Origin of the sequence: Halorussus salinus (genome assembly GCF_004765815.2) — an archaeon.
In the GTDB taxonomy this organism is placed as follows: domain Archaea; phylum Halobacteriota; class Halobacteria; order Halobacteriales; family Haladaptataceae; genus Halorussus; species Halorussus salinus.
The window spans coordinates 316,143-371,164 of record NZ_ML974127.1; the positions used below are offsets into that span (position 1 = coordinate 316,143).

Sequence of the window (55,022 nt, forward strand, 5' to 3'; positions counted from 1 at the left end):
CCAGCGAGTCCACTTTCTCCTTCCCTCGTTTCACTCGGTCAGTCGGTCGTGGACTCGCTGACCGTCGCAAATAAACCGCGTTTGCTCAGTCCCAGCGAGTCCACGAGATTTTCGCGGCGTAACGACGACGACCGAGGAGTCCCGACAAAATCCACGCCCCTCCTCGGTCGTCCCGTCGCTGGCACGCGAGTACGAACATCTATTTACGATGGTGGAGCAATGCCCGGATTATACCGACCAGCATGTCACTGCAACCATCCCAACCCGACGGGACGCTCCACGTCCTTCCGTTCGGCGGCGGGTCGCTCGCCGCCCGCGTCCGAGCGGTCTACGACGAGGCCCTCGACGCGGCCGACGGTCCCCACGACGTTCTCGTCCTCAAGCGCCTCCCGAACGGCGTCGCCGAGTTCACGACCGGCCTCCGCGACGCGGCCGACCTCTCGGTTCGCCCGAACGTCAAGTCGCTCCCTCGACACGCGGCCACCGTCCTCGACGAGGCCGCCCCCGACAAGCGCCTCCTCTCCTACGAGGAGCGCATCGAATTTCTCGCTCGCGTCCTCGACGGGTACAACTGGTCGTCGTACTTCGAGGAGGCCAGCCAACACGACTCGTTCGGCCGCGACGTGGGGCAGTTACTCCTCGACGCCGCGTGGCAGGGCGGGTTCGACCTGCCCGACGGCGAGGGCGGCGAGTACGACGAGTACCTCCGGGAGTTGGCGGACGTGAACGACGCCTTCCACGAGAAGCTAGCCCAGCGCGGACTAATCGAGCAGGCCGACGCGATTCCCCGAGCGATAGCGGCGTTAGACCGCCCCGGCGTCCGCCAGCGGGTCGAACGCGAGTTCGACGCGATAGTCGTCGCGGAGTTCGAGGAGTGTACCGCGATAGACCGGGCGTATCTAGCGTCGCTCGCTCGGAATGCCGACCTCCACTGCGTCGCCGAGTCGCAGGCCAGCGTCGAGCGCGTGAAGAAAGAACCCGGCGGCGTCGAACGACTCGCCGACGGACTCACCGTCGTCCGCCACGACGACGCCGCGGCCGACCGCTCGGCGGCGGCGTCGCGGCCCGAAAGCGCGGGAGAAGCCGACTCGGCGTCCGAAAGCGCCGAAACAGCCGCCTCGGAGACCGTCGGCCGAGCGTTCGGGCAGTTTCTGGCGACCGGCGACTGGGACGGCGACGCGACGGCGCGACTGATAGAGGCGGCCACGTTAGACCAGCAGGTCGAGGAGGTCGCCAACGAAATCGAGTACCTCCGCCGGGAACACGGCTGGGAGTACGGCGACTTCGCGGTCCTGCTCCGGACGGTCGGCGACCCCATGCCCCGCGTCCGTCGGATTCTACGTCACTCCGGGGTTCCGACCGCGGCCGCGGGGGTCGGCGGACTCGAACAGGACCTCGCGGTCCGCGAACTCCACGCGCTCGCCCGATACCACAGCGACGACGAGCGCCGCGCGCTCGACCTCCTGCGCGCCCGCGTCCCGGACGTGGACGCCGAACTCGTCGAGGAGTGCGTCGACCCGCGCTCGGTGGCCCAGAGCCTCAAACGCTGGATAGTCACGACCGACCTCAAGGGTCGAATCGCGGCCGAAAGCGCGGACATCGACGCCCGCGAGCAGTTCCAGAACGTCTCGCGTCTCGTCTCTATCGCCGAATTCGTAGACGAACAGGATTTCTTCGAAGTCAATTGGTCAGAATTTGTCGGTATGCTCAGACGTGCCATCACCTACGACGCGCCCTACGCCCACACCGCCGAGGTCGATGTCGCGGAAGGCGGCGTCACCGTCGGCGACACCGCGCTGGTGAAAAACGACTCCCGGAAGGCCGTCTTCCTCCTCAACGTCGTGGACTCGGAGTACCCCGGCGACGAGACGCTTTCGCCGCTGTTTCCGACGACGTGGATAACTCAGATGGATGGCTACCCGGCAGTAACACAACCGACCGAGGAGCAAGTCATCGACACCTACGCGACGGTCACCGACGTTGCTGGAAACGAGTTCGAGCGGTACCACGACGAACGCGCCCGCCGTCAGCTCGCCATCGGTGCCCGCGCCGCCGACGAGCGACTCTACTTCTGTACCTACGAACAGTCTCGCGGGTCGGTCGGGAAGCCCCGACACCGGTCGCGCTACCTCCACGCCGTCGCCGAGCATCCGGACCTGACCCTCGAAGAAGTCGAAGGGCCGGGCATCGACCGGGACATCCACACCCTCGGGAGCGCCTCGACGGAGATTCTGGCCCAACCGTGGAGCGAACTCGAACGAGTGCAGGCCGAGGCGAGTACCGGCGGCGAGGTCCAACTCGAATCCGCCGAGGAGCGCCTCGCCGCCATCCAGAAGGTGATAGCCGAAAGCGAAACTGTGGACCCGCGGTTCGAGCGGGCGGTGAAGACCCAGTTCGACTTCGCTCGCGGCGCGGTTCGTCCCGACGAGAACCCCGGCGCGACCGGAGGTGGTGAGTGATGAGCGACGACGCGACTGCCGACGACGTGGTTACGGCGGCCGAAATCGCCACCCATCTCGAATGCCCCCGGAAGTACGAGTTCGACCACGAGCGTCCACTATCGCCGCCGAAGACGAACCGCAATCGCCGTGAGGAGCATCGCCGGAAACTGTTGCGGGACTCGATTATCGCGGGTCTCCGCCTCGATACCGAGTCTCCCGACGAGCGCGCCGAGACTGCCCGTGAGCGGTTTGCGGAGCTATCGGGGTCGTCCCACTCGTCGGTCCTCGTGGCCGAACAGGCCCGGTACGACCGGGAGGCCGTCGGGGCCGCAATCGACGCCTACTTCCACGGCGACGGACAGGAACACGGCGAGCGATTAGTCGCGGCCGACGTGACGCTCGGCTACGAACGTGGTGGCATCCGGTACGAAACCACTGTCGATGCCGTGACAAAAACCGACCGCGGCCATCTTGCAATCGAGTACCGACCGACGATGCAGGGTATCCTACACGTCAGTTGGAACAAGGACGACAACGTTCAAGATTTTATAGAGGAAAAGAAGTTCTATCCCCAACAAATCGGGAGCTTCGTCCGGGCCGCAATCGCCATCTGCGGACTGACAGCAGAGTACGACCTGACTCGGAAGCACGATTTCGCCTGCATCTCGCTCCTCGAAAACAGTCGCCCCGCCTACGAGACCGGAGACGAGATTCACGTCAATCCCGAATCACGACGTTTCCGAAGCGCGTATCAAGACGAGCGGGATGACCTCGATAAACTGGTCGCCGACCGGGCCGCGGCGCTCCTCGGCGACGAGACCGACCCGCGGGACTGGCAGTTCGAGGAGATAACCGACCGGTCGTGTTCGTACTGCGCTTACCAGAACGCCTGCCCGGATGTCCTCGAATCTGAACTCTCGTTCACTGACCGCCACCGCGCCGCCGACGAATCGCCCGGCCAAACGCTATCCCACGAATCCTCCTCGGAGGAGTCACAATGACCGACAACAGCAGTTTCGACCCGAAAGGAAACCAACCCGCCGTCATAAACGCCACCGGGAGCGAACACAAAGTAGAGGCCGTCGCCGGGTCCGGCAAGACGACTACGATGGTCGAGCGACTGCGAAAGGAGATTCAGACTCGGGGGACGCCGCCGAGTCGGTTGCTGGTCCTCACGTTCGCTAACGAGGCCTCTCACGCGATTCAGGACAAACTCCGGGACATCCTCGGCCCGCACGACGCGTTCGAGGTGGACGTGTACACCTACCACTCCTTTGGCTACCAGTTGCTTCAGGAATACGCCTATCACGTCGGCGTCTCGCCCGAGTTCGACCTGATTACGAAGGAGGAGCGCCCGAACCTCATCGAAGCGGTCTACGACGAGGTTGATTTCTCGTTCGTTTCTCCCGACCCGCCGTTAGCCGGTGGTTTAGACGAACGAAACACCGGAATTTCGGACCTGAAGACGTTCATCGAGCGAATGCGTCGGGAAGCGGTCGAACCCGAGGACATCCGAAACTATCTCCCAGTCGACGATGATTTGCGGGAAATTCTCAAGTTGGTCGAAGACCTGCAAGAGATGGCTTTCGACTTAGTGGATGTGGATGCGAACGACATCATGTGGGACGACGACGAGATTGCCGAGAAGTGCGACCAGTTGGCTCGGGTGTACGGAGCGAAGGCCAACCAGTTCGACGGACCGGACCGCGTTCACACGACCGTTGCGGCCCATCTTCGGGCGATGCGGGATACGGCCGAGAACGTCGCGGACCACCTTCGCTCGGGTCGGGACTTCGATTGGCAGGAGTTCCGCATCCCCGAGGCGCTGTTCGCCGACGAGCGAAACATGTTCGATTCGGTCGCCCAGACTCCGATGGGTCGGCTTCACGAGTTCGTCCACATGCTCCGACGGTCTCGGGCCTTCGTGGACGCTTACGACGCCTACATCGACGCTTTGGACGACCGAGGAGCTTTCGACTACGACGAACTCATCCACGAGACCGTCTCGCTTCTCAAAGACGAGACAGTCCGCGAGGACATCCTCGGCCAGTGGGATGCGGTGTACTGCGACGAATTTCAGGACACCGACGAATCCCAACTCCAACTGGTTCGGGAGTTGCGCGACGAACTCGACATCATGGTGGTCGGCGACAGCGACCAAGCGATTCACGAGTGGCGCGGCCAAGACCCCGAGAACATGTCGAATCTGCCGAACTCCTTCGAGGAGCAGGGTCTCGACCTCAACTTCCGGTCGCGCCAGCCGATTTTGGACCTGACGAACAACATCGGCCGGGAGAAGCAGGCTATCACGTCGGATAGAGAGCCAGCGCCGCCGAACGTCTTCGCAGTCGATAGCGAGGCCGAACAGACCGAAGAGCAGGTCAGCACGACGATTTCGAGCCTCCTCACCGGGCGATTCGACGACGTGACCGACCGGGACCTCTCGGACATCGCGGTGCTGGTCCGGCGAAACAAACAGGCCCGTGATGTCGCCGAGCAACTCGACGCCGACAGTATTCCCTACACCTTGTCGGACGATACGTCGAACGACCTGAGTCAGGGATTGCGGACCGTCCTGTCGTACCTCCGAATCTTGGTGTCGCCGGGCGACGACGTGAGTTGGCAACGCGTGCTGTTGCACCTCTATCGAGTCCCGAAAACCGACGTTGACACGCTCGCTCGGGCCGGAGAGACGATTCCCGAGGGGTACGCCGCCACCACCGACGACGAACTGGACGCCCCCGATGCAGTCGCGGAGGCCATCGCGGACTACGAGACGCTGGACGAGATTTCGGCGACCCACTCGGTTTCGGAACTCTACTTGCACCTCAAACGAGAGACGCACGTCGAGTGGTTCCTGCGCGACGTAGACCGTGAGGCCCTCCACAACATCGAACGACTGATTTCGTCGTTCGACGATAGCCCGGTCCAGTCGCGTCTCACCGACGAGTTCCTCACCCATCTGGAACGTCGCGCTCACCTGCTGTCGGGAAGCGACGACACGGCCACCAGCACGGGACCCCAGTCCGACGACGCCGTCGATATTATGACAATTCATCAGGCCAAGGGGTTGGACTTCGACACGGTGCTGTTGCCCTTCCTCACCGAGGAGGACTTCGGTCATCTCGTACTCAACGACTATCAGGAGAAACTCCACAACTACGACCTGCTGGTGGACGACATCGAGGGCGAACTGGACGACCCGCTCCGGGGCGACCACAGCGAGAGCCAAATCGCCGAGGAGTGGCGCGTCCTCCACGTCGCCATCACGCGCGCCAAGGACCACCTCTTTCTGTTCGGTAACTCGGTCTCCGAGGAGGACCCGACCGCGGCGACGATAGACGACCTCCTCGCTGGCGAGGGGAGCGACGCGCCGATACGCTGGTCGTCGGAAGGCCCGCGGATGAGAGTCTGGGAGACGCTGATGGACAGCTACGACGCCGTCGCGGCCGAGACCCCCGAGGCGGTCCGGGACTACACCGAGGTCGTCAACAGGGGCGTGGACGAGGACCCCGGCAAGATCACCTACTACGAGCGGGAGCTATCCACGGAGGATGCCCTCGAAACGACGCTCCAGTTCGCCGACGAGGTGGTCGCCGGGACGCTGGCCGACGGCGAGACCGACACCGCCCAGTTCTCCGACGCGCCGCTCGGGCAGGAACTCGACATCGGACTGTCGCGCCAGCACAGCCACACCGCACTCGAAGCGGTCCGAACCTGCGAGCGCAAGCACCTCCTCGACCACGTGGTGGGGGCGTTCCCCGACCCGGTGTCCGGGACCGACTCGGAGTCGGCTGGTCACCGCCAGCGAGACGTGGGAACGCTGTTCCACGACGTGGCCGAACTCGCCTACTGGCGGGATTACGACGGCATCGACGAGTGGAAGTCCGCCTGCCGACGACTCGCTCGGAGCGAAGACCTGCCCCGCGCGCTCGACCCGGCGCTCGATTGCATCGACCGCTACTTCGAGACCCGAGCGTCCGGATGGGAGGCCATCGGTGCAGAGGTCCCCGTCGAACTGACGGGGGTCCCCGACGTGGACGGTGCGATAACCGGCTACGTCGACTCGATTCGGGAGTACCCCGACGGCGGCCTCGCGGTCGTGGACTACAAGACGAGTCACGACCGGAAGACGCTGGCCGAGAGTCACCAACTCGAACTCTACGTCCGCGCCTGCGACCGATTCGAGGACGAAGTGACCCACGCCGGGTACGTCTACGTCGGCGAGGCTGGTCCCGAGACCCAACTGTTCACGGCCGACGAGTTGGCCGAGACGTGGGAGACGCTCCGCGAGGACCTGCGGGCCGCGGACGGGTCGTCGTTCGAGAGCTACACGCCGGGAGCCCACTGCGAGTACTGTCCGCATCGGTCGCTCGGTTGCTCGGCCGACGAGTTCGCCTACGACGGCGAGTTCCTCGTGGACTGAGCGCGGTCGGTCCGTGGACCTCGGCGTCTGACACCCGTCATACGCCGAAACACAGGGTTTACCACGGATGAACGTAAGGAAAAGCACAATGAGTCTCAGGTGTTCGCTCCTCGGCCACAGCTTCGGGGAGGCAGAGATAGAACGGGAACGCGAGGAGCAGGGAAGCGAGGTCGTGGTCACGGTCCGGGAGTTCGAGGAGTGCGAGCGGTGCGGCGAGCGCAAGACCATCACCGAGAACAAGGAGGTCACCGCGATTCAGTCGCCCGCCCCCGACCTCGAAACGGCCGAGTCCGACGCCGGGATGGCCTCCCAGTCCGGGGAGTCCAGCGAGTCCGGTGGACAAACCACTGCCGAGGCCAGCGCGGGACAAGACGCCGGAACCGGCACGGCGACGGCCGGAGGCTCCGACGCGACACCGACCGGCGGCTCCGAGGCGACCGTCGGCGTCGAGACCGGCGCGGCCACCGACGCGGAGGTCACCGCGGCCGCTGGCGAGGACGACGCCGAGATTCTCGGCGACTCGACGGCGTCCGGTGGCTCCTCGGCGGAGGCGGGGGCGTCCGAGAGCGCATCGAACGCGACAGCGGATTCCGACGCCGCGGACTCCTCGGCGGACGCTTCCCCGCCTGCCGACGATGACTCGGACGAGGGACCATCGGCGGCCGACGACGACGGCGTCATCTTGGACGACGATGCCGACGCCGACGGGGCCGCCGAGTCGTCGGAGCGCACGCCCGGCGAGTGGCCCGAGGCCGAGACGACCCATCCCGCCGAAGCCGACGACGGTCCCGGCGAGTGGCCCGCCGTCGGGCGGGAGGACCCCGACGAGGGGTACGACGCCGAACCCGGCGATTCGGGCGACGCCGACGTGCAGTTCGGCGGCGGACTGACCCCCGAGTCCGCCCCGGAGGTGGACGACGACGAGTCCGACGAGGTGGAGTTCGTCAACGCCGAGGGCGACGCGCTCCAGTCGAAAGACGACTCCCGGAACCGGACCGAACTCTCGTCGGGCATCTCGGCCGGTGCGGAGGCACCGTCGATGTCCGGACCGTCCGAGGACCCCGACGTTGACGCCGAGTTCGTCTGCCCCGAGTGCGACTATCGGCAGGCGGTCGCCGGGTCGTCGCACCGGGCGGGCGACATCTGTCCGGAGTGTGGCCGCGGCTACATCGCACAGGAATAAATACGCGATACACGGAGCGAAGCGTCGGATTCAAGAGGAAGAACGACGCGAAAAGGGTTTACCACACCCTGTCCAAAGGGAGATTACCATGAAGGAATACAAGATGCGACGCGGCGAACATCTGGAGGACCGCATCCCGGACATGAAGGCGAAAGTCGAGGAGTACTTCGGCGAAATCACGGGCACCGAGGAACACAACGGCCACGAACTCTACGTGGTCGAAGACCCCGACAACCCCGTCTTCGACCGCATCCTCGCCGGGGCCGCCGAGTACAGCGGCAAGAAGGACAAACTCGCGGTCCACTTCGAGGAGCGCGACGCCGAAGAAGTCATCGCCGAGGGCAACGCCGACGCCGCGGCCGACGCCGTGGACAAGAAGAACGACTTCCTGCTGGAGGCGACGGGCCGCGACGCCAAAGCGCGCCGTGACTCCCTGAAGCGACAGGTCGAGGACGACGCCGAGAAACCCGACGGCGTCTCGTAGTCCGGCCGGTCCGCGTTTCATTTTTTACCCTTCTCGAAATCGAATCGAACTGGACCGAACAGCGCCCCGGCTATCGGTGTCGGGAGCAGTCCCGGCCGTCTCAGAAGTGGTCGCTGTTGGGCGACCCCTCGCCGCGACCCCCGCGGCCGCCCTCGTTGCGGTCGATGCCCATCACGCTCTCGGGTTGGTCTACGTCCCACCCGCTCGTGCCGTCCTCGGCGACCCGGACGGTCACGTCTTCGACCTCCTCGAAGTCCTTGGCGAGGTCGAGTTTGATGTTCTGTGCGGTCCGGGGGCTGATAGCACACCCCGAACAGGCACCACCCAACTCGACGACGACCTCGCCGCTGTCGGGGTCGGCCTTCTGGACGGCGCTCTCGCCGCCGTGCATGCTGATGATGGGCATCTGCCCCGTCAACCACCGCTCGACGCGGGCCTTCAGCGAGTCGTCGTCGGTCATGGTGTGAGAGTTAGGGATGCAGGGGTGGTAGGACTTTGGGTTTACTCCCGGACGCGTCGCCACGCGCCCGCCCCGACGAGCGCCGCGAGCGCCGCTCCGACACCGAATCCCGGCACCTCGCCGGAACCCCCGACATCGGAATCGGAGTCGGAACCGGATTCGGAGTCAGACCCGCGAGTCGTGGTCCCGCCAGCCAGCGCCGCCTGCTCGCTCGTCGCTCCGGCGGCCTCGGTCGTCAGCGACGGCGGGTCCTTCTGGGGCCTGTCGGTCCCGTCCTCTATCGGGAAGGTGTAGAGACCTCCTCTGCCGTTCGAACGCCGACCCATGCTACTGGCGAGGAAGACGCCCTCGGTCGCGCGCTTGGCGGTCCAGAAGGAGGCCTCGTCGGGTTCGCGCCACCACGCCAACTGCTCGGGGTTCGCGGGGTCCGAGATGTCGTGTATCTTCACGCCGCCCTGATACCACGAGGAGAACAGGCGGTCGCCCACGATGTCGAAGTTGTGGGAGGTCGTCCACGTCCCGGCGTAGGCACCGGGCGACTTCGGCGGGGCGATGGTCGAGAGTCGCGTCGGGGCCGTCGCGTCGGAAACGTCCCACAGTTCGACGCCGCCCGGACGACCCTCGCCGTCTACCTGCCACGCCTCCTTGTTGATGCCCACCAGATTCCCGTCGTCGCTGGCCATCGCGTAGTGGTCGTTGCCCGGCAGTCGCAGGACCTGTCGGGCCTCCTCGGGAAGGTTTCGGAGTTCCTTCGGCGACCGACCGCCGATTCGGGAGACGAACTCCGGGCTGGCGGGGTCGCTCACGTCCACGAGATACGTTCCGGCGTCCCAGTGGGAGATGTACGCCCGGCCGTTCTGGACCCACACGTCGTGGACGGTCCAGAGGCTCGTGGGAACCTCGTCCCACGCCGCGTTTCGGTCGGCGGGCGACCAGCGACCGACCTCCTCGGGACTGTCGTCGCTCGCGTCTACTATCACGAGCGCGTTAGTCTCGCCCATGTTTCCCGTCAGGTAGACGAGACCGTCCCGGAGGAAGCAGTTGTGAATCGGGAACTGGGTCTCGTGGAACGCGACCTGCTCGGGGTTCGTCGGGTCGCTCACGTCGAAGAGCGCGACCCCCTGCAACACCTCGCCCCGAATCGGGTTCGCGGGTCCGGCCGCGACCAGTCGGTCGCCCTCGACTTTCACGTCTTGGACCATCCGGAGCGGCCCGGTCTCGCGGCCCTCCTCCAGTCCGGTGCGCTCGGCGACGACCCGCGGGTCGCTGGGAACCTGTACGTCCACGACCGCGAAGCCGTCCATCTTTGCGACGTAAGCGAAGTCCCCGTCCGGGCCGGGCACTCCCTCTTTGGCGTTCGTTATCGAGACGCTCCCCAGTGGCCGGTAGGGACCCGGATGCGCCGTCGTCGTCTCGGCCGCGGAGCCGACTCCCACCGAAGCGAGCGCGACCGACCCGGACACCCCCCGCAGAAACTCGCGGCGATGCATGGCCGTTCGAAAGGTCCACAGAAAGATAAATTGGGGGGCGTGTCAGGCGACCGTCCGCGACCGGTCGCCCGTCCCGCCCGTCATCGCGCTGGCGATGGCTCCCTTCAACACCACGTCGTCGCCGAGGTTCGTCAACTGCACGTCGGGGACGTTGTTGAACACGAGGTCCTCGATGCGCTCGCAGATGGGGTCCACGACTAGCTCCTCGTTTTCCAGTGCGACCGCGCCGCCGACGTAGACCACCAGCGGGGCGTACGCCTGCGCGACGTTGGCGACCCCGAGCGCGTTCCAGTGGGCCACTTGGTCGATTACGTGGTCGGCGAAGTCGTCCTCGCCCGCCGCCGCGAACACGTCCACCGCCGAGAAGTCGGGGTCCGAAAGCGGGAGGTCGGTGTCGAGCGTGCCCGCGTCCTCCGCGAGCAACTTGGCGTACTCGGGGATGTTGTTCCCCGAGCAGTACGCCTCCCAGTGGCCGTCGCGGCCACAGCCACAGGTGCGTCGGCCCTGCGGGTCCACGACCATGTGGCCGACCTCGCCCGCGTTGCCGTCCCACCCCGAGAGGACCTGTCCGTCCACGCAGACGCCAGCGCCGATGCCCGACGAGATGGTCAGGTACACCATGTCGTCGGGGTTGCGGTCGCTGTAGAACCGCTCGCCGATGACGCCCGCCACGGTGTCGTTGTGGAGGTAGACGCTGTCGCTGTCGATGAGTTGACCGACGGGACCGGTCAGCGGGATGCGGTCGATGGTGTCGGGCAGGTTCGCCGGGTTGTCGATCGCGCCCTCCGCCAGATCCAGCGGTCCGATGGAGCCGATGGCGGCGGCCCGAATCGCGGCCGGAGGGAGGTCCGCGGCCTCGCACGCCTCCCGAAGACACTCCAAGACCGCCTCCGTGACCGCGATGCCCGTGGGGCCGTTCGGGGTGTTCGCGCGGTGGACGCTCACCACGTCCCCCTCGTCGTCGGCGACTGCCGCCCTGACGTTCGTCGCGCCGAGGTCAACGCCCGCGTAGTACGCCATTCACCCGAGACGCACGGTCCGGTCGCACTTAACTACAAGCATTTACTCGCCGACGAGTATGACACTTCTTGCCGTACGAGGCCGCTCTGTCGGGGATTCGCTCGCGTTCCCGACACGAATCTGCGATAGGCCTAACTGCTGTCGAGTGTTACCACAACTCATGTCTTCCGATGCAGACGGTGGGCCGGACGCGAACGACCGGTCGGACCCGGCCGACGGTTCGGACTCGGCCGACCGGTCGAACTCGGCCGATGCCCCGGACGCGGACCTCACCGACGAGGAGATAGCCGCGCTCCACGAGGTCGAACTCGGCGTGGAGTGGTTGCACCGCGCGCACGGCCACCTCGTGCAGTTCCACCACGCGACCGGCCACGCGATGGACCACCTCGCCGAGGCCGAGGAGGGCCTGCGCGAGGCGGGGTACGACGACCTCGCCGACCGCCTGCGCGACGACCTCCTGCCCCGCGGCGTGGTCGGCGACACGTGGTCGTACGGCGTGTTGGAGGCGTTTCAGGACGGCCCGATGGCCGCCGTCGAGTCGTTCGGGACCGACGCCCGCGACGAGGTTGCCGACGGCGAGCGCCACGTCGCCGAGCGCCGACAGGAGCGCGAGTGGAAGGGCCGGTCCCGGAAGTGAGGCGTCTCGACCGCGCGAACGTCGGACTCCTCGTCCGACCACGAGGACGCGCTCGCTGACACGACTTCCTGTTTGGGTGGACTGAAAGGGGCCGCCCGCTCGCGTTTACGCTGGTCGTCTCTGCGGGCCACTATTCGGAGCGCCGAGCGAAGCGAGGCGAGAGAATATCCCGCAGAGCGACCGCGAGCGGGCGGGGGCTTTCGAGAAGGAACCCGCTCCAGTGATATATTCGCACGAGAATAATCGGATTCCCGGCCAAAATCGTAACTCACCACACCTTCGACTATCGCCGACGGAAAACGAACCCGCTCGTTACAATCAGTCCCCGCGGACGAAGGTCACGGGGCAGGGCGCGCTCAACATCACCTCTTGGGCCGTACTCCCGAAGACGGCCTTCCCGGTCGGCGAGCGCTTGCGACCGCCGACGACCACGCGGTCGGCGTTGACCTCGTTGGCGAGGTCCACGATGCTCTCGCCGTGTTCGCCGACGCGCCCGCGGACGGTGTACTCGACGCCCGCCTCGTCGAAGGCGTTCGTGAGTTCCCGGACCGTCGCGTGACGCGAGGCCACCTCGTCGGTGTCGATGTCGCCAGCGGGGTCGTAGTCGAGTTGACTGACCACGCCGTCGAACTCCTCGTCGGTGAACACGTGCGCGAGGACGACCTGCGCGCCAGTCGGGCTTGCGACATCTACGACCGCCTCGGCTAACTCCTCGGTGCGGTCGGCGTCGCCCGGCCCGACCGCCAGCAGGATAGTCTGTAATGCCATACCGACAATTCCACGGTCCGGATATTAATGATATGCGGCCGTGGCGGTTTTTTGCGCCGCCTCGGTCCCCGCAGGCGGTCCTCCCGAGTCAGCGGTCCGAATCATGTCGAGGAATTGACTACCGCGGCGAGTCCGCCCGACGTTCGACGGGCGGCTTGAGGAATCTCGAACCACCCAAACAATTCTGTAGATATGTCTGACGCGCCTATAGCGTTCTTACCACGGAGAACGCCGCCGAAGCCTCAACACGGAAATACGACGACGCCGAAGCCCCGACTATGCTTCGACCAGACCTGACCGGACGGACCGCGCTCGTGACCGGGAGCGCGACGGGCGTCGGCAGAGAGTTGCTCCTCGCCTTGGCGGACTGCGGCGCGTCCGTGGCGGTCCACTACCGCTCCAGCGAGGAGGCCGCCCGCCAAGTCGCGGACGCCGCCCGCGAGCGGGGTGCCCCCGAGGTGACGACGGTACAAGGCGACGTGGCCGACCCCGACGACGTGGACGCGATGTTCGACGCGGTGGAAGACGACCTCGACGGCGTGGACGTGTTGGTGAACAACGTCGGCCCGTTCGCGCCCGACCACTGGGAGGACATCTCCTACGACGAGTGGAACACCGTGCTTCAGGCGAACGTCAACGGCACGTACCTCTGCTGTAAGCGCGCCCTGCCGGAGATGCGCGAGGAGGCGTGGGGTCGCATCGTGAACATCGGCTACGCCAGTGCAGAGAAGGGCATGGTCAACCCGAAGAACGCGCCGTACTTCATCGCCAAGCAGGGCGTGTTGATGTTCACCCGGATGCTCGCCAACGACACCCAGTACGAGGGCATCACGGTCAACGCCGTCTCGCCCTACGTGGTCGAGAACTCCGACGAGTTCCCCGAGGAGTTGCCCCGCGGCCGACCGGCCGACTTCGAGGACGTACAGCAGGCGATGCTGTTCTTCTTGGACGAGGACAGCGACTACATCAGCGGCGAGAACATCGAGGTGGACGGCGGGTGGTTGCCCGAGGAGGTGTAGGCGACTCGCCGCGCGGCCTCGGACTCACACCTCGTCGGGGTCCCACGAGTTCTCCTCGACCGACCACCCCTGCCGACCCTTCTCCAGTCTGTGAGCCTCGTCTATCAGTTCCTCCTGTTTGCGCACCACGTCGGTCATCGTGAGGATGCCGACCATCTCCATCGACGCCACGACGGGGAGCTTCTTCACGTTCTCGTCGTGCATCTGGCGGACCGCTTTCCGCACGGTTGCGTCCGGCGAAATCGTCACGAGCGACTCGCTGGCCGCCTTCGAGACCGGAATCTCGGCGAGGGGTCGCTCGGCGAGGTATCCGGCCTTCAGCGCGTCGGTCTCGGTGACGATTCCCGCCGGATTTCCGTCGCGCGTCACCACGGCGCTCCCGACGCCCGCCCGGAGCATCCGCCCGACAGCCTCGCGGAGCGAGGAGTCGGCGGGGACCGTCACCACGTCGGTCGTCATGGCGTCTCGAACGAGCATACCGAGTGATGACGACGGAGAGAACAACTTTGTTTGGGTCGGCATCGGTTCGACCGAACGCAGTTACCGATTCCCGAAGGTGACTTCGCCCGCGTCGCGGAACGTCTCGCTTCCCCAATCGCCTTCTCTCGTTACCGTTTCCAGTTCTCTCGCTTCGCGCTGTTCGTCGTTTTCTGTCTCGTCGGAGGAGTTCGATTCGACGTTACCCATGATTACGACCCGCTCAACAGTTTCTTCAGATGCTCCGTCGAGAAGAAGGAGGTCGGCTTGTCCATGTGGACGCCGATTTCTCCCGAGAACGCCGACAGCCCGACCTTCTGGACGCGCTCGGGGAGCGAGTAGCACTTCCGAATCCAGTGGCCCAACTCGATTTCCCTGTGCAGGTCCTCGCGCCACGCCTCCTCGTAGTCCAGTAGCGTGCCGGGGCGCTCGGGGTCGATGACCTTCGCGGCGTGGCTCGCGGCGGTCATCCCGTAGAGGATGCCGCCGCCGGTGAACGGCTTGGTCTGGGCGGCGGCGTCGCCGATGAGGAACCCTCGCCTGCTCGTCACGGAGTCGGCCGGGCCGACCGGAATCATGCCCGCGCAGAAGTGACTCGTCTCCGTGTCGTACTCGGCGGTGAACTCGTCGAACAGTTCCTTCGCGGAGGGGTCCGACCCCGGCGGGGCCGCCAGTCCGTACTCGACGCCGGACTCTCCGCGGGGGATGCGCCACGCGAAGAATCTGGGCGCGGTGAGGTGAACGTCCACGTAGTCGCCGGGGTCGTCCTCGTCGGAGAACGCGAGGACTCCTTGCAACTTCTCGCCGGGTTCCGGCAGGCCCAGTTCCGAGCGCACCCGCGAGACCGGGCCGTCACAGCCAGCGACCATCCGGGCCTCGAAGGTCTCGGTACCGTCCGGCGTGCTGGCGGTGACCTCCACGCGGTCGGGATGCTCCTCGACCAACGAGACGCTGTGGTTCTCCCGGAGGTCCGCGCCAGCGTCGCGGGCGGCCTCCGCGAGGAGTTCGTCCAGTCCCACGCGGTCGATGACGTTCGAGACGACCTCGCGCTTGTAGAAGGGGTAGTCGTCGCTGTCGGGGCCGCCGACGTGGAAGCGCGCGCCGTACACCTCGTTCTGGAGTAACTCCTCGCGCGCGCCCTCGGGCGTGAACTCCCAGATGTCGGTGCTGACGTGGCCCGAACAGGCCAGCGGTTTCCCGACCGCTCCGCGTTCGAGCGCCAGCACGTCGTACCCCCGTTCGGCCGCCCGCCGGGAGAATCGCGACCCGGCCGGGCCTGCCCCGACGACTACGAAGTCGTACATCGGTCGGGCGTACTACCCTACGGCCCAAGTATTCACCGCTCTGTACTCGATTCGTCGTGGCAGTCGGCGCGCTGGCGACTGTCGAACCGTACTCGTTCGACCTGTCGCCGCCGCTCGGTGGAGCGTTATCCGTCCACGTTCGGCGGAGCTTCCTGTTGAGCGAGTCGCCGCCGTCGCACGTAGTGGGTCGCCGCCGAGAGCGCGAACGCCGCGACGATGAGGACGCCCCATATCTCGTCGGGAATCGCCTCGAACGGCGGGACGCCCAGCAAGTCGCCGAGGACCAGAATCGCGCTCACGACCGCGAGCCCGAGGTAGTACCGAATCCACGGGAAGTCGTCCTGCGGCCGGAGATACCCCTCCAACTGGGCCGCGTTCCCCGACAGCTCGACCACGCCCCGGTTCTGGTTGTAATCGACGATGCCAGCGTCCGCGAGCTTCGGGAGATGCGTCTGGTAGAGCGAGGTGTAGACCGACTTGCGCTCGTTGGCCGACAGCCCCTCGACGGTCGTGTCGTTCTCCCACGCCGCGACCTGCTCGGCGAGTTCGCTCAGCTCGACCGGACGGTCCTGCTGCTTGAGGTAATGAAGCGTGTACCGTCGTCGCCGGTTCTTCAACACGTCGAAGATGAGGTCTTCGGACAGTGTTTCCTGCTCCGGTGAGTTGTCAGCCGAGCTCATGCTACCGATATCGGTCAATCGCTTGTTGCGCCGATGCCACCGCCACCCATCCCATCACGGTACGCCAGTTTCACTCGGACCACACTTTGTTATCCAGTACTTAGCGCCGAACCAATATCAAAAATCCATCAGGAAGCGGCAGTAATACGGGGATTCCCCGAGTTAACGTGAAGATAAGAAGACGAAGGCGGGAAATTAGATACTAATCGTCAGTCGTCGGTCGCCGGAGCCGCCCGCCGGTCGGTCCGAGGCCCGTCCAACTCCACTTCGGGGAGGAGGTCCCGGAGGTAGCGTCCGGTGTGGGAATCCTCGGCGCGGGCGACCTCCTCGGGAGTGCCCGCGGCGACGACTTCGCCGCCGTTCTCGCCGCCCTCCGGTCCGAGGTCCACCACGTGGTCGGCGTTCTTCACGAGGTCGAGTTCGTGTTCGATGACGACGACCGTGTTGCCCTTGTCGGTGAGTCGCTGGAGGACCTCGATGAGCTTTCGCTCGTCTTCCTTGTGGAGGCCCGTGGTCGGTTCGTCCAGCAGGTAGAGCGTGTCGCCGGTGTCTTTCTTGCCCAACTCCTCGGCCAGCTTGACGCGCTGGGCTTCCCCGCCCGAGAGCGTCGTGGAGGGCTGGCCGAGCTTCATGTAGTCCAAGCCTACGTCCTTCAGGAGACCGAGCCGTCTGGCGATGCGCTGGTCGTGTTCGAAGAAGTCGTAGGCCTCCTCGACGGACATGTCTAACACGTCCGCGATGGTCGCGCCCTTGTAGGTCACGTCCAGCGTCTCGTCGTTGTATCTGGCTCCGTCGCACTCCTCGCAGGGGACGTACACGTCCGAGAGGAAGTTCATCTCGATTTTGACGGTGCCCTGTCCGCCACACTCCTCACAGCGCCCGCCCTTCACGTTGAACGAGAAGCGGCCCTTCTCGTAGCCGCGCTGTTTCGAGAGCTTCGTCTCGGCGAACAGCTCCCGGATGTAGTCGAAGACGCCGGTGTAGGTCGCGGGGTTCGACCGAGGAGTCCGCCCAATGGGCGACTGGTCGATGAGCCGGACCTTCTCGACGTTCTCTATCCCCGTGATGTTGTCGTGGTCGCCGGGGTCCACGCTGGTGTTGTCGTTCATCTCGCGGGCCAGCCCCTTGTAGAGGATGTCGTGCATCAGGGTGGACTTCCCGGAGCCGGAGACGCCGGTAATCGCGGTGAACTGCCCGACCGGCAGGTCCACGTCGAGGTCTTTGAGGTTGTGCTGGCGCGCGCCCACGACCGTCAGGGCCGCGTCCGTATCGCGGCGGTCGTCGGGCACCGGAATCTCCTTGCGGCCCGCCAGATAGTCGCCGGTCAGCGACTCGTCGCAGTCCTCCACCTCGTCTACGGTCCCCTGCACGACGACCTCGCCGCCGCGCTTGCCCGGCCCCGGACCCATGTCGATGACGTTGTCCGCCCGGCGCATCGTCGCCTCGTCGTGTTCGACCACGAGGAGGGTGTTGCCCAAGTCCCGAAGCTCCTCCAAGGTGTTCAGCAGGCGGTCGTTGTCCCGCTGGTGGAGGCCGATGGACGGCTCGTCCAGCACGTAGAGGACGCCGACGAGTCCCGACCCGATTTGGGTCGCGAGCCGGATGCGCTGGCTCTCGCCGCCCGAGAGGGTGGCGGCCTCGCGGTCGAGGGTGAGGTATTCGAGACCGACCTCCTCCATGAAGCCGAGGCGGGCGCGAATCTCCTTCAGAATCTCCTCGGCAATCTTGGTCTCGCGCTCGTCTAAGGTCGCCTCCAATCCCTCGAAGTGGTCCAGCGCGTCGCCGATTGACATCTCGTTGACCTCGGTGATGGACGTGCCGTCCACGTACACCGACCGGCTCTGGTCGTTGAGTCGCGTCCCGTCACAGACCGGACACTCCGTGACCGCCATGTACTCCTCGATGTGGTCGCGGGTGCTGTCGGAATCGGTCTCGACGTAGCGGCGTTCGAGGTTCGGGATGACGCCCTCGAACCGCTCGTCCTTCTCGCGGGTGCCGTTCTTGGTCGTCCACTCGAAGTGAACTTTCTCGTCGGTCCCCCAGACGAAGGCGTCCCGCACGTCCTCTGGTAGCTCCTCGAAGGGCGTCTCGACGCTCACGCCGAAGTGGTCGGCCACGTTGTCGAGCTGTCGCCGGTAGTAGGTCCGGTTGTAGCTCCACGGCTCGAAGACGTGCTTGAGCGGTTTCGAGGTGTCCTGAACCACCAACTCCTCGTCTACTTCCTTCGTCTCGCCGATGCCCTCACACTCCGGGCACGCGCCGTGGGGGCTGTTGAACGAGAACGAGCGCGTCTCTATCTCCCGGAAGTCGATGCCGCAGTGCGTGCAGGCCAAGTCCTCGGAGAACTCCACGACGAGACGCTCCTCGTCGCTCTCGTCGGCCAAGTCGCCCGTCGAGCGCGCCGTGGCACCGCCGAGGTCGGCCTCGGCCTCCTCGGGCGGGTCCGGCAGGACGACCTTGAGCGCACCGTCGGCCTCCTCCAGCGCGGTCTCGACGCTGTCGGTGATGCGCGAGCGAGCCTCGGGGGAGACCTTCACGCGGTCCACGATTACGTCCACGTCGTGGTCGTAGTTCTTGTCGAGGTCCGGGCGACTGGTCGTCAGGTCGAACTCCTCGCCGTCCACCTCGACGCGGGAGTACCCCTCCGAGACCAACTCGTCGAACAGGTCCTCGAAGGCTCCCTTCTGGTCGCGGACGACCGGGGCGGCGATTTTCGCGCGGGTGCCCTCGGGGAGTTCGAGGACGCGCCGGACCATGTTCTGGGCGCTCTGCTCGCCGACCTCGCGGCCACACTCCGGACAGTGGGGCGTCCCGATGCGAGCGTACAGCAGGCGGAAGTAGTCGTGGAGTTCGGTGACGGTGCCGACCGTCGAGCGGGGGTTGTTGGCGGCGTTCTTCTGGTCGATGGAGATGGCGGGCGAGAGTCCTTCGACGTTCTCGACCTGCGGCTTGTCCATCTGCCCGAGGAAGTTGCGGGCGTACGCCGACAGGCTCTCGATGTACCGGCGTTGCCCCTCGGCGTAGACGGTCTCGAACGCGAGCGACGACTTGCCCGACCCCGACAGCCCCGTCACCACGTTGAACTGCTCGCGCGGGATGGAGATGTCGAGGTCCTTGAGGTTGTGCTCCTCCGCGCCCTTCACGTCGATGTACTCCTTGCTCATCGTTTTCGCGTCCCGAGAGAACTCGTTTGCGTGCGCTGTGCCGTCTCGTTCATCAAGAGGTTACAGGGATTCAGGGCACTTAACGGGATTGTAATCGGAAAGTCGCGGTCGAGTGGGATATCTCGAAATCCCCGATTCGCGGACCGAGGTCACCGTCCCGCGCTCCGCCACGGCGCTTTTCCTCTCGGTCGTCGTACACGTCCTATGGACGCGGAGAAGGCGTTCTCGCTCGCCCTGCTCGCGGTCGCGCTCTACGCCTCGCTACTGGTCGTCTGGCCCTTCTTCACCTACATCGCCTTGGCGGTCTTTCTGGCCTACGCGCTCTTCCCGCTCCAGCGCCGCCTCGCGCCACGAATCGGCCCGCGAATATCCGCGGTCGTCCTGATGGTCGGGTCCACCGTCCTGTTCGTCCTCCCGTTCGTGCTGATGCTACAGGTCGTCCTCCGACAGGCGCTCTCGGTGGTCGAACGCGTCCAGTCGGGCGAAATCGACGTGGGATTTCTGGAGGAGCTTCTGGCGAGCGACCTCGGGCAGGACCTCCTCGAAGCGATTCGGTCGGGCGCGGGCCGAATCGTCGAGGAGTCGGTCAACGTCGTCGGCGGGGCCTCGACTGCCGCGGTCGGAGTCACGATTCTGGGCTTCCTGCTCTACTACCTGCTGGTCGGCGGCGAGGATGCGGTAGCGTGGTTCCGCGAGGTGACGCCGCTCCCGGCCGCCGTGCAGGACCGACTCCTCGCGGACTTGGACCGCCTGACCTACGCGGTCCTCATCACGCAGGGCGTCATCGCGGTCGTGCAGGCGATTCTGACGGGTCTCGGCCTGTTTCTCCTCGGGTTCTCGAACGTCCTCTTCTGGACGGTGTTCGCAGTCGTCCTCGGCTTGCTTCCGTTCGTCGGGTCGATGTTCATCTGGATTCCGGCCGCCGTCCTGCTGATTGCGACGGGGCGACCGCTCGGCGGCGCGGGCCTGCTGGTCTACGGGTTCGGCGTCATCAACCTGACCGACAACTACCTCCGACCGGTCCTCGGCGGCCGGAGCGCGAACCTGAATCCCGCAATTCTCGTCATCGGCATCTTCGGCGGACTGGTCGTCTTCGGGTTCACGGGCATCTTCGTCGGCCCCATCGTGTTGGGGTTCACGAGGACCATCGTCGCCGTCGTCGCCGACGAGTACGCTTCGGATCGACACGAGACCGACGACAGTTTAGAGCGCCGGAAGGAGGGCCGGAGCGAACGAGACGAAGGCCGGAGTGAACGCGATACCGAGGAGCGCCAGCGCCACGACGAGGAGCGCGCCGGGGAGTCCCCCGATGGCGACGATGAGAAGGACCCACGGGGAGACGACCACGCCGATACCGAGCCACTGCGCGACGAACAGCGCCAGCAGGCCGACGACGGCGTTGACGAGTAGCGCCTTCACCGCCTTGGTCAGCCAGTAGACCGCGACGACGGCGACGACGACCGCGAACAGGAGGCCCAGTTCGAGACCCGTGACCATAGCTCCGAATCGACGCCACTCGTCAAAGATACTCCGTTGAGCGGACGTTCGAGGAAATGTTTGAATCAAAACGAGAGGCGACGAATCAGTACTCGGGCACGCGCGCCGACCGGTCGCTCCCCTCCACGAACGGCAGGGCCGCGAGGTCGGCCGGGACCTCCTCGCCCTCGACGCGGACGGTCAGGCCGGACGCCGAATCGTCACCGTCGTCTTCCGCACCGACCTCGAAATCGACCACCGCGAACGCGATGGGTTCCTCCGCGGTCGGACTCTCGACCGCTCGCGTCACCTCGCCGACCGCCTCGTCGCCCGCGAAGACGGCCGCGCCCGAGTCGGGCACTCGTTCGGGGCGCAGGCCCACGAGTCGCTTGCTCGGCCGCCCGCGGTTCTCGACGCGCGAGACGACCTCTTGGCCGACGAAACACCCCTTCTCGAAGTCAACCGCGTTCCGGAGACCGACGACGTTCGGAATGTGCCCCCGTAGCTCGGTCTCGAACAGCGGCGTGCCCGCTTCCAGCGTCAGCGACTCCCACGTCGTCCGGCCAAAGGGTGCGGCGTTCAGCCCCTGATTCAGCAGGGTGTCGAAGACCAACTCGGCGTTCGCGCGCTCGTCGCCCGCCTCGTTGACGGTCGTCCCGGTGGCACAGACCACCTCGAAGCCCTCCTCGCCGGTCGGCGCGTCGGTCCGAAGCACGGTGACGCCCACGGAGGCGATTCGCCCCCGGACGAACGAGAGGTGGTCGGCGGGCGAGGAGGCCCCGTTCAGCACGCTGGCTATCTTCTCGGTCGCCTTCGGGCCGTGGACGCCGAAGACGGCGAAGTCGTCGGTGGCGACCGAAATCTCCACGTCTTGGATGAAGACTTTTTCGCGCCACTCGTCGGCGAGCGCGGCGGCCTCGCCCGGCGGGACGAACAGTAGCAGTTGCTCGCCCGCGTTGTAGACGTACATGTCCAACTCGACGCCGCCCTGCGGGTCGAGCAAGAGTGCGTAGGCTCCCTCGCCGTCGGCGGTCGGCACGTCGTTCGACACCACGTTGTCCACGTACTCCACGCGGTCGTCGCCGCCGACCGTGACCACGCCGTAGGGCATCTCGGTGACGCCGACGACGTTCCGGACCGCGACGTGCGCGCGGTCGGGTCGCCCGTAGTCGGCGGGCACCTCGCGGTCGCCCACCGCGGTCCACTCCGCCCCGAGGTCGGCCTGTTGCTCCTCGATGACAGTCATTCTACCTCGGATTCGGTCACGGACGGGATTAAAAGGTCGGAATCCGAGATAGCGACCGACCCCGCCAACGGCATCGGTGACAGCGACCGACTCCGCCAACGACCGCAGTGACGGCGACCACCCGGCGCGTGCTGGCGCGCCCTCCGTGGCGCGCCCAGCGCGTGAGGGCCGAGCAACGCAGGCCGGAGGCCGAGTAGCGCAGAAGGTTGGGGAGGTGTGAGGCCCCGGTGGCGGTTGCGGTGCTGTCTAGCGGCATGATTAGTGTCGGCAGTAGTCCGGTCTGCGATGGTTGCTGTGGTTCGTGCTGTGAAATAGTCTCGGAATAAAGATTTTATTCACAAGATCGCGTCAGGGAAACGTTCCGAGACAACACTCTATAGCGGCAGTCGGTCGATAATCTTGTCCACGAACGACGGCTCTTCGACCTCCTCGTCGGGGTCCGGAACCACCCTCTCGTCGGGCGTGATGAGCGTCCGGTGGTCGCCCTCGCTGGCTTCGATGAGACCGTCCTCCTTGAGGTTGGCGAGCGCGGTCTCCAAGTCGTCGATGTCGGCCTCGACGTGCGAGCGGATCTCGAAGACCGTCATCCCGTCTTCGTTCCGGTCGACGAGCGCGTCGAGTACCGCAACCTCGACCTCCTCGCGGTTCCGGTACTCACGCTTTGCCTTCATACGCTGACGTATGACCGGCGGGGTTTTACCTTTATCTGAACGTGTAGGTCGGTGTTCGTTCAAGCCGCCCGCGGTCGGTCGGCCGAAGGCGGGACTCTTAAGCCCCGAAGCGACGCAAGGTGGTGTATGGAAGTCAAGTCTCGTCACCACCTCCGGAGCGACGAGGTGCGGGAGATAGAGCAACGCCTCGCCGACCGGCTCGGCGTCGAGTTGGACGCCGACAGCTACGAACTCGTGGAACTGGAAGACTCGGAGTTCGACCTCGTGTTGGTGGACGGCGACCCCGCCGTGCTGTACGTCGAGCGCGAGGCGAACGCCTCGGAGGGGTCGAGCGGCGAGACGCCACGAGACAAGGAACCGTTCCTGACCGTCCGCGGGGCCAACGAGTACGAACCCCAGACTCGCGTCGTCACGGTGGACGCGGGCGCGGTGTCGTTCGTCAGCGACGGCGCGGACGTGATGCGTCCCGGCATCGTGGAAGCCGACGCCGACATCGCGGCGGGCGACCTCGTGGCCATCGCCGAGGAGTCCCACGGCAAGGTGCTGGCCGTCGGTCGCGCGCGGACCGACGGCGACGATATGGTCGGCAACGAGGGGAAAGTGGTCTCGTCGGTCCACCACGTCGGCGACGAACTGTACGAGTTCACCGTCTGAGTCTCAGTGTACCGTCCGAATCCGAGTTCACCGTCCGATTCTCATCGCCCGACTCTCACTGCCCGCTCGTCGCCTCCTCGCCGGACCGCCGCCAGACCCACCCACAGAGCGCCGCCAGCGCGCCGCCGAACCAGACCGCCGTTCCCACCGACACCAGCGTCTCGTCGCCGACCAGCGCGGCGAGGCCGAACGACGCCGCGACGCCCGCCGGAGTCGCCGCGAGTAGGGCGGCCCCCGAGCGCGGCGGCGTTCCGTCGCGGAGCAGGCCGACGCCCCAGACCGGCGCGCCGACCACGCCGAGGAGATACGCCCACACCGAGACCGTCCAGCCGTCGAGTCGGCCCAGTCCGACGTACGCCGCCGACCCGACGAACGCGCCGACCAGTCCGGCGAAGACCGCGGCGAACCCTGCGTTCGCGACGACGTGCCACTCGCTCGCCGACCGGACGCGATAGCCCGCGACCCCGACCGCCGACAGCGCGAACGCGACCGGCGTGAGCGCGTCGAGGAACCCGTAGCCGAGCGGCGAGACGCCGCGGTCCGCCGCGAGCGTCGCCGCCGACAGGAGCGCCCACCCGACGCCGCCCGCCGTGCCCACGACTCCGGCCGCGCGAAGGCGGCCGTCCGACCGAACGCGCGACACGAGCCTACTCGCCCTCTCGCTCGCCGTCCGCTTGCTCGGTATCGACCGCTCCGTCCTCGGCCGCCTCCATCTCGTCGTCCTCGTAAGCCTCCTCGTACCGCTCGACCGCCATCTCGAAGCCCTCTTTCGCCAGTTCGTACGTCTCCCGGAGGTCCGCGACGGGCGTCTCTGTCGCGTCCACGCGCAGGTCGTCGTAGTACGGTTCCATCTCGCGCTCCTCGGTCGATTCCACGAGGAGCGCCGCGCTCTGGACGTGTAGCTCCTCGCGCTTGTCGCCGCCCTCGGCGTGGCCCGCGTCGAGGGCGTCTATCAGTCGCTCGGCAAGCGGTCGGTCCTCGTCCCTGCTGGCCTCGTACTCGTCGGCGACGGCCTCGACGACCTCCTCGCCGGTCAGGAGGTTCCCGGCGACGGTGTAGCCGTCGCCCTCGACGTGGCCGTCCCAGTCCTTGCACTCCTCGCCCGAGAAGGCGAAGGTGCCATCCGAATCGACGCCGTGGAGTTGGCGCTGGGGTGCGCCCTCGTCGGCGTTCAGCAGGGCTTGCAGGGCGTCCTCGACCGCCAGCCCGTCGTCCAGATACTCGACTCCCTTCCGGCCCAACTCGACGTTGACGAGACTCTGAGTCGCCACCGCGCCGTTCTCGCTCGCGAACGGACAGAGCGTCCCGACCGCGGGCAGGCGGGTCGTCACCGCCACGCCGAATCTGGTCTGGTCGTCGGTCTCCTCGCCTTCGTAGGGTTCGCGGACGCAGATGCTGAAGGTCACGCTCGGAGCGTGGGTCCGCCGTAGCAAAAAAGTCGGTTTCGCGGCAGTCGGAAGCCGGGTCGGAGCCAGCGAGTCTTTCGAGTCGCGTCGGGTCAGATGAGGATGGTGCGGAACCCGCGCCAATCGCCGGTGACGGTCGTCCCATCGATGTCGGCGACGGCACGGTACTCGTACTCGGTGTTCGGGTACAGCGGACCGACGGTTTCGCTGAACTCGCCGGTCGCGGTCGCGGTTTGCGGGTCGCTCGTCTTCACGTCGTCGCTCTCGACGCGGGTGTACTCGAAGTACACGTCAGCCGACGAGGCCCCGCCGAGGTCGGTAAGGTCGCCGTGCAACGTCGCGTGGATGTCCGCGATGTCCGTCGCCTCTCGGGTCGCTACCGACGCCGAGGCGGCGCTCGCGGTCCCGACGCCGACGCCGACGCCGACGACGGCCATCGACCCGCCCAGTGCTTTCATCGCGTCGCGTCGTGTCGTCTCGTGACTGTCGTTCGTCATCTGTGAGTTTCCGTGTCGGACAACTCACCTATCGTGGGGTGTTAAAATTTATCTTCTGAGAACCGTATTTTACTGCACTCGTTGGCCGAACGCGAAAAGAGTGGGGTTCTGGACCGTCGTCAGGCCGAAACGGTCGTCGTCTGGCTCGCGGTGTTGCCCTTCGAGTCGGTGACGGTGACCGTCACGTCGTAGGTACCGCTTCCCTTCTTCTCTTGGAGTTGGGCCGAACCGGACGCGCTGGACCCGCCGACCGACGACGACGAGGAATCGACCGTCGTCGATTGGGTGAGCGTCAGATCGACCGACGCGAGGTCGCCGTCGGCGTCCGAGACGCTCCAACTCACGTCGAAGCGCGCCCAGCCGCCGTTGCTGTTGTTCGTAACCGACAGGGAATCGACCGCGGGTGCGGTGTCGCCCGTACCGCCGTCGCCGCCGTCGCCGCCGTCGCCCCCGCCGTTGAGCGCGGCTTCCACGTCGAGGAGACCCGCGCCCGACTCGTTGCTCCCGAGACCGATGTCCTCGGCGGAGTTTTTGAGCGCGCTGCGGGCCTCGGTGTTGGACATCCCGGTGGCCATCAACTGGGCGGCCGCACCCGAGACGTGCGGGCAGGACATCGACGTACCCGAGAGGGTGCTGTAGCCGCCGCCGGTGTACGTCGAGTAGATGCTCCCGCCGGGCGCGGCGAGTTCTATTTCGGAACCGGTCGAGGAGAAACTCGACAGGCTGTCGTCGCTGTCGGTCGAGGAGATGGCCATCGCGTTGCTGTACGCCGCGGGGTAGCCGACACACTCGTTACAGGGGCCGGAGTTACCGGCAGAGGAGACGACGAGGACGCCGTTGTTGTAGGCGTAGTCCACCGCGTCCTGTAGCGCGGTCGTGCCCGAACTCGCGCCGAGACTCAGACTGGCAACGTCGAAGCCTTGGTTGGCGGCCCACTCGATACCGGCCGCCACGTCGGAGAACGAACCGCTCCCGTCGTCGCCCAGCACTTTGCCAGCGTGGAGCGTCGCCTCGGTCGAGACGCCGACGACGCCCTCGCTGTTGTTCACCGCGTTGGCGATACCCGCACAGTGGGTCCCGTGGCCGTCGCCGTCCTCCCACGTGCCCTTGCCGGAGAAGTCCTTGCCGGTGCCGAGGTTGGCCTGTAGGTCGGGGTGGTCGGAGTCGATACCCGTGTCGAGGATGGCGATGTCGGCACCACTGCCGGTGTCGCCGTTGCTGTGTGCGATGTCGGCGTCCACGCGGTCGATGCCCCACGGGAGCGTCTGGGCGTGGGCCTGAACCGTGCCGTTCTCCTCGACGTAGCGGATGTTCGGGTTCTTCCGGAGTCCCTTGGCCGCTTGGGCGGGCATCTTCGCCGTCACGATGTCGAGCGAGTCGAACTCCCGGACCGTCTCGTCGGCCGCGCCGAGCGCCTTCCGTCGGCCGCGCTCGGACGCGAACCCGACGTTGACCTCGACTCGACCAGTCGCCCCTGCGAGTCCGGCCGTTCCGGCCACCGCCATCGAACTGCCTGCGATTTTCAGTACGTTTCGCCGAGAGACACCATTGTCATTATCTGCCATCTGATAAGCAATAACAATGCAGTAATTTAATTTTTTCTATTAATGAAATAACCAGTAAAAGAAGTATATTTCACTGCCTTGCCCTATCGAAGTCGACGCTTCGTCTGACGTAAGAACTATACCGTTTCGCTCCGGCCCATTTCCCTATGGGCTTCATGAGCAAAATTCTCGGTGACAGGGACGCGCACACCGCCGAGGACTACGTGGAACTCAATCTCGACGACTTCGACACGGCGTCGGGCGACGCCGCGATGCAGGTTCACATCGCCGAGATTCAGGGCCAACAGGACGTAATCGCCATCAAGGACGCCATCTACGACGGGGACCTCGTGGTCGCGGACATCACGCGACTCCGGACCGAGGACACCACGGTCGAACGCATCACCAACGAACTCCAGCAGGTCGCCCGCGAGGTGGACGGCGACATCGTCCAGAAAGGCGACGACCAGATTCTCGTCACTCCGACGGGCGTGAAGGTCAGCCGCGAGAAACTGACGCGCTGAAACGCCGACGCGCCGAAACGCTGACTCGCCGAAACGCCGACAAACCGCGACGCCGACGCGCGGCGCAGTTCTCTCCTCTCACTTCAGTGCGCGTTCGACGCTACTGGCGACGCTCCGGGCTTTCTCCGCGAGCGGCGGCGCGATTTCACCCGCTTCGACCGCCGCGTCGAGTTCGTCGTCGTCCACGCGCTCGACCCCGCCGTCGGGGAACTTCACCACGTCTACGTGCAGGTCCACGTACCGGGCGACCTCGGGGAACAATTCGACGGGCGTACAGACGTTGACGTAGGTCCCCTTCGACTCGCCTTCGTCGCTCCGGTAGAGGGTCGGGTACCACCACCGGCCCTCCCGGAACTTCGTGACGGCCACGTCGCCGCGCTCGCGGGGCGTGCCGAGCGCGTCGTAGGTTCCCCGGCCGGACATCTCGCGGCGGAGCGTGACCTTCCCCTCGTCGGGGGCACACTCCGTGACCTCGCCGCGTCCGAGCGAGAAGCACCGGCCGTCGGGCTTGCCGTGACGGATTTCGAGGCGGTCGCCCGCCGCCGGGCCGAACTGCCGGAGCGCCGCGCCGGTCGGGAACTCCTCGGCGGCGTCGCCGTCCGCGCTGTCGCCGTCCGCACCGTCACCGTCTGCTCCCATATCCGCCCACAGGTCCTCCACGAAGTCCACCGCGGCGCTGGCCGACTCGTGGGCGGCCTTCACCCGGTGGTGGCCCGGCATCGTGGTCGTGACCTCGCGTCGCTCGGCGTCGAGCGCGAACCGCGACTCGCGGCCGAACCAGAGCCACGTCGTCTCCTCGGGCGCGACGAGTCGGCGCGGGAGGTCGGTGCGACTCCCCTCGGAAGGGGAGTCGGGGGCGTCGGCGAGTCCGGCGTCGATGACCTCGGCGCGTTCGACGGCCCGCCCGAGCGCGTCGTCCATCGCGTCCATGCCCGCCTCGTCGGCGGCGTACTCCCAGCGAACGCCCCAGTCGTCGGGGACCTCGGTCGGGAGCATCTCGGTCGTCCGGGCGAGTTCGGTCCGGGTCGCGTCGTCGCCCGAGGCGACCACCTTGTCGATGCCCGTCGAGAGGCTGGCGACCCCGCCGAACGCCTGTAGCTGGGTGCCGAGAACCGGCCGGTGGTCGGCCCACGGGGCGACCGGTTCGTGGACCTGCACGCGAACCCGGTCGCCCTCGTCGATTCGGCGGTCCACCTTGCCAAAGGAGAGGTACCCCTCCCGGTCGCCCAAGTCCACGACTGCGCCGCCGCCGAGGGTGTCGCTCACCGCGGCGTCGAAGACGGCTCCCCGAGGAGTCGGGTCGGGCCAGCGGAAGGTGTCCACGCCCAGCGAGGCGAGGTCGTCGGCGACGCGCGCGACGGTCTCGGGGTCGCCGACGACGCCCGCGCCCTGTCGGTCGTCGGTGGTCTCGACGCTGGCGTCGTACTCGTCGGCGGCGAACTCGGGGTCGAAGCGCCGCCGGATGGGCGGGGATGCCTGTACCACGCGGAACTCCTCGCGCAAACGCTGGGTCAGTGCGGTGGTGTAGATACCGCGGATACGGACGTTACTCATGTTGACTCGCACTCGGAGAGAATAACCGGTCGGTCGGCGACTCGCACGTCGTTCATGTCCGGAGGGTCGGGCGGCGGACCCTTCGGTGTAGCGATTCGCGCGAGTTCGGGCGACGGGCGGCGTTCGGGGAGTCGCGGTTCGGGGAGTCGCGGTTCGCGGGATTCGGTTCGAGGGTCGATTCGTCGGGCGGCGTCGAGACGACCGCTCGGTCGGACGAGCCGTTAGTCGTCGGCCGGGACGGTGCCGGTCCAGTTGGCGTCGGTCGTGGCGTCGAGTTCCGTCGTTTCGGGTTCCGCGTCGGACGCCTCGGCCTCGGCTGTCTCGTCGTTCTGTGCGTCGTCGTCCCCGCTCGGCGGGGCTGTGTACATGATGCCTCGGCTCTCACTTCGGTACGTCATCTTGTCGAAATCTGTGGCCGATTCTGGTTGATAAGGTTTCCCCTGCGAGTCTTAATGGTGTATAATCACAATTAAGGTGTGAAAGGTACTCCGAGAGCCAGATAATTGGTACTGGCGTCCGTAGGCTCCGGCGATGGATGCTCCACGCGACCCGGTCGAGGAGGGCGCGACCGATTCGGCCGATCTCTACGACATCGCCACGTGGGAGTCGCGAAGTTGGTTGGACAGGTTCTCGGGCGGCGTCTACCGGTGGTCGCGTCGGCTCGGCCGGGTCATCGTCGTCCTCCTCGCGCTGGCTATCCTCGTCGTCCAGTTCGCGCTGACCGGACTGGCGGCAGTCAGCGACCCCGTCATCGGCGCGTTCGTCCTCATGTCGGTCGTCCCGGCGTTCGGGTTGGCGGCCTACATCTGGTACGCCGACGTGACGACCTCCGAACCGCTGACGCTTCTGGTCGGGACGTTCCTGCTGGGCGTGCTGTTCGCTGGCTTCGCGGCCATCATCAACACGCTCGCGGGAGCGATTACCCTCGTGCCGGTCGTCGGGATGGTGCTGTTCTTCTATCTGGTCGTCGCGCCGGTCGAGGAGGTCGTGAAGTGGCTCGCCATCCGGCTCTACGCCTTCCGGAGCGACCGCTTCGACGCGGTCATCGACGGCGCGGTGTACGGCGCGATGGCTGGTCTCGGGTTCGCCACCATCGAGAACGCTATCTACATCACTCGGGGCATCGCCGAGGTCGGAACCATCGGCCAACAGCAGATCGCCACCGCTGGCCAGACTGCCGCGGTGCGCCTGCTGGCCGGACCGGGCCACGTCATCTACTCGGCGTTCGCGGGCTACTACCTCGGGCTGGCGAAGTTCAACCGCGAGAACGCGGGTCCCATCGTGGTCAAAGGCCTGCTCATCGCGGCGTTCATCCACGCGACCTACAACTCGTTGGTGACGTATCTCGGCGACATCCTCCAGTTCCTCGGGGTCGCGGTCGCGCCGGGCGTCGCGTTCCTCGGGTTCGTCGTCATCTACGACGGCGTGTTCGGGTATCTCCTCTACCGGAAGATTTCCCGGTACCGGAGCGCCTACCGCCAGACCAACATGGGCCAGAGCGTCAGCTTCGAGGACGACGAGCGCGACGACGCCGTGGGCCGCGACCGCGCGGACTTCGAGGAGTCGGCCGACGGACGGGGCGATTACGAAGACTCGGAGTCGTTCGCCGCGGCCGAGCGCGACGAGCGCCAGCGCGCCGAGACTCGGCAGGCCGAGCGCCAGCAGGGCGACACCACCCGGACCGACGGCGACGGCTCCGAGTAGGCCGGTCGGCGAGTCGTCGGTTCGGTTCTTCTCGGTTCTGACCGAACTCCTCGGCGCGCGCTGGCGCGGCCTCGCGGTTCGAGGCCGCGTCATCAGCGCGCGAGGGACGAGCAACGCAACGTAGTGAGTAGCGCAGAAGGTTAGGGAGGCGTGAGGCTGTCGCGGTGCCGTGCGGTTGTGGTTGCGGTGCCGCGCGGTAACTCCTGTGTTCAAGCCTGACGGTCGCTTCGTTGTGACTTCTTTGGTCGTACTGCTGTCGCGGTCACAACTGCTCGTACTCCGAAACTGCCTCGCCGGATACCACAACCAAAACCAAACTCGACGGAAGACCGACCTACCGCTCCATCGCGCCGAGAACGCGCTCCGCACTCTCGTCGGTCTCACCGCTCTCGTCGGTCTCACCGCCCGTCTCGACGCCCGCGTCCTCCAGCAGTCGCTCGGCGTACTTCGCAATCACGTCCACCTCCAGATGCACTGGGTCGCCGACCGCCTTCGCCGAGAGGTTCGTAATCCTGCGCGTCTCCGGGATGATGGCGACCGAGAAGGTCCCCTCGCCGCGCTCGGCCACGGTGAGGCTGATGCCGTCCACCGTCACCGACCCCTTGTCCACGACGTACTTGCCGTACTCCTCGGGGAGAGCGAACTCGTAGGTCCAGTCCTCGCCGACCTGCTCGATGTCGGTGATTTCGGCGGTGGTATCGACGTGGCCCTGTACGACGTGGCCGTCGAAGCGCCCGTCGGCGGGCATCGCGCGTTCGAGGTTCACCGGGTCGCCCGCCTCGACCTCGCCGAGGTAGGTCTTGGCGACGGTCTCGCTGGCGAGGAACACCTCGAACCAGTCGTCGGCGAACTCCTCGACGGTCAGACAGACCCCGCTGACGCTGATGCTCTGGCCGCGGTCCAACTCGCCGGTGACCTCCTCGCCCCCGATGGTGAGCCGTCGGCCCTCGTCGGTCACCGTTACCTCCTCGACTTCGCCAGCCTCCTCAACGATTCCGGTAAACATACCAGATTTGTGGGTCGGTCGGCCCAAAAGGATTCCGGAGTCGGTATCGGTCCGGTTCGCGGTCTCCGATTTTCTCGAAACCCAACTACGCCGTTCCGGGCCGTCCCCGCGGGCTTTTTGACGACTCGCGCGAAAGCCCATCGTGATGAACAAACCGGGCATCATCGGCACGCTCCAACTCGCGGCGACGCTCGTGTTCGCGCTTCCGGTCGGGTTGCTGGGCGTTCAGTTCCTCCTCGACGGCAAGACCCTGCTGGGTGGCGGGTTCGTCGTCGTCGCGGTCATGATGGTCGTACTGGAGGAGTACCTGACGACACCGACGGACGTGCCGGGCGCGGTGGCACAGAAGACGGTCGGGAAAGTGGCGAAGACGCCCGACGACGACGAGTAAGGCCCCGAGGACTATTTTCGGTAGTGGCTGTCTCGCGGTCGTCTCCGGTTTCGGGATGCGGGCTATCGACGCCGAGCGGGACAGCACCGCAACTGCACCGCGACCACACAGCGGACGATTGCCGATAAAAAGGAGTTATCGCAACCGCACTGCGACAGCCACCGCGACCGCCCCGCAACCGCGCCCCGAACCTCCCCGCCTGCGCGCTCGGCCGCGCAGCACCGCGAGCGCGGCCGAGCGTGCGGCGCATCCTGTCGGTCGAGGAGTCGAGCGCGTGCGGTCGGGGAAGTCGTCGGGCGCGTCCCGCGGTCGCCGACGCTACGCGACGCGCTCGCTTACCGAGACCGCGGAATAGAACCCCGAAAAACTCGTCCGAGCTACTGTGCGGGCGGTTCCTCGACTTCTTCTAACACGTCCGCGACGCCCTTCTCGTTGCGCTCGTTGTAGAGCAACACGTCGATGGGCAGGGTCGGCGCGCCGCCGACCAGATTCTCCATGACGACGAGGCGCTCGCGAGCGCGGGACATGCCGACGTAGAAGACCCGCCGCTCGTTGTCGGTCAGGGTCGGCACGGGGTCGGTCGTGGAGGTGAACTCCTCGCCGTCAACCGGGCCGTCTACCGTCGCGGCCATCTGCTCGACCACCTTCTCGGTCAGGTCCGTGGCGACGAACACGTGGTCGGCCTCCCGACCCTTCGCGGAGTGGATGGTGCCGATGCGGACGCGGTCGGCGTCCATCCCCTCGTAGTCGCCGCCGAAGTAGGCCCGCATCGAGTTCTTCTGGAAACTCGTGACCTTCCGCACCATGTCGGCCGCCGACGCCGGGCCGGGCATGAACGGCGCGAAGTCGGTCACGAAGTCGTGTTCGACCTCGATTTCGGCGAGGTCGTCGGTGTCGGCCTCCTCCTTGCGCTCGTCTATCGCGTCGAAGAGGTCGTCGCGCTCGCTGGTGCCGAACGCCGAGTCCTGCAACATGTCGGCGAGTCGCCGGGCTTGGAGGCCCGTAATTGGCTCCTCGGCGTCCATCTTCTCGACCGCATCGACGTACTGCTGGAGGCGGTCGGTCCACATCCGCTGGTCGGTCAGGCACTTGAACGGGATGCCCTCGTCGATGAACTCGTCGATGAACCGGAACATCTGGTAGCGTGCCCGGAACAGCAACATGAGGGTCCCGTCGTGTTCCTCGATGGTGTACCGGACGTTCCGGACGAGTTCGAGCATCGAGGGGCTATCGACCTGCTCGACGGTGCCGCCCTGCTTTCGCGGCGAGAGGTTCTTCTCTTGGCGCTTGTCGATGTGGTGGACCTCCTGCTGGACGACGCGCAGAATCTCGGAGGGGAGTCGGTGAGACGTGTCCAAGATTACGTCGTTCCCGCCCTCTTCGAGGAGCAGGCCGGGGTCGGCACCCTGCCACGCGTAGACCACTTGGTCGTCGTCGCCCGCGATGAGGACCTGCTCCATGTGGGGCTTCCACTCCTCGTACACGTCGAACTGGAGGCTGGTAATGTCCTGAAACTCGTCGATGACCAGATACTCGACGTTCGGGAGGAGCGACCGCTGTTTCACGCGCTGGAGCATGTCGGCGAAGCCGACCAGATCGTTCTCGCCCTTGTAGTTGCGCCACCCGCGGATGGCCTCGGGCACGTCGAGGCGGTCGTCGTCGCTGGGCCACGTCGGCGTGTACTTGTTGCCCTCTTGGGCGTTCGGGTCGATGTCCGGGGGCAGGCGGACCTCCTCGTCGTTCCACTGGAAGGGCACGTCGTACCAGTCGGCCACGTCGCGGCGGGTCCGCTGGAGCCACTGGCTCGTGGCGATAATCTTGTTGCCGAGCGTGGTCGAGCGAGCGGTCCGGCGGCCCGCGCCGCTGTACTCGTCTTCGAACTCGATGCCGAACTCCTCGCAGAACTCCTTCTTGTCGGACTCGCCCACCACGTCGTTGCGCGAGAGGTCCAGCAGTTCGTAGGCCTTCGCGTGCATCGTGCAGACCGACCCCTGCAACGAGCGGGGGTTCAGGTCGCGGCGCTCGGCGAGACGCTCCCGGACCTCGTTGGCGGCCGCGCGAGTGTACGAGACCAGCAGAATGTCGTTGACGCCGACGCCCTCTTGGTCGAGGAGCCCTTCGACCCTGTCCAGCAACTCGGTGGTCTTCCCACTTCCGGGGCCACCGAACAGACGGGTCACTCGCTCCTCCGTTTCTTGGCTCATTACCACAACCCCATGACCCCCGTACTCATAAATGGACGTGAATCGGGACGGCCGCCGGAACCGGCCCCAGCGTGGCGACTCGGCGGGCGTCGTTCGACGGGGAGGACCGCGGAAAAAGCGACTAAGAGGTGTTTCGTGGCGACCGAGCCTCACGGACCTCGCTGCCGTCCCGAATCTTGTCCTCGCACTCGGGACAGACTCGCGGGTCGTCTACCTCGCGCGGTGTGAACACTCGCGCGTACGCTTCGGTCACGAACGAACCGCAGTTCTGACATTCAGGCATTTCTCTTCTTCCACTACGGAAATCTTACACTATATTTCTATCGACACCGGTCGCAACGTCTCGTTACTCCGACTAGCCATACCCTACCGTAGGATAGCGATTCGCTGCGGCCGAGAACGTAATCTTGTAGTTCTCTCTTTCCGACCAGTCGCCGCGAACGTGAGGCTCCTCGCGACGCTAATCGCCGCGCTCCGCTGGTCGCCACGCTCTGCTCGTCGCCGCATTTTGCCAGTGGTCACGCTCCGGTCGTCGCCACGCTCAGTTGGCCGCCGCGCGGCGTTGGCCGAGTGACGCCGTTATCCGAGCCAGCGCATGAGTACCCCGGCGAGGATAGTCAGAATGCCGAGAATCGTGGCGATGGGCGGAACGGGCACGAACAGCAGGACGATTCCGGCGAGGATGACGAGCGTCGAGAACCGAACCATACCGTCGCTACGCTCCGGAGTCGGAAACTTATTGTTGCCGTCTACGCCGACTCGCGCGTCGAAAAAAGCGTTCGGTCGTCGAGAGCGATACGCTGCACCGATTCGGGAGGAGGCCGACCTACGGTCGCCAACCGCATACCGAGCATTCGCTCGCGGCCGTCTCGTGGAGTCCGCCGCAGTCCGGGCACTTCTTCTTGTTGTAGTCGTCTTCCCAGCCGACTGTTTCGGTCTCGTGGCCACGCTCGGACAGGAATTCGTCGAACACGTCGTCGTCGCCGGTCGGTGCGGTCGCCATACATGGTATGCTAATGCACACCAGTATAAAACCGTGTTGGTCTAACACATGGATTACCGCGATTTGGAAAGCCCGTATTTCTCGCGTGGGGTGGCCTGATACCGCGAGTAGGACGGGCTTACCGCTCGAAATCCGGCGCGACAGCAGGAAAGAGAGGGCGTAATGCCGACCGCTACTCGAACTTGACGCCCACGTCGTGCATCCCCTCGTTCTCCATCGCGAGGTTGATGAGCAGCGGCGTCACGCTCTCGACTTCGGCCGCGTTGGCGATGCTACCGGCCTGCAGCGCGCGCAGACCGTCTATCTGGTCGGCCAACTGGACGACCGTCTCCACCGCGTCCTCGTCGTCGCCGACGACGAGCGTGTCGAGGTCCAACTCCACGTCCAGATTCGCCAGTCGGTCGGCCGACAGGTTGTGGAAGGCTCCGACGACGGGCACTCCGTCGGGCGCGGCGTCGGCGACCAGTCGGGTGACGCTCCCGGCCTTCGGGGGCTTGTAGTGGAACCCCTCGTCGTCGCGGTCCATCCCGACCGCCGGGGAGACCACTACGTCGGCCTCCTCGATGCGGTCGGCGATGGACTCCACGAGGTCCCGGACGTGGAACGGGGGCACCGCCAGCACCACCACGTCGGCGCGGTCGGCCGCCATCTCGTTGGCGAACCCCTTCACGTCGCGCTCGACGCCCACGCTGTCGAGTTCGGTCTCGTACTCGTCGGCCTTGGTGCGGGCCTTCTCGGGGTCGCGCGAGCCGAGGAGAATCTCGTGGCCGGTGTCGCGCGCCCACCGCAGTGCGAGTGCCTGTCCGATGTCGCCGGTCCCGCCCAGCAGTGCGATTCGCATACCCACCACTCCGGGCGGGGCCGGATTAAAGATTCTCACTCGGCCGACGAGTCGCCCCCGAGCGCGGCCCGAATCCGGTCCCGACCCCGGTCGGCCGCCCGGCGACCCAGATAGATACCGGCCAGCGCCGCGGCGGCCTGTCCGACCGTCTCGACCGTCGAATCGGGCGCGGCGACGACTTCGACCGCCTCCATCCCGAGGTAGGCGACGACGAACATCGTCAGGAAAAACAGCGTCAGGCGACCCGCCTCCTCGGTCGGGAACTGGCCCAACTCGCGGGTAACGTACCAGTTCGCTATCGGGACGCCGACGACCGACGCCCCGACGACGTAGGGGAGTATCCGGGTCGGATTCGGCGCGAGGAGTGCGCCGCCCAGATACGAGAGGAACCCGCCGATGCCGAGCGTCCAGACCCACCGCTCGACGGACCGGGGGTTCACGCCTCGCCCACCTCCTCGCTCCGGGTCCCTCGCTCGCCGTCGGACTTCTCGCCGCGAAGTCGAGCCAGTCCACCGAAGTACCCCAGCCACGCGCCGAGCGCGACGCCCGCGAGCATCGCGGCGTCGCGGCCGCCGGGGAGGGAGTCGAGACCGAGCGCGAGGGTCGCTCCTCGCCACGCGAGTCCGACCGCGAAGACGCTGGCGACGAGCAGGGCGTAGCGACGCCACCACGACCGCACCGACGGTTCGCCGCGGAGCCAGAGCGCCGAGAACACGACGACGAACGTCGGAGCGACGTACAATATCTGCGTGAACGGGTCGGGCGGGGAGAGTACTGCACCGAGCGCGAACGAGACGACGAGCGCGTCCACGGCCGTCCCCGAGAGTCGGGACCAATCCATGTCCCAAGCCACCGACGAGACGGAAATAAAACTCCCGCTACGCCAGCAGGTCCGGGAGGTCGTTCACCGAGTCGATAACCGCGTCCGCTCCGGCCTCCTCGTACTTCCGGCGGCCCTCCTCGCCGGTCAGGCCGCCCGTCAGGACGCCGACGCCGACGTACTCGCGGTCGGGGTCCTCCTCGGCGGCGTTCACGGCGGTCTTCACGTCGTCCAGCGTGTCGCCGACGAAGACGACCGACTCCGCTCCGAACCGCTCGGCGAGCGTGACGAGCGCGCGGGGATGGGGCTTGCCCTCGTCCCAGTCGTCCATCGTGAACCGGCGCTCGTCGGGCAGGTCGAGTCCGGCCCGGCGCTGGGCGATGTCGGCCTCGTCCGCGGGCCGCCCCGTGACGACGCCCACCTCGTAGTCGGCCAGCGCGTCCAGCGTCTCGGATTCGAGGAGGACCGGTTCGTCGTGGATGAACCCCGAGAGGTCGGCGGCCGAGTCGTCCTCGTCGAGGTCCGCCTCTCGCCCCTCGATGTCGGCGTAGAGGGCCGCGCCGAGGTAGAGCTGTTGGAACACCTCCCGGAGTCGTTCGGGGTTCCAGTCGGCCCGCGCTCGCTCGGCGGCCGCCGGGTCGAGGGCGTCGTCCACGACCGCCTCGGCGGCGTCGAGTCCGTCGGCCTCCTCGGCGTCGTCCGATTCCGCTCGGCGCTCGGCGATTCGGTCGGTGAACTCGTCCACGTCCATCGCCAGTCCCTCCCGGCGCGCGAGGAGGTACAGCGCGGCGGCGTCGGTCAGTTCCCAGTCGTTGTTGAACCCGCCAGCGTCCTTGAACGACTGGATGGCCGCCTTCTCGATGGTGTCGCCGTGGACGCGCTCGATGGACTCCACGATAGCGCGTCGGTAGGAGTCGGCCACGTCCACGAGTACCCCGTCGATGTCCAGCACGACCGCGTCTGCTTGCATGATAGAGGGTAGCCAACCGGCGTTCAAGGAGCTTTCGACGCCGAGTGACGCTGCTTCTCGGTCGCTCGTATCAAAACTAAAGTAGTGTGAACTACCCCACCCTACCGCGCTCGGGGCTACTCGCCCCTCGCTTGTTGAGGGTGGGGCTTCCTGTTTCTGCGTCGGCACTTGTATCCGACGTGGACACAGCGGTTCCAGACTCCGCAGGCGACTTCCCTTTACAGGCGGTTTGGAGTGTCCCACTCCTACCAGATGGACACTCGGCCACAATCGACGGTGCGCGCTTGTTGTCGCGCTTGAACACCGTCGGAGACGTGGCGAGCATCGTACTACCTCGTTTGACCGCAGGGATAGTAAGCGTGGCGGAGAACGTGTATGCGAACCGTGTGGGCGCTGTATCCCCTCCCTGCTCGCTTCGCTCGCTGAGGAAGGGGGCTTAGCGCCCTCGATTAAAGCTAAAAACACTACTTTCTATTTAGGTGACTACGCCGTCTCGTGGAACGATGGTCGCAGCGATCGTATTTTTTGGGACTCCCATCGCCGCATCGACGCTCGTTCGAAATCCAGCGGAAGTGACCGCCCTTGTCTGGAGCGTCGAATCGGTGGTTTCCGCGTTCTTCGCCGTTCGATTCGGAGATACTTCTGGGCGAACGGAGAAGTTGGCTCGACTTCGATACCGACCTGCCGGACCGTCTGCGTTAGAAGATGGGGTCGCCGAAGCGCGGGAAACACTAGACGCGCAGATAGAGAATCTGAACGACCTCGACACGAAGGCGATTCGAATCCTTCGAATCAACGTCCTGCTTATCGGAGCGATACTCTCGGCATTGACGTTCTCCGCGAAAGCCAAGAGCGTCTCCTTTGAGGGATTTCTCAACGTCTATTTCGGGGCTGGTATCTTCCTGTTACTCTCGTCTACCGCAGCAGCGGGGTTGACGTACACCGCTTCCGACTCCCGCGTGGGGATGAGTAAACCCGACTTCGAGACCATGTTACGCGAAGATTTGACCGAAGACGAACTGAATCTCGTACTGACCAAGAGTTACGCAAAGTGGATTCACGAAAACCAAACGACTGAAATTCTCAACTCGTTTTACTCGCCATCTACGATTCTGCTACTGGTGTACGCAGGAACGTATCTGGCCTTGGGCGTGTACGACGCGCTGATTCGGGACGTATCGTTTCTCTTGGAGGGCGGTTCGAACGTCGCTCTCCTCGCTATCACGATGTTCTCCGGCTATCCGTCGCAGGTCCGGCGCGTTTTGGACGCGCTCGATTTCCGGACTCGGGGTGGCGAGTAACCCAACCTATTTGTCACGCTGGCGAGTACGTGAAACACGATGAGCGAGTCTCAAACCAGCGACGAAGACGAGCGGCGCGAACGAGTGTCACGAATCGTCTTCGACGGGCAGGTCGTCTCGAAGGGACGCCGCCCGACCGACGAAAGCGAGTAATCCCTCGGTTCTGCCGTTACTGTGCCTGCTTTTTCGACTGAAAGCGAAAGGCTTCTAGCTTCGCTCCGAGCAGTCGCCGTATGGACCACGACGAACTCGGCGAGTTGTACGGCCGCGAGGAGTTCTACTGGGGCACCGAACCGAACGACCTCGCCGAGACGGCACTGACCTATCTCGGCGACGCCGACGCGACGGGTACCGACTCGCCAGTCCCGGAGGAGGCCGTCGTCGCCGACGTGGGCGCGGGCGAGGGCCGGGACGCGGTGTTCTTCGCCGAGGAGGGCGCGACGGTCTACGCCATCGACCCGATACCCGAAGGACTGGCGAAAGCCGAGCGACTCGCCGACGAGCGCGGCGTCGAACTCCGGACGCGCCGCGGCGACGTGAACGACCTCGACCTCCCCGAGACCGTGGATTTGCTGTACTCCGTCGGCGCGGTCCAGTACCTCCGCCCGGCGAACCGCGCCGCGCAGTTCGCTCACTTCCGGGAGGCGACCTCCTCGGGCGGCGTCCACGCCGTCTTCGCGTTCGTGGACCGTCCCGAGATTCCGACGCCGCCGGACTGGGGGGACAACGAGTATTTCTACCAACCGGGCGAACTCAGGGGGTACTACGACGACTGGGACCTGCTGGAGTCGTCGTCGCTGGTCTTCGACGACGATTCGGGCGGGGAGCCCCACCAGCACGCCGCCGAAGTCGTGATAGCGAGAAAATCGTAGCGTCTCGGCTCCTCGGTTTCGGGCGTTCGGCTCGCTCGGTAGTTTCACTCGTCGGACTGGCGCGCGCCCTTCCACTGGGCGACGTGGGTCAGCGTCACCAACCCGAGACCGCCGACCAAATTCCCGGCCGTGACCACGGCGGTCGTCACGGCCAACTCGCCGAGGCCGATGGTCGCGCCGAGGACCATCCCGAAGACGACGTGGAGTATCGTGACGATGACGTGGTCGAAGACGCCGACCGTCAGCAGGACCCCGACCACGTAGGCCAGCGCGATGCGACTCGCGACGCTGTTGACCGCTTCGAGGAGGTACGACAGGAGCGTGACCAGCGTCCCCCCGACGATGCCCTTCACGAACTCGGCCTCGGTTCGCCGATGGACGAACTCGTGGGCGAAGGTGACGAGTTTGCTCGCGGTCCCGTCGGGGAGCGCACCGTTCACCGACAGCACGGCGACGAAGAGGGTACCCCCGACGAGGTTGAGCACGAACGTGACGCTCCACAGTCGGACGAGCGGACCGACCAGCCACGAGTCGTCGGCCGCAACCGCCTTCGCCACCGGGTCGAAAAAGTTCTCGTTGAACAGTTCGGTCCGACCGACCACGAGGAAGACCAAGGCGGGACCGAACGCGAGCGCCCCGGCGAGTTTGGCGACACCGTGGCCGTACTGCGGTTCGAGAAACGCTTCCACGATACCGAGCGCGACGATGCCGAAGACGACGGTGAAGCCAGCGATGAAACTGGTCGCGACGAGTTCGAGCATCGACTGGTCGAGTCGGCGCTCGCCCTCCTCGATGGCTCGGTCGAATATCTCCTCGGGGTCGGGCGCGACGGACACGAAAAAACGGTCGGTCGGCGCGACGTTAAGCCTCGTGGCAGTCGGCTCTCTCGACCCCGAGGCCTACCGTATCGCCGGTCCGGACTCTCGTCGTCAGTGCGTCGTGACGCACGCCGTCAGTTGCTCTTCGGCGACCCAGCCGTCAGGGGAGGCGCTGTCCCAGACGACGTAGGCCCAGACGCTCCCGTCGAGGGTCTCACAGAGCTTCTCGACGCGGCCCTCCTCGTAGTTCTGGACTCTCCCCACGAGGTCCTCCTCGGTGCCGCCGCACTCGCTGAACACGAGCGCCGCGCCGTTGCTCCCGTCGGCGTAGACGCACTGTCCGCTGGAGACGCTGTCGGTCGTCACGGCGCTCGCCGACCCCGCGAGCGAGGCGACGCCGAGCGCGCCGCCGATGCTTCGAAGGACGGTACGTCGAGTCTCGGCTCCGCTGTCGTGGAACATTGCGTCCGAAGTAATGTTATTTTCAAAACTTATAGTTTTGTATTTTATTCTCGTGCCACGAACAGCGTCTCGCCCGGAAGCGTCTCGCGTTCGACCGGGACCGCTGGCTGGTCGCCGCCCAACGTCGTGAACAGGAAGGCGGCGTCGTGGCGGCGGGCCACGTCGAGGACCGGGCGGTGCAACTCGGGCGGGAGGTTCAGCGCGTAGACGGCGTCCGCCCCGCGGTAGCGCTCGGGGTCGGGGTCGAGGACGTTCTCCTCGGCGAACTCGACTCCGGCGGGGACCTCCCGAGGAGACACGTCGGTCGCGGTCACGGCGACTCCGGCGTCGGCGAGGGCGGCGGCCACGTCGGTTCGGTTGCCGACGCCCACCTCCACGAGTCGTTCGAAGTCGGACAAGCGGCGGACGATGGCACGACGAGTTCGGGGACGCACGGCGGGAAGTTTATGGGTGGGTCCCCCATAGTGTTTCCCATGCTCGTTGACGTTGTTCCGGTCGGGGACCTCTCCGCGAAAGTCAAGCGGCAGGCCTCGACCGCCCTGCGTTCCGTCTACGACTGCGACGTTACTATCCACGACTCTCAGCCCATCCCGACCGGGGCACACGACGAGAAACGCGACCAGTACCGCGCCGAGGAGTTCATCGAACTCGCCGGACGGGTCGGAACCGGGGAGAAGAACATCGCGATTACGCCGAAAGACCTCTTCTATCGCCGCCGCAACTACGTGTTCGGTCTCGCCTACCTCGACGGCAACGGGAGCGTTATCTCGACGTATCGGCTCCAGACCTCCAGCGACGGCGGTTTCTCGAACCGGAGCGCCGCGGAAATCTTCTCGGACCGCGTTCGCAAGGAAGTCGTTCACGAAATCGGTCACACCCTCGGGCTGGAACACTGCGACAACAAACGGTGTGTCATGAACTTCTCGCCGACCGTCCGCGAGGTGGACGTGAAAGAGGAGAACCTCTGTGGCTCCTGCCAGCGCGAAGTGCTGTAGTTCGGTAGACCCGCCGGCGGGAAGACTGTAGTCGGTGGGCGGACTCCTCGAACGTAACGTCCCGCAAACTTATTCCCCATCGGACACTAACTGGACGTATGTCGCGGACACACTCCGATTCGACGCAGGATTCCGACGAAGACCCACAGGTACCGACTGAGGTACTCGATGCGATCGAAAGTCTGTCGGAGGGTGAGACTGCGACCAAAGAGGAGATCGAGTCCGTTCTCGAATTCTAAGTCCGGCAGACGTGAGTCGTATTCCCTTAGGCGGTAGCGAGGAGACACACGTGATTTTCGTTGGTGATGTCCGTACTCACCTCGCTTCGCTCGGCGCTACCGACCAACGTGACGTACTCAAGAAGTTACACGACATCGTTAGTTCCGAAGCACCTCCCAGCGCGTTCGTCTACGAAAAATACAGAACATCGAGGTGCTGAAGTTCAGCGAAAAAGGACGGATCTACTCCAAGACCGTCGAGAACATCCCGAAAGAAAACACGAGCTATCACGTAATTTACGTCCTCTACGTCGATTCAGACCACGAGTACGCCCAATCGGACCTCGCCGAATACAACGCAGCGGCACAGGAGAAACTGGATATCGCCACGAAGTTGGGGGACCTGAACGACGTGGAGCGGTACCTCGATAGGCGAAACTCGCTCGACGAGAGTGATTTGCTCGACTTGTTGGACTGACTACTCTCGAACCCGAACCCCCCGCCACCGAGCGCCTTCCACGAGCGCGCCGACCAGCGAGACGACGGCCACGAGGAGCCACAGGACTTGTCGCCCGGCCCACGCTGGCAGGACGTACTTCGAGATGGCGACGACGTAGCCGACGTAGCGGTCGAGCAGCGACTCCCGGCCGCCGTCGGCCAGATTCGCGTCGGTCGCGGTCGGCCGGTCGTGGGACCCTTCGGCGCGGGTTCCGTCGCCCCACTCGGCGGGCAGGCGGTCGGCCTCGTAGGGGAGACCGCCGGTCTCGACCGCCCAGACGATTTCGCCCTCGTCGCTCACTTCGACCACGCGGTCGTTGTACGAGTCGGCGACGAGCGTGTGGCCGTTCGGCAGGCGGTCGGCGTCACGGGGCCAGTCGAGGGTCGCGCTCCCGCCGAACTGCCAGACGACCTCGCCCGACGAGTTCAACTCGACCACGCGGTCGTGTTCGCTGTCGGCGACCAGCAGGTGGTCGTCGGCGAGGCGGTCGGGGTTGTGCTGTTCGTACAGCACGTCACCCTTCCCGGCGAACCGGTTCGGGCCGACGACCGGTTCGACGCTGACCGACCGCTCGCCCGGCGTCGAACCGTTCTCGACGTGAAGTTCGATTACCGTGTCGAAGTTCCGGAGGCTGACCTGAAACACGCCGGGCCGGAGTCGGTCCACGTCGTTCATGTGGGTCCAGTCGCTCTCCGGACCCATCCGGTCGGGCATGTCGTAGGTCTGGGTGGCGTTCCACTGCCAGACGATTTCCTTCTCGCGGTTCACGGCGAACACGCGGTCGTTGCCCATGTCCACCATGACCCATCTCTCCTCACCGTCAACCGTGTAGTGGTCGGCGTCGTGGAGTTCGTGTTCGTGGAGTTCCACGTCGTACCACGAGTAGTTCCACACCACCTCGTTGCTCGACTGTTCGACTATCCGAAGACTGTTTTCGACGCAGTTGGGGAACCCGTCGTTGCGGTAGCGGTCGGGGCAGTTCCGGTCGGCGATTTCGGTCGCCGAAGAGACCTGCACGCGGTCGGGACCCAGCGCCTCCACGTCGAACACGTCGTCGGGGTCGGCGTACTCCCAGACGATTTCGCCCTCCGGGGTGAGTTCGACGGCTTTCCCCTCGTGTTTGTACCCCTGTAGCGCGACGAGGGTGTTGGTCTCGGGCGACTCCTCGGTGACTGTCAGGCGCGGTTGGTCGGGGGCGGCCAGCACGCCGACGGTCGCGATCGCGATGCTGAGGACCGCGAGACACGCGAGGAGCTTTGCACGGCGCTCGGACCCGGTACCGAGCCAGTCGGGAAGACGTGTCACTGCGTGGGGCTATGAGTCCGTTGACGAAAACGGTTCGGTTCCGCGCTCGGGGTATCAGCATCCGGCGAGAGAGGCAACCTCGACCGAATCAGGGCGCGTAGTAGTACTCGCCTTCCTTCTTCTGCTCGCGGTCCAACTGGCTCCCCGGCTTGTTGATGCGCGGGCGGCCGACGTTCTCGTCGCGCCGGAAGGTGATGTCGAGGTTGGCGAGGAAGTCGTTCATCCCCTCGCGCATCCCCTTCGGTTCGCTGGCGTGACCGCTGACCGCGGGTTCGCCGTCGAAGACCATCAGGCGGTCGGCCAGCAGGTCTATCATGTAGATGTCGTGGTCGATGACCATGACCGTCGCGTCCTGCTGTTCGGCGAACCGGCGGATGGCGTTGGTCGCGCGGACTCGCTGTTCCACGTCGAGGTACGCCGAGGGTTCGTCCAGCAGGTAGAGGTCCGCGGACTCCGAGAGGCAGGCCGCGATGGCCACGCGCTGGCGCTCGCCGCCCGAGAGGTCCGTGAGCTGTTGCTCCATGATGCGCTCCAGTTGGAGCGGTTGGGCGATTTCGGTGTTCCAGTACGACGAGCCGACCCGGTCGGTGATCGAGCGCAGGAAGCTGTCGGTCCGCATCGGCTGGTCGATTTCGATGTACTGGGGCTTGTACGCGATGTCCAAATCGAAGTCGGCCTCGCCCTCGTCGGGTTCGAGACGGCCCGCCAGCAGTTGCGCGAACGTCGATTTCCCGATGCCGTTCGGGCCGACGATGCCCAACACTTCGTTCTCTCGAATCTTGCCGCCCTCGACCTCCAACTCGAACTCGCCCTCGCCGTAGGACTTCGAGATGGTCGGGTAGTCCACGAGCGTATCGGCCCGCGTCACCTGCCGAGGAGCGTGTTCCTCGAACTCGATGGCGTCGGGTCGGATACGCATGTTCTCGTTCTGGAGGTACCCCTTGAGGTACTCGTTGATGCCGTTCCGGACGGATTTGGGCGAGGTGATGACACCGTACGCGCCGGGTTCACCGTACGCGACGTGGAGGTTGTCCGCCACCAAGTCGAGGATGGCGAGGTCGTGTTCGACCACCAGCATCGACTTGCCGTGTTCCTCGGCCATCTCCTGAATCAGACGCGCGGCCTTCACGCGCTGGCTGATGTCGAGGTACGGCGTAATCTCGTCGATAAAGTAGAAGTCCACGTCGCGGGCGAGACACGCCACCAGCGCGACGCGCTGGAGTTCGCCGCCCGACAGGCTGTCGATGTCTTGGTCCACGACGTGTTCGATGTCGAGTCGTTCGAGCAGGTCGTCCAAGACGCCCCGCTCGTCGGTCTGCTCCAGCAGTTGGGCGGTCGGACCGCCGAACTGGTCGGGAATCTTGTCCACGTACTGGGGCTTGCGCGCGACGCTGACCTCGCCGTCGCGCACGTCCGCGAGGTAGTCCTGCAACTCCGTGCCGCGGTAGGCGTCTAACACCGCGTCCCACCCCGGCGGGTCGGCGTGCTGGCCGAGGTTCGGCGCGAGTTCGCCCGCCAGAATCTTGACCGCGGTGGTCTTCCCGATGCCGTTCGGCCCGAGGATGCCCGTGACCTGCCCCTCCAGCGGGACCGGCAGACCGTACAGCGAGAAGGCGTTCTCGCCGTAGCGGTGGACCGGGTCGTCCTCCAACTCTTGGGGGAGGTTGATAATCTCGATGGCGTCGAAGGGACACTTCTCGACGCAGATGCCGCAGGTCTCGCCGAGGCAGATCTCCTCGCTGATGTGTACTTGGTCGGGGTCGCCCTCGTCGGCGTCGTCACCGCGCAGGGTGATACACTCCTTGCCGGTCCGGTTGGGCGGGCAGTAGTTCTTACACTCGTAACTGCACCGGTCCGGTTGACACCGCTCTAAGTCCACGACCGCGATACTGTCGTCCGCCATGAGTTAGAAGGTGACTCCGTTCGTCAGCAGAATCGTCCACGTCACGAACCACATCGAGAACGTCATGAACAGCACGTAGAGGTGGTCTTTCGTGGAGAAGTCCTCCACGTCGATGCCCATCACTTGGAGGACCGGCAACTGGACGAAGACGAACCCCGCCACGATTGCCAGTCCGAGTTGGTCTTTGGCCGCGGCCCCGAGGAACGCGGCGGAGACGAACGCCGCCGCGACGCCAGCGAGCGTGGCGACTGCCGTCACCGTCACGCCCCTGACGTGGGAAGACCGCCGCTCGGATACCTGTTCGGTCGCCATGCGTGACGTTGAGGGACCCGAGTTGAAGGCCTTTTTGTTACGCGCGGACAACTCGACGCGACCGACCCGCTCGAACGCGACCGCTCGACTACTGGTCAGACATCCGACAGTGCCAGTCGTTCTCAGTACTTTTATGCTCGTCGCGTGTTTCGATTCGTAACGATGGCAACTCAGTCCGAGTTAGAGGACATCGACGACCTGCCGCCGAGCGCGAAACTGGTCTTCAAGGTACTCGAATACAAGGGTGCGCTCACCCAGAAGGAAATCGTCGAGGAATCGATGCTGTCGGCGCGTACGGTCCGGTACGCGCTCGAACGACTCGAAGAACTGGAGGTAGTCGAGGAGGACGTGTACTTCGCCGACGCCCGCCAGAACCTCTACGAAATCGACGTGTCCTGTGACACGTCGGCCGACTGCACCGACGCGCAGAACTGCGCCGACTGACTCGCTCGCGACCGTCGCGGGACGACTGGTTTTCGGGCTACTCCTCGAACCCCGACTGCATCCCCGCGTGGACGTAGGCCGCGAGGATGTCGCCGATGCGCGTGTCCGCGGTCCAGAGCGCGGTCTCCTCGAACGGTTCGGTATCGTCGTCGGCCCGAACCGACAACAGCACCGTCGCGTCGTCCACCAGTAGCGTCCGCCCGGTGAACCCGCCGGTCCCCTCGCGCGACGCGACGACGACCCGAACCGGGTCGTCGGCGAACAGGTCGGCGACCCCCGACTCCTCGGTGACGACGAGGACGGACACGCCCTCCTCGGCGCGCGCTCGGAGCGCCGACGCGACCTGCTCGGCGAGGAGGTCCTCGCTTCCGGCGACCAGAATTACGCGCTCGGCGGCCTCTTCGACCAGCGACGCGACGCGCTCGTGGATGGAGTGGTGGCCGTGGAGGGTCGCCACGTCGCGCTCGTCGGCACGGTCGGCGTGTTCGTTCCGGACCGCTTCGAGGTTCTGGAAGGCGCGCTGGTGTTGGCGCTCGACGGCCTCGCGCAACTGCTCGCGGGCGGCCGCGAGGCTCACCGGCCGGTACTCCTTGGGCGAGGACTCGACGACCTCCACGAGTCCCCGACTCGCCAAGTCGTCGGCCGCGCCGTACACCTGCGACCGGGGCACGTCCGAGACTCGACTGACCGCTTGGGCGCTCCCGGTGCCGAGGCGCTGGAGCGCCACGAACACCTGCGCCTCGTAGTTCGACAGTCCGAGTTCCCGCAGGGCCTCGACCGCGTCGTGCGCGCTCATCTCGTCTCTGGTCTGTGTGGAGGCGCTCCTCGTGATTAAGGGATTTCGGGTCGCCCGGAGCGACGTGTTATTGTAGAAATCTACAACCATTTATACTATGAGCGCGAACCTCCCGAGCAACGATGGGTTTCGCCGACAGATACGCCGACGCGCTGACGACGTACAGCAAGGTCGTCCTCGCGGTTCTCCTCGTCTCGACCGCCGCGGTCGGGTACGGTGCCGCGAACATCGACGCCGGACTGACAATCGCCAGCTTCGGGAGCGATTCGACCGAAGCCCAGAAACTCGACTACCTCCAGTCGAACTTCACCACCGGCGACGAGAACACCTCCGTCGCACAGGTCGTCGTCCGAGGAGACGACGTGTTGACCAAGGAGTCGCTAATCGAGACGCTCAGGCTCCAACAGCGACTCCGGGAGAACGAGACGGTGAACGCGACGCTCCGCGAGGGACAATCGACGGTCGGCCTCTCGAACCTCGTGGCGACCGCCGCGATGCGACAGGAGCGGTCGTCCGGCGGTGACTCGAACGCGACCGGCGCTGGCGCGCCGCCTGCCAGACCGCCGTCGCTGGACGCCCAAATCGCGCAACTGGAGTCGATGTCCCAGTCGGAAATCGACCGCGTTCTCCTGACCGTCTTGAACCCCGACCGAACCGCCGCGGGACCGGTGGACCCCTTCACCCTGCTGGCGACCGACTACGAACCGGGGACGACCACCGCCTCCGCGCGCGTCGTCTTCGTCTTCCAACAAGCCGACTCGTCGGGCGACGCCCTCTCCGACGAGATAATCGCGGCCCAACTCGCCACCCAGACCATCGCCGACCGGACGGTCGAATCGACCGACGCGTTCGTCTTCGGCGCGGGCATCGTGGACGAGGAGTCCGGGCGGGCGACCGGCGAGAGCTTCGCGGTCATCACGCCCTTCGCGTTCCTGTTGGTCGTCGGGGTCCTGTTCGTCGCCTATCGGGACCTCGTGGACGTGATTCTCGGCCTCGCCGGGACCCTGCTGGTCCTCGTCTGGATGGGCGGGTTCATGGGGTGGGCCGGAATCGGCGTGACCCAGATTCTCATCGCGGTCCCGTTCCTCCTCATCGGTCTCTCCATCGACTACGCGCTCCACGTCGTGATGCGCTATCGGGAGGCCAGAGCCGACGCCCCCGAGCGCGCTCCCCGCGAGGCGATGCGGGCCGGACTCGCTGGCGTGACCGTCGCCTTGGCGGCGACCACCTTCACCACCGCGGTCGGGTTCACCTCGAACCTCGTCAGTCCCATCGAGTCAATCCGCCAGTTCGGTCTCGTCTCGGCGTTCGGCATCGTCTCGGCGTTCGTCGTCTTCGCCGGACTCCTGCCCGCGCTCAAACTCGAACTCGACGGTCTCCTCGAACGGCTCGGGTTCGACCGCCGCAAGCGCGCGTTCGGCACCGGTACGAGCGCGGCCAACCGCCTGCTCGGAGTCGGCGCGACCGCGGCCCGCAAGCTTCCCGTCGCCATCGTCCTCGTCGCACTCGTGGCGAGCGCGGGCGGTGCCTACGCCGCCACCGACATCGACACCTCCATCAATCAGGTGGACTTCCTGCCGCGGGACTCTCCCGACTGGATGGACTCGCTGCCCGGCCCGCTCCGGCCGGGCGACTACGACCTCCGGGAGAACGTCGTCTACCTCAACGACAACTTCGTCCAGTCGCGCGACCGCTCGCAGGCTCAGATACTCGTGGAAGGCCCGGTCGCGTCGCCGAACACGCTCGACCGGCTCGCGGCCGCCCGCGAGGAGATAAACCGGTCTTCGAGTGCCATCACGCTCGCCAGCGGGCGACCGAGCGTGGACGGCCCCATCTCTACGATTCGGCGCGTCTCGGCGCGGAACGACTCGTTCGCGCAGGTGGTCGCCGAGCGCGACGCCGACGGCGACGGGATTCCCGACCGCGACCTCGAAGCGGTCTACGACGCGCTGTACGCCACGGCCCCCGACGAGGCGGCCGCGGTCGTCTACCGCACCGACGACGGCGAGTATCGCGCGCTCCGCCTCGCGGTCGCCATCCGCGGCGGGGCCGACACTGGCACCGTCACCAGCGAGATGCGGGCGGTCGCCGCGGTCGTCGAGACCGACAGCGACCTGACCGCGACCGCGACCGGGCAACCGATAATCAACGAAATCGTCCAGCAGGGCCTGCTCTCGACGCTTGTCCAGACGTTCCTCATCACGCTCGGAGTCATCGTCTCGTTTCTGACGGTCATCTTCTACCGGCGTTACGGCACCCTCTCGCTGGGCGCGGTCACGATGGTCCCGGTCGTCTTCGCGCTGAGTTGGATTCTCGGCGCGATGTACCTGCTCGGCATCCCGTTCAACACCGAGACGGCCATCATCGCCAGCATCGCCATCGGCATCGGCGTGGACTACGCCATCCACATCAGCGAGCGGTTCGTCGAGGAGTTGGCGAGGGCAGGGAGCGCGACCGCGGCGCTAGAGACCACGCTGGCGGGGACCGGCGGCGCGCTACTGGCGAGCGCGGTCACGACCGCTGGCGGGTTCGGCGTCCTGCTGTTCGCGCTGGTGCCCTCGCTCCAGCGGTTCGGACTCGTCACGGGGACGACCATCGTGTTCGCGTTCCTCTCCAGCGTGGTGGTCCTGCCGAGTCTGCTGGTGCTGTGGTACCGCTATCTCGGCACCGACACGCCGGTCGGCGAGGCGACGGTCGGCGCGACCGGCGACTAACCGAGTCGGCGGACGGATTACTGTCCGACGACGGAGGTCCGCCCGGTCAACTCGTCGGCCACCAGTTTGTAGAATTCGAGGTCGGTCGGGTCGCGGTCGTCGGGCCACGGACAGGCCGGGAACCACGCGTTCTCCGCGCACGCGACGTAGGCGTCGTCTATCTCGTCGTCGGGGACCGCCTCGATCGGACCGCGGACGACGACGCTCGTCCAATCGGGCGGTTCGACCTCGGGAACGAGGAGCGTCGCCCGTTCGGTCGCGTCGAGGTACGACATCTTCTCGCTTCGCTCGTCGGTCTGGAGGTGGAAGTAGACGGTCTCGTCGCCGTCGTACCCGAACGACATCGGAATCGAGTAGGCACACCCACCGTCCGCGAGCGTCAGGCATCCCCACCCCTTCCGTTCCAGAAAGGCACTCGCGGCGTCGGAACGCATCCGCACGTCGGACCATCTGTCGTCCGATACGCAGTCGTCGTCCTCTACGAACTCGTCGGTAGACATCGTTGGTGTCTGTCCATTGACGTACGGTGTCTATATAACCGGCATCCGATTCCAAGGAACTGAGAACAGAGCGTGCAGGCTGGTGCTGGCGACGAATCGTGACGGATTTTTTGTGAGGCGAGACGAATCGTCGGCGACGGCCGACTCCGAAAAATATAGTGTATTTTAGGGGTGCCGTCGAAGCGGTCGCCGGGTAATCTATCCGCCCTGCAACCAGTATCGTTACGATGGACGCGTGACTGAAGACGAACGTGACCGAAGACGAGACGCCCCGCGAGGACCGTGACTCCTCGCGGTTGAAGGCGCAGGCCGACTCCTCCCGGACCGACCAAGAAATCGCCGGTGCGTACTACGACGACGAAATATCCTACGAGCAGTTGCGCTCGCTCGTCGGCGACGAGAGGGCCGCCAACTTCCGCGTCCTGAAACGGCAGTTGGACGATGATCTGACCGACGAACTCGCGGAACTGTAGTCTCCTCGATGGGCCGACCTCGAATCGGGTCGGCCGAACGTCTGACCCCGCTACGCCCCGACGACCGTAATTGCCTGCTCGCGGTCGATAGCGCGCTCCAACTCCTCGGCGATGGCGCTCCCGCGCGAGACCTGAATGTCGCCGCCCCGACCGACCGTCGCGGTGAACAGGTACTCGCCGTCGGCCTGCACCTCGACCGTCTCGCCTGCGTGGCCATCGGTCGGCAGGACGATGTGCCGGGAGGTGATTTCGGGAGTCACGACCTCGCCGCGCGAGGCCCCGCCGCCTGCGCCCGCGCTCGCACCGCCAGCGCCGCCCGCGCCCGAGGAGGACTGCGGGTTCTCGTCGTGGGTCCGCACGTCGATGTCGATGCCCAGTCGGTTCTCGATGTCCTCGATGCGGCCGCCGCCCTTGCCGATGACGTAGGAGATGTCGTCCTCGGTGACGTAGACCGTGGCGCGGTTCTGGCCTTGGACCTCGACCTCGACGGCACCGCGGGCGACCGACTGAATCTCCCGCTCTATCTCCTGCTTTGCGAGTTTCGAGACGCCGCTCTCCTCGCGCTCGCCCTCGTTGAGCGGCACGGTGACGACCTGCCGGTTGAAGGTGTAAATCTCGTACTCGGGGCGGCCGGTCTCGAAGTCCTGAATCATGATGACCGGGCGCGCGAGGTCCTCCTCCATCAGGCCCTCGGGCACCTTCACCTGCGTGGTCACGTCGTAGACCTTCTCGACCTTCCCGGCCTCGATGTAGACGACGGTGTCCACGATTTGGGGAATCATGCCGAGTTCGACCCGGCCGACGAGTCGCTGGAGCGCGTCGATGGCGCGCGTCGCGTGGACGACGCCGATCATCCCGACGCCCGCGAGTCGCATGTCGGCGAACACCTCGAAGTCGTCGGTCTTGCGCACCTCGTCGTAGATGGTGTAGTCGGGCCGGACCATCAGCAGGGAGTCGGCGGTCTTCTCCATCTCGCCGCTCAACTCGGTATACTGGGTGATTTCGGGACCGACCTGCAAGTCGCGGGGCTTCTCCATCGTCTTGACCGCGAAGTCGTTGTCCGCGAGGAACTCGCCGACCGCCTGCGCGAACGTGGACTTCCCGGCACCGGGCGACCCCGAGATGAGGACGCCGCGCTGGTGTTCCAGCAGTCGCTCCTTGAGTTCGTCGGCGAACTCGTAGTCCTCCATGTCGGTCTTGACGATGGGCCGAACCGCGGTTATCTCCCACGCGTCGGCGAACGGCGGTTCCGCGACCGCGATGCGGTAGTCGCGGAACTGGACGATGGTCATCCCCTGCTCGGAGAGTTCGATAAAGCCCTCGTTACTTCGCTTGGCGGAGTCGATAATCTCGCTGGCGTACTCCTTGAGTTGCTCCTCGGTCGAGACCTCGTCGCGTATCTGCTGGTAGTGCATCTCGCCGATGTCGCCGCGCTTGGCCATCGGCGCGACCCCCGCCCGGAGGTGGAGGCTCATCGTCTGGTCGTCGAAGAACTCCTCGATGGCGAGGCGACCGATTTCGCCGTCGTCGGTCTTCGGCGCGATGTACTCCACGTCGAGGCCCTTCGCCTTCGCCACCTCGGCCTGCACGCTGTCGCTGGTGACGAACGTGGCGTCGTGGTCGGCGGCCAACTCCCGGATGTGGGCGTCGATTTCGCCCTCGTGAGCGCGGCCCGCGGCCTCGGGGTCCGGGCGCTCGCCGACGTACTCGAGTTCGATGTCGCCGTCGTCGGCGAGGTCCGCGAGGCGCTGAAGCTCCGAGAGGCCGTCCCACCCGCTCTCCTGTCCCCGGTTGGCCTGTCCTTCGAGTTCGGCGACGACCGCCTCCGGAATCAGCACCGTCGCGCCCGCGAACTCGCCATCGACGGCTTCACCGTCTTTCCGCTGCTTCTCCGAAGCAGCGCCCCCTACCCGCTCGGAAATCCGGCCGTCGATGACGACGCTCGTGTCCGGTAGAACGTTCATGCACCACTCTTGGGACGGCGCGCTCATAAGACGTATGCTTCGACAACCGGATAGCGCGGGCCGCTGCGCGCCCAGTCGCGTCCGCGAGGCAACAAGCTTCAATCGCGTGGACGCCCTTCGTTCGTCCGTGTTCGATACGCTGTCCGAGGAGCGCGCCCGCCAGTTCAGTTGGCTCTTCGTCGGCCTCCTCGCCGTGGCGATAGTCGAGAGCGTCCTGACCGACGACCTCGTGTGGGCGGTACTCCTCGGCGTGGCGCTCGTCGTGGTAGTCCTCCCGCCGGTCGCGTCCCGAGACGCGGGCGTCGTCCTCCCGCCTTCCGTGACCGGACTGGCAGCCCTGCCCGCGGTGACGCGGGCGTTCGACCTCCCGTGGCTAACCGACTTCGCGGTCTACGGCGGGGTCGCGGCGGTGGCGCTCGCGGTCGTGGTCGAGTTGGCGCTGTTCACCGAGACGGAGATGGCTTCGTGGTTCGCGGACCTGACGGTCGTGCTGACGACGATGGCGGCCATCGGTCTCTGGGCGGTCCTCCAGTTCGCGTCCGACCAGTGGCTCGGCACCGAGTTGCTCACCACGACCGACGCGGTGATGCGGGAGTTCATCCGCGCGACCGTCGCCGGGGTCCTCGCGGCGGGCGTCTTCGAGGTCCACTTCGAGGTGGTCGAACCGAGCGACGAGCGCGCCTCAGACCTCCCGGAGGGTGGCGGATGACCGACGTGCTGGACGACGAGAGCCTCGACGACGCGGGCGACGCCGACGACGCGGGCGACGACCTGCTGTCCGAGGAGCGCGAACGCTGGCTGGTCCGCCTGCTCCAACTCGGACTGGTCGGTATCGTCGGGTACGGTCTCTACCGAGGAGAGACCGGCGTCGCAGTCAACGGGGCGCTCGCGCTCGGGGTCACGTTCGTCCCGGCGCTCCTCCGGCGGGACGCTGGCATCTCGCTCGACGCTGGCTACGTCCTCTGGATTTCGACGGCGGTGTTCGTCCACGCGGTCGGGATACTGGGTCCCTACCAGCAGTTGCCGTGGTACGATTCGGTGGCCCACGCCCTCTCGGCGTCGGTCGTCGCGGGCGCTGGCTACGTGACGGTCGTGACTATCGACGAGGAGTCCGCCGAGACCGAACTCCCGAGCGAACTCCAGTTCGCGTTTCTCCTCGTGTTCGTCATGGCGTTCGGCGTCCTCTGGGAGATCATGGAGTTCGGGACCGAACAGGTCGCCTCGATGCTCGGCGGGAGGGCTCTGCTGGTCCAGTACGGGCTGGACGACGTGATAAACGACCTCGTGTTCAATCAGGTCGGGGCGCTCGTCGTCGCCGCGTTCGACGTGGCCCGACCGGACAGCGCCGCGGACGAGGCCGCCGAGGCGGTGGACGAGCGATA

General features: G+C 65.9%; 56 protein-coding genes, 1 tRNA gene and 1 pseudogene (2 of these 58 cut by a window edge). 22 read left to right on the plus strand and 36 right to left on the minus strand.

Annotated elements, in window-relative coordinates; genetic code table 11:
* The 6 genes from EPL00_RS01535 to EPL00_RS01560 all read left to right on the plus strand — a co-directional run.
* Positions 1–12, plus strand: a tRNA-Ala gene (locus tag EPL00_RS01535); it begins 60 nt to the left of the window's first position.
* A 230-nt stretch (positions 13–242) separates the two neighbouring features.
* Positions 243–2,459, plus strand: coding sequence for a PD-(D/E)XK nuclease family protein (locus tag EPL00_RS01540; RefSeq protein ID WP_135852163.1), 2,217 nt, complete (start codon positions 243–245; stop codon positions 2,457–2,459).
* Positions 2,459–3,442, plus strand: a complete 984-nt coding sequence (locus EPL00_RS01545) for a PD-(D/E)XK nuclease family protein (RefSeq protein ID WP_135852162.1) — start codon at positions 2,459–2,461, stop codon at positions 3,440–3,442. The genes EPL00_RS01540 and EPL00_RS01545 overlap by 1 nt, the downstream gene beginning before the upstream one ends.
* On the plus strand, positions 3,439–6,867 hold the full coding sequence (locus EPL00_RS01550) for an ATP-dependent helicase (protein WP_135852161.1): 3,429 nt from the start codon (positions 3,439–3,441) through the stop codon (positions 6,865–6,867). The genes EPL00_RS01545 and EPL00_RS01550 overlap by 4 nt, the downstream gene beginning before the upstream one ends.
* A gap of 88 nt (positions 6,868–6,955) precedes the next feature.
* A complete protein-coding gene (locus tag EPL00_RS01555) occupies positions 6,956–8,050 on the plus strand; it encodes a DUF7093 family protein (protein WP_135852160.1) in 1,095 nt (364 codons plus the stop codon).
* An 88-nt stretch (positions 8,051–8,138) separates the two neighbouring features.
* A complete protein-coding gene (locus EPL00_RS01560; protein ID WP_135852159.1) occupies positions 8,139–8,534 on the plus strand; it encodes a DUF5611 family protein in 396 nt (131 codons plus the stop codon).
* 100 nt (positions 8,535–8,634) lie between these two features.
* Here the strand turns inward: EPL00_RS01560 and EPL00_RS01565 are convergent, their stop codons facing one another.
* The 3 genes from EPL00_RS01565 to EPL00_RS01575 are packed head-to-tail and all read right to left on the minus strand — an operon-like array spanning position 8,635 to position 11,504.
* Positions 8,635–8,994, minus strand: a complete 360-nt coding sequence (locus EPL00_RS01565) for a NifU family protein (RefSeq protein WP_135852158.1) — start codon at positions 8,992–8,994, stop codon at positions 8,635–8,637.
* A gap of 41 nt (positions 8,995–9,035) precedes the next feature.
* Positions 9,036–10,484, minus strand: a complete 1,449-nt coding sequence (locus EPL00_RS01570; protein ID WP_135852157.1) for an LVIVD repeat-containing protein — start codon at positions 10,482–10,484, stop codon at positions 9,036–9,038.
* A gap of 42 nt (positions 10,485–10,526) precedes the next feature.
* On the minus strand, positions 10,527–11,504 hold the full coding sequence (locus tag EPL00_RS01575; RefSeq protein ID WP_135852156.1) for an ROK family protein: 978 nt from the start codon (positions 11,502–11,504) through the stop codon (positions 10,527–10,529).
* A gap of 160 nt (positions 11,505–11,664) precedes the next feature.
* On the opposite strand from EPL00_RS01575, the gene EPL00_RS01580 reads away from it, so the two are divergent.
* Positions 11,665–12,141 carry a hypothetical protein gene (locus EPL00_RS01580; RefSeq protein ID WP_238398100.1) on the plus strand — a complete coding sequence of 159 codons (477 nt, stop codon included), beginning with the start codon at positions 11,665–11,667 and terminating at the stop codon, positions 12,139–12,141.
* 318 nt (positions 12,142–12,459) lie between these two features.
* Here the strand turns inward: EPL00_RS01580 and EPL00_RS01585 are convergent, their stop codons facing one another.
* A complete protein-coding gene (locus tag EPL00_RS01585) occupies positions 12,460–12,909 on the minus strand; it encodes a universal stress protein (RefSeq protein ID WP_135852155.1) in 450 nt (149 codons plus the stop codon).
* 278 nt (positions 12,910–13,187) lie between these two features.
* Here EPL00_RS01585 and EPL00_RS01590 point away from each other — a divergent pair, with 278 nt between their 5' ends.
* Positions 13,188–13,928, plus strand: coding sequence for an SDR family NAD(P)-dependent oxidoreductase (locus EPL00_RS01590; protein WP_135852154.1), 741 nt, complete (start codon positions 13,188–13,190; stop codon positions 13,926–13,928).
* Between the two features lie 24 nt (positions 13,929–13,952).
* Here the strand turns inward: EPL00_RS01590 and EPL00_RS01595 are convergent, their stop codons facing one another.
* The 5 genes from EPL00_RS01595 to uvrA form a co-directional block, all read right to left on the minus strand.
* The gene (locus tag EPL00_RS01595) at positions 13,953–14,405 is read right to left on the minus strand and encodes a CBS domain-containing protein (RefSeq protein WP_135852153.1); all 453 of its coding nucleotides are present in this window, start codon (positions 14,403–14,405) and stop codon (positions 13,953–13,955) included.
* A gap of 63 nt (positions 14,406–14,468) precedes the next feature.
* Entirely contained in the window at positions 14,469–14,615 is a 147-nt protein-coding gene (locus EPL00_RS01600; RefSeq protein WP_162224125.1) for a hypothetical protein, read from the minus strand.
* Between the two features lie 2 nt (positions 14,616–14,617).
* Complete coding sequence (locus tag EPL00_RS01605) at positions 14,618–15,709, minus strand: geranylgeranyl reductase family protein (RefSeq protein WP_135852152.1); 1,092 nt, start codon at positions 15,707–15,709, stop codon at positions 14,618–14,620.
* Between the two features lie 125 nt (positions 15,710–15,834).
* Positions 15,835–16,389 (minus strand): DUF7344 domain-containing protein, encoded by a 555-nt coding sequence (locus EPL00_RS01610; RefSeq protein WP_135852151.1) that lies wholly within the window; start codon positions 16,387–16,389, stop codon positions 15,835–15,837.
* Positions 16,390–16,598: 209 nt separating this feature from the next.
* Positions 16,599–19,553, minus strand: a complete 2,955-nt coding sequence (gene uvrA, locus EPL00_RS01615; RefSeq protein ID WP_135852150.1) for an excinuclease ABC subunit UvrA — start codon at positions 19,551–19,553, stop codon at positions 16,599–16,601.
* Positions 19,554–19,757: 204 nt separating this feature from the next.
* Here uvrA and EPL00_RS23750 point away from each other — a divergent pair.
* Positions 19,758–20,696: pseudogene (locus tag EPL00_RS23750) on the plus strand (AI-2E family transporter); the annotation flags it as partial.
* 60 nt (positions 20,697–20,756) lie between these two features.
* Here the strand turns inward: EPL00_RS23750 and EPL00_RS01625 are convergent.
* From EPL00_RS01625 to EPL00_RS01635, 3 genes are all read right to left on the minus strand, one after another.
* Complete coding sequence (locus tag EPL00_RS01625; RefSeq protein WP_135852148.1) at positions 20,757–21,050, minus strand: pro-sigmaK processing inhibitor BofA family protein; 294 nt, start codon at positions 21,048–21,050, stop codon at positions 20,757–20,759.
* Positions 21,051–21,135: 85 nt separating this feature from the next.
* Positions 21,136–22,275 (minus strand): CAF17-like 4Fe-4S cluster assembly/insertion protein YgfZ, encoded by a 1,140-nt coding sequence (ygfZ, locus tag EPL00_RS01630; protein ID WP_135852147.1) that lies wholly within the window; start codon positions 22,273–22,275, stop codon positions 21,136–21,138.
* Between the two features lie 374 nt (positions 22,276–22,649).
* Positions 22,650–22,946 (minus strand): DUF6432 family protein, encoded by a 297-nt coding sequence (locus tag EPL00_RS01635; protein WP_135852146.1) that lies wholly within the window; start codon positions 22,944–22,946, stop codon positions 22,650–22,652.
* Positions 22,947–23,072: 126 nt separating this feature from the next.
* On the opposite strand from EPL00_RS01635, the gene EPL00_RS01640 reads away from it, so the two are divergent.
* Positions 23,073–23,600 (plus strand): RNA-binding protein, encoded by a 528-nt coding sequence (locus tag EPL00_RS01640; RefSeq protein ID WP_135852145.1) that lies wholly within the window; start codon positions 23,073–23,075, stop codon positions 23,598–23,600.
* 55 nt (positions 23,601–23,655) lie between these two features.
* On the opposite strand, the gene EPL00_RS01645 is transcribed toward EPL00_RS01640, so the two are convergent.
* From EPL00_RS01645 to EPL00_RS01660, 4 genes are all read right to left on the minus strand, one after another.
* Positions 23,656–24,243 carry a hypothetical protein gene (locus EPL00_RS01645; RefSeq protein WP_135852144.1) on the minus strand — a complete coding sequence of 196 codons (588 nt, stop codon included), beginning with the start codon at positions 24,241–24,243 and terminating at the stop codon, positions 23,656–23,658.
* A 4-nt stretch (positions 24,244–24,247) separates the two neighbouring features.
* Entirely contained in the window at positions 24,248–25,006 is a 759-nt protein-coding gene (locus tag EPL00_RS01650; protein WP_135852143.1) for a DUF1028 domain-containing protein, read from the minus strand.
* Positions 25,007–25,098: 92 nt separating this feature from the next.
* A complete protein-coding gene (locus tag EPL00_RS01655) occupies positions 25,099–25,503 on the minus strand; it encodes a hypothetical protein (RefSeq protein ID WP_135852142.1) in 405 nt (134 codons plus the stop codon).
* Between the two features lie 119 nt (positions 25,504–25,622).
* A complete protein-coding gene (locus EPL00_RS01660) occupies positions 25,623–27,068 on the minus strand; it encodes a S8 family peptidase (RefSeq protein ID WP_135852141.1) in 1,446 nt (481 codons plus the stop codon).
* Positions 27,069–27,214: 146 nt separating this feature from the next.
* Here EPL00_RS01660 and EPL00_RS01665 point away from each other — a divergent pair, with 146 nt between their 5' ends.
* Entirely contained in the window at positions 27,215–27,571 is a 357-nt protein-coding gene (locus EPL00_RS01665) for a cell division protein SepF (protein WP_128477400.1), read from the plus strand.
* A gap of 78 nt (positions 27,572–27,649) precedes the next feature.
* Here the strand turns inward: EPL00_RS01665 and EPL00_RS01670 are convergent, their stop codons facing one another.
* The gene (locus EPL00_RS01670) at positions 27,650–29,125 is read right to left on the minus strand and encodes a ribonuclease FAU-1 family protein (RefSeq protein ID WP_135852140.1); all 1,476 of its coding nucleotides are present in this window, start codon (positions 29,123–29,125) and stop codon (positions 27,650–27,652) included.
* A 221-nt stretch (positions 29,126–29,346) separates the two neighbouring features.
* Complete coding sequence (locus EPL00_RS01675) at positions 29,347–29,523, minus strand: hypothetical protein (RefSeq protein WP_162224114.1); 177 nt, start codon at positions 29,521–29,523, stop codon at positions 29,347–29,349.
* A 133-nt stretch (positions 29,524–29,656) separates the two neighbouring features.
* On the opposite strand from EPL00_RS01675, the gene EPL00_RS01680 reads away from it, so the two are divergent.
* The gene (locus EPL00_RS01680) at positions 29,657–30,829 is read left to right on the plus strand and encodes a PrsW family intramembrane metalloprotease (protein WP_135852139.1); all 1,173 of its coding nucleotides are present in this window, start codon (positions 29,657–29,659) and stop codon (positions 30,827–30,829) included.
* A 334-nt stretch (positions 30,830–31,163) separates the two neighbouring features.
* On the opposite strand, the gene EPL00_RS01685 is transcribed toward EPL00_RS01680, so the two are convergent.
* Positions 31,164–31,835 (minus strand): riboflavin synthase, encoded by a 672-nt coding sequence (locus EPL00_RS01685; RefSeq protein ID WP_135852138.1) that lies wholly within the window; start codon positions 31,833–31,835, stop codon positions 31,164–31,166.
* A gap of 145 nt (positions 31,836–31,980) precedes the next feature.
* Between EPL00_RS01685 and EPL00_RS01690 the strand changes: the two genes are divergently transcribed.
* Positions 31,981–32,226: a DUF7533 family protein gene (locus tag EPL00_RS01690; protein WP_135852137.1), complete on the plus strand. Its 246-nt coding sequence runs from the start codon at positions 31,981–31,983 to the stop codon at positions 32,224–32,226.
* Between the two features lie 377 nt (positions 32,227–32,603).
* Here the strand turns inward: EPL00_RS01690 and EPL00_RS01695 are convergent, their stop codons facing one another.
* From EPL00_RS01695 to EPL00_RS01720, 8 genes are all read right to left on the minus strand, one after another.
* Positions 32,604–34,430, minus strand: a complete 1,827-nt coding sequence (locus EPL00_RS01695; protein ID WP_135852136.1) for a UvrD-helicase domain-containing protein — start codon at positions 34,428–34,430, stop codon at positions 32,604–32,606.
* A 121-nt stretch (positions 34,431–34,551) separates the two neighbouring features.
* On the minus strand, positions 34,552–34,713 hold the full coding sequence (locus EPL00_RS24290; protein WP_166035516.1) for a DUF7563 family protein: 162 nt from the start codon (positions 34,711–34,713) through the stop codon (positions 34,552–34,554).
* A 296-nt stretch (positions 34,714–35,009) separates the two neighbouring features.
* Positions 35,010–35,138, minus strand: a complete 129-nt coding sequence (locus EPL00_RS01700; RefSeq protein ID WP_135852135.1) for a transporter — start codon at positions 35,136–35,138, stop codon at positions 35,010–35,012.
* Positions 35,139–35,256: 118 nt separating this feature from the next.
* A complete protein-coding gene (locus EPL00_RS23415) occupies positions 35,257–35,433 on the minus strand; it encodes an HVO_0416 family zinc finger protein (protein WP_202932521.1) in 177 nt (58 codons plus the stop codon).
* A gap of 172 nt (positions 35,434–35,605) precedes the next feature.
* On the minus strand, positions 35,606–36,274 hold the full coding sequence (npdG, locus tag EPL00_RS01705) for an NADPH-dependent F420 reductase (protein ID WP_135852134.1): 669 nt from the start codon (positions 36,272–36,274) through the stop codon (positions 35,606–35,608).
* Positions 36,275–36,309: 35 nt separating this feature from the next.
* Complete coding sequence (locus tag EPL00_RS01710; protein WP_135852133.1) at positions 36,310–36,714, minus strand: hypothetical protein; 405 nt, start codon at positions 36,712–36,714, stop codon at positions 36,310–36,312.
* The gene (locus EPL00_RS01715) at positions 36,711–37,115 is read right to left on the minus strand and encodes a DUF7534 family protein (RefSeq protein WP_135852132.1); all 405 of its coding nucleotides are present in this window, start codon (positions 37,113–37,115) and stop codon (positions 36,711–36,713) included. The genes EPL00_RS01710 and EPL00_RS01715 overlap by 4 nt, the downstream gene beginning before the upstream one ends.
* A 37-nt stretch (positions 37,116–37,152) precedes the next feature.
* On the minus strand, positions 37,153–38,064 hold the full coding sequence (locus EPL00_RS01720; RefSeq protein ID WP_135852131.1) for a TIGR01548 family HAD-type hydrolase: 912 nt from the start codon (positions 38,062–38,064) through the stop codon (positions 37,153–37,155).
* Between the two features lie 503 nt (positions 38,065–38,567).
* Between EPL00_RS01720 and EPL00_RS01725 the strand changes: the two genes are divergently transcribed.
* Positions 38,568–39,365 (plus strand): hypothetical protein, encoded by a 798-nt coding sequence (locus tag EPL00_RS01725; RefSeq protein WP_135852130.1) that lies wholly within the window; start codon positions 38,568–38,570, stop codon positions 39,363–39,365.
* A 233-nt stretch (positions 39,366–39,598) separates the two neighbouring features.
* Positions 39,599–40,237 carry an SAM-dependent methyltransferase gene (locus tag EPL00_RS01730; protein WP_135852129.1) on the plus strand — a complete coding sequence of 213 codons (639 nt, stop codon included), beginning with the start codon at positions 39,599–39,601 and terminating at the stop codon, positions 40,235–40,237.
* A 44-nt stretch (positions 40,238–40,281) separates the two neighbouring features.
* On the opposite strand, the gene EPL00_RS01735 is transcribed toward EPL00_RS01730, so the two are convergent.
* The 3 genes from EPL00_RS01735 to EPL00_RS01745 form a co-directional block, all read right to left on the minus strand.
* Positions 40,282–41,073 (minus strand): formate/nitrite transporter family protein, encoded by a 792-nt coding sequence (locus EPL00_RS01735; protein WP_135852128.1) that lies wholly within the window; start codon positions 41,071–41,073, stop codon positions 40,282–40,284.
* Positions 41,074–41,166: 93 nt separating this feature from the next.
* On the minus strand, positions 41,167–41,517 hold the full coding sequence (locus EPL00_RS01740) for a hypothetical protein (protein ID WP_135852127.1): 351 nt from the start codon (positions 41,515–41,517) through the stop codon (positions 41,167–41,169).
* 44 nt (positions 41,518–41,561) lie between these two features.
* Complete coding sequence (locus tag EPL00_RS01745) at positions 41,562–41,915, minus strand: UPF0146 family protein (protein WP_238398101.1); 354 nt, start codon at positions 41,913–41,915, stop codon at positions 41,562–41,564.
* A gap of 75 nt (positions 41,916–41,990) precedes the next feature.
* Between EPL00_RS01745 and EPL00_RS01750 the strand changes: the two genes are divergently transcribed.
* A complete protein-coding gene (locus EPL00_RS01750) occupies positions 41,991–42,512 on the plus strand; it encodes an archaemetzincin family Zn-dependent metalloprotease (RefSeq protein WP_135852126.1) in 522 nt (173 codons plus the stop codon).
* A gap of 432 nt (positions 42,513–42,944) precedes the next feature.
* Entirely contained in the window at positions 42,945–43,208 is a 264-nt protein-coding gene (locus EPL00_RS01755; RefSeq protein ID WP_135852125.1) for a hypothetical protein, read from the plus strand.
* On the opposite strand, the gene EPL00_RS01760 is transcribed toward EPL00_RS01755, so the two are convergent.
* The 3 genes from EPL00_RS01760 to EPL00_RS01770 all read right to left on the minus strand — a co-directional run bounded on the left by EPL00_RS01760 (position 43,209) and on the right by EPL00_RS01770 (position 46,749).
* Positions 43,209–44,534, minus strand: coding sequence for a hypothetical protein (locus tag EPL00_RS01760; RefSeq protein ID WP_135852124.1), 1,326 nt, complete (start codon positions 44,532–44,534; stop codon positions 43,209–43,211).
* A gap of 88 nt (positions 44,535–44,622) precedes the next feature.
* Complete coding sequence (locus tag EPL00_RS01765) at positions 44,623–46,437, minus strand: ribosome biogenesis/translation initiation ATPase RLI (protein ID WP_135852123.1); 1,815 nt, start codon at positions 46,435–46,437, stop codon at positions 44,623–44,625.
* Positions 46,438–46,440: 3 nt separating this feature from the next.
* Positions 46,441–46,749, minus strand: a complete 309-nt coding sequence (locus tag EPL00_RS01770; RefSeq protein WP_135852122.1) for an EMC6-like membrane protein — start codon at positions 46,747–46,749, stop codon at positions 46,441–46,443.
* A gap of 162 nt (positions 46,750–46,911) precedes the next feature.
* Between EPL00_RS01770 and EPL00_RS01775 the strand changes: the two genes are divergently transcribed.
* Entirely contained in the window at positions 46,912–47,193 is a 282-nt protein-coding gene (locus EPL00_RS01775) for a winged helix-turn-helix transcriptional regulator (RefSeq protein WP_135852121.1), read from the plus strand.
* A 37-nt stretch (positions 47,194–47,230) separates the two neighbouring features.
* On the opposite strand, the gene EPL00_RS01780 is transcribed toward EPL00_RS01775, so the two are convergent.
* Positions 47,231–47,989 (minus strand): TrmB family transcriptional regulator, encoded by a 759-nt coding sequence (locus EPL00_RS01780; RefSeq protein WP_135852120.1) that lies wholly within the window; start codon positions 47,987–47,989, stop codon positions 47,231–47,233.
* Positions 47,990–48,111: 122 nt separating this feature from the next.
* Between EPL00_RS01780 and EPL00_RS01785 the strand changes: the two genes are divergently transcribed.
* Entirely contained in the window at positions 48,112–50,703 is a 2,592-nt protein-coding gene (locus EPL00_RS01785) for an efflux RND transporter permease subunit (protein WP_135852119.1), read from the plus strand.
* A 17-nt stretch (positions 50,704–50,720) separates the two neighbouring features.
* Here EPL00_RS01785 and EPL00_RS01790 read toward each other — a convergent pair whose 3' ends face one another.
* The gene (locus EPL00_RS01790; RefSeq protein ID WP_135852118.1) at positions 50,721–51,203 is read right to left on the minus strand and encodes a pyridoxamine 5'-phosphate oxidase family protein; all 483 of its coding nucleotides are present in this window, start codon (positions 51,201–51,203) and stop codon (positions 50,721–50,723) included.
* Positions 51,204–51,454: 251 nt separating this feature from the next.
* Between EPL00_RS01790 and EPL00_RS01795 the strand changes: the two genes are divergently transcribed.
* Complete coding sequence (locus tag EPL00_RS01795; protein WP_135852117.1) at positions 51,455–51,676, plus strand: hypothetical protein; 222 nt, start codon at positions 51,455–51,457, stop codon at positions 51,674–51,676.
* Between the two features lie 50 nt (positions 51,677–51,726).
* Here EPL00_RS01795 and EPL00_RS01800 read toward each other — a convergent pair whose 3' ends face one another.
* Positions 51,727–53,640, minus strand: a complete 1,914-nt coding sequence (locus EPL00_RS01800) for a PINc/VapC family ATPase (RefSeq protein WP_135852116.1) — start codon at positions 53,638–53,640, stop codon at positions 51,727–51,729.
* A gap of 127 nt (positions 53,641–53,767) precedes the next feature.
* Between EPL00_RS01800 and EPL00_RS01805 the strand changes: the two genes are divergently transcribed.
* Both EPL00_RS01805 and EPL00_RS01810 read left to right on the plus strand, forming a co-directional pair.
* Positions 53,768–54,349, plus strand: a complete 582-nt coding sequence (locus EPL00_RS01805; protein ID WP_135852115.1) for a hypothetical protein — start codon at positions 53,768–53,770, stop codon at positions 54,347–54,349.
* A protein-coding gene (locus EPL00_RS01810; RefSeq protein WP_135852114.1) for a hypothetical protein crosses the window boundary here: on the plus strand, positions 54,346–55,022 show its 5' portion. Its footprint extends 1 nt past the window's final position; the window shows 677 of its 678 coding nt (coding positions 1–677); it begins with the start codon at positions 54,346–54,348; its stop codon straddles the right edge of the window (only 2 of its three bases are visible, at positions 55,021–55,022). The genes EPL00_RS01805 and EPL00_RS01810 overlap by 4 nt, the downstream gene beginning before the upstream one ends.

Excerpts from the sequence above, each read along its gene's own strand:
- EPL00_RS01540 (WP_135852163.1), top strand. The coding sequence starts at position 243 with ATGTCACTGCAACCATCCCAACCCGACGGGACGCTCCACGTCCTTCCG.
- EPL00_RS01545 (WP_135852162.1), top strand. The coding sequence starts at position 2,459 with ATGAGCGACGACGCGACTGCCGACGACGTGGTTACGGCGGCCGAAATC.
- EPL00_RS01550 (WP_135852161.1), top strand. The coding sequence starts at position 3,439 with ATGACCGACAACAGCAGTTTCGACCCGAAAGGAAACCAACCCGCCGTC.
- EPL00_RS01555 (WP_135852160.1), top strand. The coding sequence starts at position 6,956 with ATGAGTCTCAGGTGTTCGCTCCTCGGCCACAGCTTCGGGGAGGCAGAG.
- EPL00_RS01560 (WP_135852159.1), top strand. The coding sequence starts at position 8,139 with ATGAAGGAATACAAGATGCGACGCGGCGAACATCTGGAGGACCGCATC.
- EPL00_RS01565 (WP_135852158.1), bottom strand. The coding sequence starts at position 8,994 with ATGACCGACGACGACTCGCTGAAGGCCCGCGTCGAGCGGTGGTTGACG.
- EPL00_RS01570 (WP_135852157.1), bottom strand. The coding sequence starts at position 10,484 with ATGCATCGCCGCGAGTTTCTGCGGGGGGTGTCCGGGTCGGTCGCGCTC.
- EPL00_RS01575 (WP_135852156.1), bottom strand. The coding sequence starts at position 11,504 with ATGGCGTACTACGCGGGCGTTGACCTCGGCGCGACGAACGTCAGGGCG.
- EPL00_RS01580 (WP_238398100.1), top strand. The coding sequence starts at position 11,665 with ATGTCTTCCGATGCAGACGGTGGGCCGGACGCGAACGACCGGTCGGAC.
- EPL00_RS01585 (WP_135852155.1), bottom strand. The coding sequence starts at position 12,909 with ATGGCATTACAGACTATCCTGCTGGCGGTCGGGCCGGGCGACGCCGAC.
- EPL00_RS01590 (WP_135852154.1), top strand. The coding sequence starts at position 13,188 with ATGCTTCGACCAGACCTGACCGGACGGACCGCGCTCGTGACCGGGAGC.
- EPL00_RS01595 (WP_135852153.1), bottom strand. The coding sequence starts at position 14,405 with ATGCTCGTTCGAGACGCCATGACGACCGACGTGGTGACGGTCCCCGCC.
- EPL00_RS01600 (WP_162224125.1), bottom strand. The coding sequence starts at position 14,615 with ATGGGTAACGTCGAATCGAACTCCTCCGACGAGACAGAAAACGACGAA.
- EPL00_RS01605 (WP_135852152.1), bottom strand. The coding sequence starts at position 15,709 with ATGTACGACTTCGTAGTCGTCGGGGCAGGCCCGGCCGGGTCGCGATTC.
- EPL00_RS01610 (WP_135852151.1), bottom strand. The coding sequence starts at position 16,389 with ATGAGCTCGGCTGACAACTCACCGGAGCAGGAAACACTGTCCGAAGAC.
- uvrA (WP_135852150.1), bottom strand. The coding sequence starts at position 19,553 with ATGAGCAAGGAGTACATCGACGTGAAGGGCGCGGAGGAGCACAACCTC.
- EPL00_RS01625 (WP_135852148.1), bottom strand. The coding sequence starts at position 21,050 with ATGGTCACGGGTCTCGAACTGGGCCTCCTGTTCGCGGTCGTCGTCGCC.
- ygfZ (WP_135852147.1), bottom strand. The coding sequence starts at position 22,275 with ATGACTGTCATCGAGGAGCAACAGGCCGACCTCGGGGCGGAGTGGACC.
- EPL00_RS01635 (WP_135852146.1), bottom strand. The coding sequence starts at position 22,946 with ATGAAGGCAAAGCGTGAGTACCGGAACCGCGAGGAGGTCGAGGTTGCG.
- EPL00_RS01640 (WP_135852145.1), top strand. The coding sequence starts at position 23,073 with ATGGAAGTCAAGTCTCGTCACCACCTCCGGAGCGACGAGGTGCGGGAG.
- EPL00_RS01655 (WP_135852142.1), bottom strand. The coding sequence starts at position 25,503 with ATGACGAACGACAGTCACGAGACGACACGACGCGACGCGATGAAAGCA.
- EPL00_RS01660 (WP_135852141.1), bottom strand. The coding sequence starts at position 27,068 with ATGGCAGATAATGACAATGGTGTCTCTCGGCGAAACGTACTGAAAATC.
- EPL00_RS01665 (WP_128477400.1), top strand. The coding sequence starts at position 27,215 with ATGGGCTTCATGAGCAAAATTCTCGGTGACAGGGACGCGCACACCGCC.
- EPL00_RS01670 (WP_135852140.1), bottom strand. The coding sequence starts at position 29,125 with ATGAGTAACGTCCGTATCCGCGGTATCTACACCACCGCACTGACCCAG.
- EPL00_RS01675 (WP_162224114.1), bottom strand. The coding sequence starts at position 29,523 with ATGACGTACCGAAGTGAGAGCCGAGGCATCATGTACACAGCCCCGCCG.
- EPL00_RS01680 (WP_135852139.1), top strand. The coding sequence starts at position 29,657 with ATGGATGCTCCACGCGACCCGGTCGAGGAGGGCGCGACCGATTCGGCC.
- EPL00_RS01685 (WP_135852138.1), bottom strand. The coding sequence starts at position 31,835 with ATGTTTACCGGAATCGTTGAGGAGGCTGGCGAAGTCGAGGAGGTAACG.
- EPL00_RS01690 (WP_135852137.1), top strand. The coding sequence starts at position 31,981 with ATGAACAAACCGGGCATCATCGGCACGCTCCAACTCGCGGCGACGCTC.
- EPL00_RS01695 (WP_135852136.1), bottom strand. The coding sequence starts at position 34,430 with ATGAGCCAAGAAACGGAGGAGCGAGTGACCCGTCTGTTCGGTGGCCCC.
- EPL00_RS24290 (WP_166035516.1), bottom strand. The coding sequence starts at position 34,713 with ATGCCTGAATGTCAGAACTGCGGTTCGTTCGTGACCGAAGCGTACGCG.
- EPL00_RS01700 (WP_135852135.1), bottom strand. The coding sequence starts at position 35,138 with ATGGTTCGGTTCTCGACGCTCGTCATCCTCGCCGGAATCGTCCTGCTG.
- EPL00_RS23415 (WP_202932521.1), bottom strand. The coding sequence starts at position 35,433 with ATGGCGACCGCACCGACCGGCGACGACGACGTGTTCGACGAATTCCTG.
- npdG (WP_135852134.1), bottom strand. The coding sequence starts at position 36,274 with ATGCGAATCGCACTGCTGGGCGGGACCGGCGACATCGGACAGGCACTC.
- EPL00_RS01715 (WP_135852132.1), bottom strand. The coding sequence starts at position 37,115 with ATGGATTGGTCCCGACTCTCGGGGACGGCCGTGGACGCGCTCGTCGTC.
- EPL00_RS01720 (WP_135852131.1), bottom strand. The coding sequence starts at position 38,064 with ATGCAAGCAGACGCGGTCGTGCTGGACATCGACGGGGTACTCGTGGAC.
- EPL00_RS01725 (WP_135852130.1), top strand. The coding sequence starts at position 38,568 with ATGGTCGCAGCGATCGTATTTTTTGGGACTCCCATCGCCGCATCGACG.
- EPL00_RS01730 (WP_135852129.1), top strand. The coding sequence starts at position 39,599 with ATGGACCACGACGAACTCGGCGAGTTGTACGGCCGCGAGGAGTTCTAC.
- EPL00_RS01740 (WP_135852127.1), bottom strand. The coding sequence starts at position 41,517 with ATGTTCCACGACAGCGGAGCCGAGACTCGACGTACCGTCCTTCGAAGC.
- EPL00_RS01750 (WP_135852126.1), top strand. The coding sequence starts at position 41,991 with ATGCTCGTTGACGTTGTTCCGGTCGGGGACCTCTCCGCGAAAGTCAAG.
- EPL00_RS01765 (WP_135852123.1), bottom strand. The coding sequence starts at position 46,437 with ATGGCGGACGACAGTATCGCGGTCGTGGACTTAGAGCGGTGTCAACCG.
- EPL00_RS01770 (WP_135852122.1), bottom strand. The coding sequence starts at position 46,749 with ATGGCGACCGAACAGGTATCCGAGCGGCGGTCTTCCCACGTCAGGGGC.
- EPL00_RS01775 (WP_135852121.1), top strand. The coding sequence starts at position 46,912 with ATGGCAACTCAGTCCGAGTTAGAGGACATCGACGACCTGCCGCCGAGC.
- EPL00_RS01780 (WP_135852120.1), bottom strand. The coding sequence starts at position 47,989 with ATGAGCGCGCACGACGCGGTCGAGGCCCTGCGGGAACTCGGACTGTCG.
- EPL00_RS01785 (WP_135852119.1), top strand. The coding sequence starts at position 48,112 with ATGGGTTTCGCCGACAGATACGCCGACGCGCTGACGACGTACAGCAAG.
- EPL00_RS01790 (WP_135852118.1), bottom strand. The coding sequence starts at position 51,203 with ATGTCTACCGACGAGTTCGTAGAGGACGACGACTGCGTATCGGACGAC.
- EPL00_RS01800 (WP_135852116.1), bottom strand. The coding sequence starts at position 53,640 with ATGAACGTTCTACCGGACACGAGCGTCGTCATCGACGGCCGGATTTCC.